This window comes from Mesosutterella multiformis (assembly GCF_003402575.1).
Taxonomy (GTDB): domain Bacteria; phylum Pseudomonadota; class Gammaproteobacteria; order Burkholderiales; family Burkholderiaceae_F; genus Mesosutterella; species Mesosutterella multiformis.
In genome coordinates this window covers 1,110,172-1,167,143 of the sequence record NZ_BGZJ01000001.1, presented here as the reverse complement: position 1 = coordinate 1,167,143, position 56,972 = coordinate 1,110,172, and the positions used below count along the sequence as shown (strand labels likewise).

At 56.1% G+C, this 56,972-nt stretch carries 51 protein-coding genes, 2 tRNA genes, 1 pseudogene and 2 riboswitches (2 of these 56 only partly in view); of the genes and pseudogenes, 24 read left to right on the top strand and 30 right to left on the bottom strand.

Annotated elements, in window-relative coordinates:
• A protein-coding gene (locus M4NBBH2_RS05455; protein ID WP_116270021.1) for an OmpP1/FadL family transporter crosses the window boundary here: on the top strand, positions 1-681 show its 3' end. The gene continues 681 nt to the left of window position 1, outside the view; the window shows 681 of its 1,362 coding nt (coding positions 682-1,362); its start codon lies off the left edge, out of view; its stop codon occupies positions 679-681.
• Positions 682-788: 107 nt separating this feature from the next.
• Entirely contained in the window at positions 789-1,430 is a 642-nt protein-coding gene (locus tag M4NBBH2_RS05450; protein WP_116270020.1) for an epoxyqueuosine reductase QueH, read from the top strand.
• A 1-nt stretch (position 1,431) separates the two neighbouring features.
• Here the strand turns inward: M4NBBH2_RS05450 and M4NBBH2_RS05445 are convergent, their stop codons facing one another.
• Positions 1,432-2,031: a TMEM165/GDT1 family protein gene (locus M4NBBH2_RS05445; RefSeq protein WP_116270019.1), complete on the bottom strand. Its 600-nt coding sequence runs from the start codon at positions 2,029-2,031 to the stop codon at positions 1,432-1,434.
• 56 nt (positions 2,032-2,087) lie between these two features.
• Positions 2,088-2,280, bottom strand: a riboswitch (yybP-ykoY riboswitch).
• A 180-nt stretch (positions 2,281-2,460) separates the two neighbouring features.
• Here M4NBBH2_RS05445 and gltX point away from each other — a divergent pair.
• Together gltX and M4NBBH2_RS05435 are read left to right on the top strand one after the other, a co-directional pair.
• Complete coding sequence (gene gltX / locus M4NBBH2_RS05440; RefSeq protein WP_116270018.1) at positions 2,461-3,867, top strand: glutamate--tRNA ligase; 1,407 nt, start codon at positions 2,461-2,463, stop codon at positions 3,865-3,867.
• A 109-nt stretch (positions 3,868-3,976) separates the two neighbouring features.
• A tRNA-Glu gene (locus M4NBBH2_RS05435) sits at positions 3,977-4,052 on the top strand.
• Positions 4,053-4,168: 116 nt separating this feature from the next.
• Here the strand turns inward: M4NBBH2_RS05435 and M4NBBH2_RS05430 are convergent.
• From M4NBBH2_RS05430 to M4NBBH2_RS05415, 4 genes are all read right to left on the bottom strand, one after another.
• A complete protein-coding gene (locus M4NBBH2_RS05430) occupies positions 4,169-5,062 on the bottom strand; it encodes an HNH endonuclease (protein ID WP_116270017.1) in 894 nt (297 codons plus the stop codon).
• Positions 5,063-5,249: 187 nt separating this feature from the next.
• On the bottom strand, positions 5,250-5,531 hold the full coding sequence (locus M4NBBH2_RS05425) for a hypothetical protein (RefSeq protein ID WP_116270016.1): 282 nt from the start codon (positions 5,529-5,531) through the stop codon (positions 5,250-5,252).
• Positions 5,532-5,792: 261 nt separating this feature from the next.
• A complete protein-coding gene (locus M4NBBH2_RS05420; protein ID WP_116270015.1) occupies positions 5,793-6,704 on the bottom strand; it encodes an AEC family transporter in 912 nt (303 codons plus the stop codon).
• A 181-nt stretch (positions 6,705-6,885) separates the two neighbouring features.
• On the bottom strand, positions 6,886-8,568 hold the full coding sequence (locus tag M4NBBH2_RS05415) for a carbon starvation CstA family protein (protein WP_116270014.1): 1,683 nt from the start codon (positions 8,566-8,568) through the stop codon (positions 6,886-6,888).
• Positions 8,569-8,963: 395 nt separating this feature from the next.
• Between M4NBBH2_RS05415 and M4NBBH2_RS05410 the strand changes: the two genes are divergently transcribed.
• Positions 8,964-10,211, top strand: a complete 1,248-nt coding sequence (locus M4NBBH2_RS05410; protein WP_116269216.1) for an IS256 family transposase — start codon at positions 8,964-8,966, stop codon at positions 10,209-10,211.
• 36 nt (positions 10,212-10,247) lie between these two features.
• On the opposite strand, the pseudogene M4NBBH2_RS05405 reads toward M4NBBH2_RS05410, so the two are convergent.
• The 5 genes and pseudogenes from M4NBBH2_RS05405 to M4NBBH2_RS05385 form a co-directional block, all read right to left on the bottom strand.
• A pseudogene (locus M4NBBH2_RS05405) lies at positions 10,248-11,042 on the bottom strand (ABC transporter ATP-binding protein); the annotation flags it as partial.
• Positions 11,042-11,935 carry an ABC transporter permease gene (locus M4NBBH2_RS05400; RefSeq protein ID WP_116270012.1) on the bottom strand — a complete coding sequence of 298 codons (894 nt, stop codon included), beginning with the start codon at positions 11,933-11,935 and terminating at the stop codon, positions 11,042-11,044. The pseudogene M4NBBH2_RS05405 and the gene M4NBBH2_RS05400, both read right to left, overlap by 1 nt.
• Before the next feature lie 122 nt (positions 11,936-12,057).
• The gene (locus M4NBBH2_RS05395; RefSeq protein ID WP_116270011.1) at positions 12,058-13,065 is read right to left on the bottom strand and encodes an ABC transporter substrate-binding protein; all 1,008 of its coding nucleotides are present in this window, start codon (positions 13,063-13,065) and stop codon (positions 12,058-12,060) included.
• 223 nt (positions 13,066-13,288) lie between these two features.
• Positions 13,289-14,224, bottom strand: a complete 936-nt coding sequence (gene cysK / locus M4NBBH2_RS05390) for a cysteine synthase A (RefSeq protein ID WP_116270010.1) — start codon at positions 14,222-14,224, stop codon at positions 13,289-13,291.
• Positions 14,225-14,383: 159 nt separating this feature from the next.
• Positions 14,384-15,385 carry an IS30 family transposase gene (locus M4NBBH2_RS05385; protein WP_116269340.1) on the bottom strand — a complete coding sequence of 334 codons (1,002 nt, stop codon included), beginning with the start codon at positions 15,383-15,385 and terminating at the stop codon, positions 14,384-14,386.
• Positions 15,386-15,772: 387 nt separating this feature from the next.
• On the opposite strand from M4NBBH2_RS05385, the gene rlmD reads away from it, so the two are divergent.
• Positions 15,773-17,179, top strand: coding sequence for a 23S rRNA (uracil(1939)-C(5))-methyltransferase RlmD (gene rlmD, locus M4NBBH2_RS05380; RefSeq protein ID WP_116270009.1), 1,407 nt, complete (start codon positions 15,773-15,775; stop codon positions 17,177-17,179).
• Positions 17,180-17,225: 46 nt separating this feature from the next.
• Here rlmD and M4NBBH2_RS05375 read toward each other — a convergent pair whose 3' ends face one another.
• Together M4NBBH2_RS05375 and M4NBBH2_RS11775 are read right to left on the bottom strand one after the other, a co-directional pair.
• Positions 17,226-18,158, bottom strand: coding sequence for an alpha/beta hydrolase (locus M4NBBH2_RS05375; RefSeq protein WP_170135107.1), 933 nt, complete (start codon positions 18,156-18,158; stop codon positions 17,226-17,228).
• Positions 18,159-18,200: 42 nt separating this feature from the next.
• Positions 18,201-18,347 carry a hypothetical protein gene (locus M4NBBH2_RS11775; protein ID WP_170135106.1) on the bottom strand — a complete coding sequence of 49 codons (147 nt, stop codon included), beginning with the start codon at positions 18,345-18,347 and terminating at the stop codon, positions 18,201-18,203.
• Between the two features lie 135 nt (positions 18,348-18,482).
• Here M4NBBH2_RS11775 and M4NBBH2_RS05370 point away from each other — a divergent pair, with 135 nt between their 5' ends.
• Complete coding sequence (locus tag M4NBBH2_RS05370; protein WP_202973733.1) at positions 18,483-18,926, top strand: MerR family transcriptional regulator; 444 nt, start codon at positions 18,483-18,485, stop codon at positions 18,924-18,926.
• 76 nt (positions 18,927-19,002) lie between these two features.
• On the opposite strand, the gene M4NBBH2_RS05365 is transcribed toward M4NBBH2_RS05370, so the two are convergent.
• The 10 genes from M4NBBH2_RS05365 to rpsU all read right to left on the bottom strand — a co-directional run bounded on the left by M4NBBH2_RS05365 (position 19,003) and on the right by rpsU (position 31,517).
• The gene (locus M4NBBH2_RS05365; RefSeq protein WP_116270008.1) at positions 19,003-19,338 is read right to left on the bottom strand and encodes a cytochrome c3 family protein; all 336 of its coding nucleotides are present in this window, start codon (positions 19,336-19,338) and stop codon (positions 19,003-19,005) included.
• A gap of 42 nt (positions 19,339-19,380) precedes the next feature.
• Positions 19,381-20,874, bottom strand: a complete 1,494-nt coding sequence (locus tag M4NBBH2_RS05360; RefSeq protein ID WP_116270007.1) for an FAD-dependent oxidoreductase — start codon at positions 20,872-20,874, stop codon at positions 19,381-19,383.
• Between the two features lie 187 nt (positions 20,875-21,061).
• Entirely contained in the window at positions 21,062-21,298 is a 237-nt protein-coding gene (locus M4NBBH2_RS05355) for an AbrB/MazE/SpoVT family DNA-binding domain-containing protein (RefSeq protein ID WP_116270006.1), read from the bottom strand.
• A 185-nt stretch (positions 21,299-21,483) separates the two neighbouring features.
• Positions 21,484-21,608, bottom strand: a riboswitch (SAM-I-IV-variant riboswitch).
• 54 nt (positions 21,609-21,662) lie between these two features.
• A complete protein-coding gene (locus M4NBBH2_RS05350) occupies positions 21,663-23,099 on the bottom strand; it encodes a DEAD/DEAH box helicase (RefSeq protein WP_116270005.1) in 1,437 nt (478 codons plus the stop codon).
• 123 nt (positions 23,100-23,222) lie between these two features.
• Positions 23,223-23,299: transfer RNA gene (locus M4NBBH2_RS05345), tRNA-Ile, on the bottom strand.
• A gap of 78 nt (positions 23,300-23,377) precedes the next feature.
• Positions 23,378-25,780 (bottom strand): sigma-70 family RNA polymerase sigma factor, encoded by a 2,403-nt coding sequence (locus M4NBBH2_RS05340; RefSeq protein WP_238691376.1) that lies wholly within the window; start codon positions 25,778-25,780, stop codon positions 23,378-23,380.
• Between the two features lie 282 nt (positions 25,781-26,062).
• Complete coding sequence (gene rpoD, locus M4NBBH2_RS05335) at positions 26,063-28,258, bottom strand: RNA polymerase sigma factor RpoD (protein ID WP_370685244.1); 2,196 nt, start codon at positions 28,256-28,258, stop codon at positions 26,063-26,065.
• 464 nt (positions 28,259-28,722) lie between these two features.
• Entirely contained in the window at positions 28,723-30,588 is a 1,866-nt protein-coding gene (dnaG, locus tag M4NBBH2_RS05330; RefSeq protein ID WP_116270003.1) for a DNA primase, read from the bottom strand.
• Positions 30,589-30,786: 198 nt separating this feature from the next.
• Entirely contained in the window at positions 30,787-31,236 is a 450-nt protein-coding gene (locus M4NBBH2_RS05325; RefSeq protein ID WP_116270002.1) for a GatB/YqeY domain-containing protein, read from the bottom strand.
• 68 nt (positions 31,237-31,304) lie between these two features.
• A complete protein-coding gene (gene rpsU / locus M4NBBH2_RS05320; protein ID WP_008811706.1) occupies positions 31,305-31,517 on the bottom strand; it encodes a 30S ribosomal protein S21 in 213 nt (70 codons plus the stop codon).
• A gap of 250 nt (positions 31,518-31,767) precedes the next feature.
• Between rpsU and tsaD the strand changes: the two genes are divergently transcribed.
• Complete coding sequence (tsaD, locus tag M4NBBH2_RS05315) at positions 31,768-32,820, top strand: tRNA (adenosine(37)-N6)-threonylcarbamoyltransferase complex transferase subunit TsaD (RefSeq protein WP_116270001.1); 1,053 nt, start codon at positions 31,768-31,770, stop codon at positions 32,818-32,820.
• 68 nt (positions 32,821-32,888) lie between these two features.
• On the opposite strand, the gene M4NBBH2_RS05310 is transcribed toward tsaD, so the two are convergent.
• The 3 genes from M4NBBH2_RS05310 to ispH form a co-directional block, all read right to left on the bottom strand.
• Positions 32,889-33,386, bottom strand: a complete 498-nt coding sequence (locus M4NBBH2_RS05310) for an aminoacyl-tRNA deacylase (protein ID WP_022444111.1) — start codon at positions 33,384-33,386, stop codon at positions 32,889-32,891.
• Between the two features lie 61 nt (positions 33,387-33,447).
• The gene (locus M4NBBH2_RS05305; protein ID WP_116270000.1) at positions 33,448-33,951 is read right to left on the bottom strand and encodes a hypothetical protein; all 504 of its coding nucleotides are present in this window, start codon (positions 33,949-33,951) and stop codon (positions 33,448-33,450) included.
• A complete protein-coding gene (gene ispH, locus M4NBBH2_RS05300) occupies positions 33,948-34,913 on the bottom strand; it encodes a 4-hydroxy-3-methylbut-2-enyl diphosphate reductase (protein WP_049686476.1) in 966 nt (321 codons plus the stop codon). The genes M4NBBH2_RS05305 and ispH overlap by 4 nt, the downstream gene beginning before the upstream one ends.
• A 315-nt stretch (positions 34,914-35,228) precedes the next feature.
• On the opposite strand from ispH, the gene rpmB reads away from it, so the two are divergent.
• Positions 35,229-35,462 carry a 50S ribosomal protein L28 gene (gene rpmB, locus M4NBBH2_RS05295; protein WP_116269999.1) on the top strand — a complete coding sequence of 78 codons (234 nt, stop codon included), beginning with the start codon at positions 35,229-35,231 and terminating at the stop codon, positions 35,460-35,462.
• A gap of 14 nt (positions 35,463-35,476) precedes the next feature.
• Entirely contained in the window at positions 35,477-35,644 is a 168-nt protein-coding gene (rpmG, locus tag M4NBBH2_RS05290) for a 50S ribosomal protein L33 (RefSeq protein WP_022444107.1), read from the top strand.
• 153 nt (positions 35,645-35,797) lie between these two features.
• On the opposite strand, the gene M4NBBH2_RS05285 is transcribed toward rpmG, so the two are convergent.
• Positions 35,798-37,294, bottom strand: coding sequence for an RsmB/NOP family class I SAM-dependent RNA methyltransferase (locus M4NBBH2_RS05285; protein ID WP_116269998.1), 1,497 nt, complete (start codon positions 37,292-37,294; stop codon positions 35,798-35,800).
• Between the two features lie 86 nt (positions 37,295-37,380).
• Positions 37,381-38,037 carry a phosphoribosylglycinamide formyltransferase gene (purN, locus tag M4NBBH2_RS05280; protein ID WP_022444105.1) on the bottom strand — a complete coding sequence of 219 codons (657 nt, stop codon included), beginning with the start codon at positions 38,035-38,037 and terminating at the stop codon, positions 37,381-37,383.
• Between the two features lie 136 nt (positions 38,038-38,173).
• On the opposite strand from purN, the gene M4NBBH2_RS05275 reads away from it, so the two are divergent.
• From M4NBBH2_RS05275 to dut, 7 genes are all read left to right on the top strand, one after another.
• A complete protein-coding gene (locus M4NBBH2_RS05275; protein ID WP_116269997.1) occupies positions 38,174-39,145 on the top strand; it encodes a bifunctional riboflavin kinase/FAD synthetase in 972 nt (323 codons plus the stop codon).
• 83 nt (positions 39,146-39,228) lie between these two features.
• Complete coding sequence (gene ileS / locus M4NBBH2_RS05270; RefSeq protein ID WP_116269996.1) at positions 39,229-42,096, top strand: isoleucine--tRNA ligase; 2,868 nt, start codon at positions 39,229-39,231, stop codon at positions 42,094-42,096.
• 9 nt (positions 42,097-42,105) lie between these two features.
• Positions 42,106-42,585 (top strand): signal peptidase II, encoded by a 480-nt coding sequence (lspA, locus tag M4NBBH2_RS05265; protein WP_116269995.1) that lies wholly within the window; start codon positions 42,106-42,108, stop codon positions 42,583-42,585.
• A 107-nt stretch (positions 42,586-42,692) separates the two neighbouring features.
• The gene (locus tag M4NBBH2_RS05260; protein WP_238691375.1) at positions 42,693-43,694 is read left to right on the top strand and encodes a polyprenyl synthetase family protein; all 1,002 of its coding nucleotides are present in this window, start codon (positions 42,693-42,695) and stop codon (positions 43,692-43,694) included.
• Positions 43,695-43,727: 33 nt separating this feature from the next.
• The gene (coaBC, locus tag M4NBBH2_RS05255) at positions 43,728-44,924 is read left to right on the top strand and encodes a bifunctional phosphopantothenoylcysteine decarboxylase/phosphopantothenate--cysteine ligase CoaBC (RefSeq protein WP_235005555.1); all 1,197 of its coding nucleotides are present in this window, start codon (positions 43,728-43,730) and stop codon (positions 44,922-44,924) included.
• Between the two features lie 53 nt (positions 44,925-44,977).
• A complete protein-coding gene (locus M4NBBH2_RS05250) occupies positions 44,978-45,469 on the top strand; it encodes a hypothetical protein (protein WP_116269993.1) in 492 nt (163 codons plus the stop codon).
• A 2-nt stretch (positions 45,470-45,471) separates the two neighbouring features.
• Complete coding sequence (gene dut, locus M4NBBH2_RS05245) at positions 45,472-45,921, top strand: dUTP diphosphatase (RefSeq protein WP_116269992.1); 450 nt, start codon at positions 45,472-45,474, stop codon at positions 45,919-45,921.
• Between the two features lie 84 nt (positions 45,922-46,005).
• Here the strand turns inward: dut and clpA are convergent, their stop codons facing one another.
• Both clpA and M4NBBH2_RS05235 read right to left on the bottom strand, forming a co-directional pair.
• On the bottom strand, positions 46,006-48,300 hold the full coding sequence (gene clpA, locus M4NBBH2_RS05240; protein WP_116269991.1) for an ATP-dependent Clp protease ATP-binding subunit ClpA: 2,295 nt from the start codon (positions 48,298-48,300) through the stop codon (positions 46,006-46,008).
• A gap of 2 nt (positions 48,301-48,302) precedes the next feature.
• A complete protein-coding gene (locus M4NBBH2_RS05235; RefSeq protein ID WP_049686385.1) occupies positions 48,303-48,548 on the bottom strand; it encodes an ATP-dependent Clp protease adaptor ClpS in 246 nt (81 codons plus the stop codon).
• Positions 48,549-48,950: 402 nt separating this feature from the next.
• On the opposite strand from M4NBBH2_RS05235, the gene M4NBBH2_RS05230 reads away from it, so the two are divergent.
• Complete coding sequence (locus tag M4NBBH2_RS05230) at positions 48,951-49,157, top strand: cold-shock protein (RefSeq protein WP_116269989.1); 207 nt, start codon at positions 48,951-48,953, stop codon at positions 49,155-49,157.
• 65 nt (positions 49,158-49,222) lie between these two features.
• Entirely contained in the window at positions 49,223-49,651 is a 429-nt protein-coding gene (locus M4NBBH2_RS05225) for a DUF192 domain-containing protein (protein WP_116269988.1), read from the top strand.
• Positions 49,652-49,661: 10 nt separating this feature from the next.
• Here M4NBBH2_RS05225 and xseA read toward each other — a convergent pair whose 3' ends face one another.
• Positions 49,662-51,497, bottom strand: coding sequence for an exodeoxyribonuclease VII large subunit (gene xseA / locus M4NBBH2_RS05220; RefSeq protein WP_116269987.1), 1,836 nt, complete (start codon positions 51,495-51,497; stop codon positions 49,662-49,664).
• 1,155 nt (positions 51,498-52,652) lie between these two features.
• Between xseA and lpxK the strand changes: the two genes are divergently transcribed.
• The 5 genes from lpxK to M4NBBH2_RS05195 form a co-directional block, all read left to right on the top strand.
• Positions 52,653-53,723 carry a tetraacyldisaccharide 4'-kinase gene (lpxK, locus tag M4NBBH2_RS05215; RefSeq protein WP_116269986.1) on the top strand — a complete coding sequence of 357 codons (1,071 nt, stop codon included), beginning with the start codon at positions 52,653-52,655 and terminating at the stop codon, positions 53,721-53,723.
• Complete coding sequence (locus M4NBBH2_RS05210; protein ID WP_022443466.1) at positions 53,713-53,940, top strand: Trm112 family protein; 228 nt, start codon at positions 53,713-53,715, stop codon at positions 53,938-53,940. The genes lpxK and M4NBBH2_RS05210 overlap by 11 nt, the downstream gene beginning before the upstream one ends.
• A gap of 16 nt (positions 53,941-53,956) precedes the next feature.
• The gene (gene kdsB / locus M4NBBH2_RS05205; RefSeq protein WP_116269985.1) at positions 53,957-54,733 is read left to right on the top strand and encodes a 3-deoxy-manno-octulosonate cytidylyltransferase; all 777 of its coding nucleotides are present in this window, start codon (positions 53,957-53,959) and stop codon (positions 54,731-54,733) included.
• Positions 54,734-54,860: 127 nt separating this feature from the next.
• A complete protein-coding gene (gene adk, locus M4NBBH2_RS05200; RefSeq protein ID WP_022443464.1) occupies positions 54,861-55,514 on the top strand; it encodes an adenylate kinase in 654 nt (217 codons plus the stop codon).
• Positions 55,515-55,757: 243 nt separating this feature from the next.
• On the top strand, positions 55,758-56,972 hold the 5' portion of the coding sequence (locus M4NBBH2_RS05195; protein WP_116269984.1) for a hypothetical protein. 96 nt of this gene lie beyond the right edge of the window; the window shows 1,215 of its 1,311 coding nt (coding positions 1-1,215); it begins with the start codon at positions 55,758-55,760; the stop codon falls past the right edge of the window.

Genomic DNA, 56,972 nt, shown 5'->3' with positions numbered 1-56,972 from the left:
GGCACGGTGAAGCTCACGACGGATGCCGCTGGCCAGAAGGCCATCGTTGCCGCTGCTCAGAACGCAAAACTGAATCCGGGCAGTACTCAGGCTGCGAGCATGATCGCGGCCATGCGTCAGGCGAATCTGTCGTTCGCTGACGTCATGGGCATTGCCCAGTCGGGTGCCATGACGCTGAATGGCGGCGCCCAGATGGACGCTCCCGCGAACGCGAATCTCACGTTCGTTTGGAAGTACTCCCCGAAGATGAGACTCTCGGGCTCCATCCGGTGGACTGACTGGAGCAGCTTCGACAACCTGATCATCAATGCGGGCGGTCTCCCCCACAGCCAGACTGACGTGCCGATGAAGTGGCGCGACTCCTGGTTCTTCTCCCTCGGCTATGACCTCGATATCACGCCGAAGTGGACGATCCGCGGCGGCGTTGCCTATGACCGCTCCCCGATCTCGAATCCCCGCTACCGTACGGCTCTGATTCCGGACGCGAACCGCATCTGGGCGACACTTGGTGCGACCTACCGTATGAACGAGCACTGGCAGTTCGATATCGCCGCGACTCACATCCACGGTATCGGCGAGCGTAATCTCTACGCTTCCCAGGACGCGAACTCCCAAAAGATCGGCCGCTTTGACAAGCTGAACTGCTACATGGTCGGCGCGGGCGTCGTTTACCGCTTCTGATCCTCAGATTCAGGGGCCGTCTCTTCTGCGGCCTCCTTCGGATAAAAGAGAGGCCTCATGGTTCAAGCCATGAGGCCTCTCTGCTTCCTCAGTAAAATACGCGCACTATGGAAAAAATTCTCCTTCACAGCTGCTGCGCCCCGTGTTCAGGCGCGATCCTTGAGTGGATGATGGCAAACGGTTACGAACCGACCGTCTACTACTACAACCCGAATATTTTCCCGGAAAAAGAGTATCTGATTCGGAAAAACGAAATCACCGAGTACGCGAAAAAACTTGGCGTGCCGATTATTGACGGTGACTGGAATCACGACTTCTGGCGCGAGAAAGTGAAGGGACTTGAAGATGAGCCGGAACGCGGCGCCCGGTGCCTGCAGTGCTTCCGCGTGCGGCTGTATCAGACCGCGAAGATCGCCTCCGAAATGGGATTCTCCCGCTTCACGACCACGCTTGCCTCAAGCCGCTGGAAGCGTCTTGATCAGGTGGCGGAGGCCGGGAACTGGGCCGCATCCCAGTTCCCCGGAGTTGAATACTGGGACCGCAACTGGAGAAAAGGCGGTCTGCAGGATCGCCGGGGCGCCCTGATCCGCGAGAATCACTTCTATAACCAGCTCTACTGCGGCTGTGAGTTCTCAATGCGGGGACTCGCGGAACGCATGGCCCGTCAGAGCGAGCAGGCGAAAAAGGACGAAGAGGCGGCGCGCGAAAAGATCGACGCCGCTCTTCAGTCCATCAGCAAATCCGCCTGAATTACGGTGCCGGAACGTGCGGTACAAATGACGAGGGATCGGCAAAGTAGGCGGCAACGCCGAATCCGATGAAGACAAGCGCCGCCACAATGTGAACCGTACGGACCGGAATGTATTTCGCAAACCGGTCACCGATGAAGACCACGGGGGCGTCCGCGAGGAGCATGCCGACCGTGGTGCCCATCATCACAGGAATGACGGTGCCGACCTTCGCCGCAATCGCAATAGTCGCGAGCTGGGTCTTGTCACCCATTTCCGCGAGGAAGAAGAGGATCAGCGTCGCAGTAAAAACGCCGTACTTCTTCCATCGGCTGTGTTCCGCGTCGATGTCATCCTTATCGGGGATCATCATCCAGATGCCCATGCCGATGAAGGACACAATCAGCACCCAACGCAGGATTTCCGGCGTAAGCCACGCGTTAATCCAGTAGCCAAGCATGGCGGCGAGCCAATGATTCAGGAGTGTCGCGCAGAGAATACCGAGCACGATCGGGATAGGTTTTCTGTAGTGAGCGGCCAGCGCCAGAGCAAGAAGCTGGGTCTTGTCACCGATTTCAGAGAGCGCAATCGCGCCCATGCTGAGCAGTATTGTTTCAAGCATGATTCTGGGGTCGGGAGATTGAAGGATCCCCGTAGATCCTGAGCCGGTCCTGACAGACAGAAACCCTGCAGGCGGCAGAGACCGGCGTCTCATCCCACGCACCCAGCAGAGTCTCTGGTCTTGCCGGTTCAGTCTTGATATCTGAATCCTGCGCCATGGCTTCTGGAGCCAAGTGTGTTGACGCAGGTCGCTGCCTTGCCGCTCTTAGTGGCGGTCCAGGGTCTGCAGCGCGGCTACTCCCCAAAGTAGGAAACGGATTGTACCGGAAAATGGCGTTCCCGGATAAAAAAACGGATTTTTTCCATCACTTCCTCTCTCACCCTATTGGACTCACCGCCCTCACGACTTACAATAGGGGGCGTTTTGTACTCAGAACCGGAGCGGGTCACAGGATTCTCCCCGGGTTTTTTCTTTGGACTATTAAGAAACATGACTGAAGTTCGCACCCGCATTGCACCGAGCCCCACCGGCATGATGCATCTCGGCACCGCCCGTACGGCTATTTACTGCTGGGCTGTTGCCCGCCACTTTGGCGGCAAATTCCTTCTTCGTATCGAAGATACCGATCAGGAACGCTCCACCCCGGAAGCGACCCAGGTGATTCTGGACTCGATGAAGTGGCTGAACCTCGACTACGACAACCAGGGCGCTGTGGTTTATCAGATGCAGCGTCTCGACCGCTACAAGGAAGTGGCGGATTCGCTTCTCGAGAAGGGCTTTGCCTATTGGGACTACTGCTCGAAGGAAGAGCTTGACGCGATGCGTGAAGCCCAGAAGCTCCGCGGCGAAAAGCCCCGCTATGACGGCCGCTGGAGACCCGAACGCGCCGCAGAGCTCGGTCTTGTGAAGCCTGAAGGCGTGAAACCGGTTCTCCGCTTCCGCAATCCGGATGACGGCGACGTAACCTGGGAAGACGCTGTTTATGGTCCGATCACCGTGTCGAACACTGAGCTCGATGACCTCGTCATCATGCGTTCCGACGGCATCCCGACCTACAACTTCGCGGTCGTGGTGGACGATATTGATATGAAGATGACGCACGTGATCCGCGGCGCTGACCATATCAACAACACGCCCCGCCAGATCAACCTGTACCGCGCTCTCGGTGTTGAACCCCCGATCTTCGGCCACCTGCCGCTGATCAACGGCCCGGACGGCAAGAAGCTGTCGAAGCGCCATGGTTCTGTCGCTGTGACGGAGTACAAGAAGGCCGGCTATCTGCCTGAAGCGATCTTTAACTACCTCGCCCGTCTCGGCTGGGGCCACGGCAACATGGAGAAATTCACCCGCGAGGAACTCGCGAAGGTGTTTGTGCTCTCCGACTGCTCGCGCGCCGCTGCCCGCATGGACTTCAAGAAGCTTGCCTGGCTGAATGGTCAGTACATGAAGGAAGCGGACGACAGCCGTCTCGCCGATCTCGTGAAAGACCGTATCGTTGCCCGCGGCGGCGATCTCTCGAAGGCGGATCTCGTGAAGGTCTGCGCGCTCCTCAAGAGCCGCGCCCAGACGCTCGAGGAACTGGCTGACGACGCCATGGTGTTCTATGGCCCCTACACTCCGGTCGCGGAAGACATCGCGAAGTCGCTCGAAAATGGCGGCCGCGAAGCCGCAAGCCTCGCGCTGACAAAGCTTGAAGCGCTCCCCGAGTGGAAGGCTGCTGATATTTATGCTGTGCTGAAGTCCGTCTGCGATGAGCAGGGAGTGAAGTTCGGCGTGATCGCGACCCCGATCCGCGTGATTGCCACTGCCGCCAAGAAGGTTCCGCAGATCGATCAGACGCTCGAAATCATCGGCCGTGACGCTGTGATCTCCCGTCTTCGCGAAAACCTCGCCTAAATATGGGATGAAAACCGCAGTTGGGATGTAAAACTTGCTTTTCTGAGATTCTTTCGGTATAGTTTTACTTCTCAACTGATGAGTTTTCTGAACTTGTCGGGATCGTTAAGTCCCTATCGTCTAGAGGCCTAGGACATAACCCTCTCACGGTTAGAACCAGGGTTCGAATCCCTGTGGGGACGCCAACTTAAGCAAGTTAAGTTGTCCAGTGAGAAATAGCCCGTTTAAAACGGGCTTTTTTGTTGCCTAAAAATTCTGCACGTTGGTTTCAGGCGGCAAGCGTCGCAATACTCAGGTCTTCTCAGCGATTTCTTTCCGTATTCAAATACTCCTGATAGCGCTCACTGAGAAAGTCCCTATTAGGCTGGAATTTCTCAGGCATCTGAAGGCTTTGATGATTAAGCTGCGCCAGGAATTCCGCAGCAGCGCTCCCTTCCGCGACAGAGCGAAGGAGTTCGCGGGAAAACTCACACTTCATATCAGGTGAGATGCCTAAAAGATTTTTATCGAACGCACGGTGCATCGTCACGCTGAGCGCGATGCCGTTGCTAGGCTGCAGTCGCATCTCTGAGGAGTCCTTCCACGGTCTAATGTGCGCTGCCTCTACCAGGCTTCTCTCCGACAGCCCCGTTATAGCGCACTTCCATCCGTAGGACGAAAGAACCGCATTTCTGAACATATCCTGGTGCAGGCGAGTCTTTGCAAGATAAAACCGCTCCGTCTTCGCCATCGGATCGGGAACCTTAATCGATTTAAAACCAGGAACGTAAACATCCTCAGAAATCCCTTTCTCCTCTCCAATCCGCTCCGCGGCGTCAAAGAGCCGCGTCAGATCCGCTGTCTGAGGATCATCTCCGATGTAGCGATGCCACACAGCCTCATCAATTTTGCTGCCGTGACTCATTCCCGAGACCCCTTTCCTTGCGTGTTTCGGATCAAGTCTCATCAAATTGCTGAGTTTCAGAGCAACCGCATTTGGCGTTCTATCAATCTGCTGAGCGAGTTTGATCACATAAGGATTGCCATGCGTGTACTGCCCCGACGACATCTGAACGTAAAGCACCAAGGCCAGGGTTACCTCATCCTCTGTCCAATTACGCCGGACGGACTGTTCTATAGAGAGTGATTGCATAGGATGAGCCAATAAAAGACTGAAGAGAGATCGAATACCGATTTGATTATCGTCTAGGTTCATTCATTATGCTGCACCATTTCGCGACATTCTATACGTATGGTTCAGATGTAGGCCATCTGATATATGATAACTTTTTTAATAACTATATAGATACAAATAAAGGCCGCTTTTCAGCAGCCTTTATTTTTCTTCCTCCAGCGCTTCAATCTGATATCAGATCAAAGCCACCGGATTCGAACAACTGATATTACTCAGCCTTCGGGGAAGCAACCTCAGCGGCAGCCTTCTTCTCGGCCTTCACAGCCTTCTTGGCAGCCTTCTTCGGGGCCTTCTTAGCAGCCTTCTTGGCGGCCTTCTTCGGGGCAGCCTTCACAGCCTTCTTGGCAGCGGCCGGAGCGGCAGCCGGGGCGGAGGCGGTGGCAGCAGCGGCGGAAGCAGCCGGAGCGGCAACGTCAGCAGCCTGGGCGGAAACGGCGAAGGCGCCGAAAGCGATCATGGAAGCAGCGAGAGCGATGTTCTTGATAGACATTTGAAAAAGTCCTTTAGTTGAATTTTTTAGGGCGAGAAGCACACAGCTTTAATTAGGTGATGCCGCAGTGCTTGCCGCAAGATCGAATAGTATCCCGCAAGCGCTATTCCCGGGGGTAGGACAAGTACTACCGGGGGATCATATAAACACGTGATCCCCCGTCATAACCCTTATAAAATAGGGATAAAAACGATCTAGAGGCTGGGTTTATACCAATAAGGTATGTTCTTATAAAGAATATTTTTTAATAACGAAAAAATACTATTGCAGAAGTCCCATCCAGAAGGGAATCGTGGCAAGGGCCGCAATTGTCTGAACTGTCGTCAAATCCGCTACTGCCGGACCATTTCCTCCCATTCGGACCGCTAGGATATAACAGGAATTTGCAGTCGGCAGCGCTGTGAACGAAAGGAGTGCTCCCATCTCGACCGGAGTCAGATGAAAGTACAGACCAACGGCGAATGAAACAGCAGGAACCGCAATCAGGCGTTCAACCGTAGCGAGAGAAATCAGCTTTCCATACTTTCTGAAATCCTCAAGCCTGAGTCCTGAACCAATCGCCATCAGAGCGAGTGCTAGAGAGGCGGATCCCAGACTCTTGAATACCGAAGTAACAAGCGCGGGCATCTGAAGCCCGGTCACATTGAAGAACAGCCCGGCAAGGGTCGCAATAATGAGGGGATTCGTAAAGATCGACTTCAGTATTCCCTTGATCCCGGATCCTTCAGACTGAGACGCTGCCGCGAGATCTGCTACGGCTACCGCATTGGAAATCGGCACCCAAACGCCTACCAGCAGAGCAAAAAGCGCCATTCCGGTGTTTCCATAAAGCGCCAGAACCACCGCGAAGCCAATATAGGAGTTGAACCGGTAACCGCACTGACGGATGCTGGCGTCGGTCAGCCGATCGGCCGGAGCGAGTTTTGACACAATCCAGGCGAGCACCATGCCGGCCGCCATTGATCCCACACCGCAGGCAAGATAGAGACTCGTCTGAGACACTGTCAGCTCTGCCCGGGCGACACTGTTAAAGAGCAGCGGAGGAAAAAGAACGTAGTAGACGAGTTTTTCCACTCCTTCCCAAAGCGACCGGGGAAACATCCGCAGTCTCGAGAGCAGAAAACCGAGAGCAATAAGAATGAAGGGCTGAATAATGACTGAGAAGAAATGCATGGTTCGAAGCCCCCTGCCCCTTAAGCAAATATACCTAATCGGTTAATTCTTAAGTATAGGTCAGTCTGATCAGCAGAATCGAGATCAGAAGCGTTCTCTTCAGTGACAAAAATCCCCGGGACTTGCCCGGGGATTCTCTGGTTTCCAATAAATGATCTCTACTGGAAAGATTCGGCTTCGGTTACTCAGCCTGAGCAACTGCCTTCACAGGAGCCGGCTCACGGAGCTTCGCAACACAGTGGTAAACCACAAGCAGCGCAAGCACAATCAGAGCAAAGGCAACGATCAGCTGCAGACCGCCAACCATAAAGACAAACGTGCCATTCGCGATCTGACCGAAAATCCGTACCACAGCCTCAACCAGAGCGGTCATCGTAACGATGAACATGAAGGTCATCGGGACATAAAGCATCCAGCCCTTACGGCCAGTAGCCTTAAGGAACACTGCGAGACCGGTCAGCACAAGAGCGGAAAGGAGCTGGTTCGCTGAGCCGAAGAGCGGCCACACCGACATATAACCCGCCATGCAGAGCGCAAAGCCGCAGACCAGCGTAAGGACCGTGGAGAAGACCACATTCGTGAAGATCTTCTGGATAAAGGTCTTTTCCTTCCCCGGAGCCGGCTGGAAGAGTTCCTGAAGCGACATGCGGCCGATGCGGGCCACGGCATCAACAGACGTCAGGGCGAGAGCGGAAACGCACATTGTCAGAATGCAGGCAGCAATATCAGCCGGAACACCGAAGATGTCCTGGAGGAAACCGGCAACCGAGTGAGAGAACGTCTGGAACGGAGTACCCGCAGGAAGAGCGCCGTTCGTAGCCGCCGCGCAGACCACCACGAGAGACACGATACCAAGCACCACTTCAGCGCACATTGAGCCGTAGCCAACGAGACGCATATCCTTCTCGTTGCTGATCATCTTGGAGGACGTACCGGAGGAAACGAGCGAATGGAATCCGGACACAGCGCCGCAGGCGATCGTCACAAAGAGGATCGGGAAGAGGTCCATGTTCTTAACCGTAAAGCCCGTCACAGCCGGCATATTGAGTGTCGGGTTCTTAATGAATACACCCAGCACGCCGCAGATAATCATGCCGATCAGGAGATAAGCAGACAGGTAGTCACGGGGCTGCTTAAGAAGCCACATCGGCATCACGGAAGCCGCAAAGAGGTAGATGAAGACGATATAGCGCCAGGTATTGGCGTCAGCATAGATCGGGTAAGCGATGCCGGCCCAGACCATCAGCACCATCAGAACAAGACCGACAATGAACTGAACACCGGAATTCGGCTTCACATACTTCATGAAGAGACCGAAGAGAACGGCGCCGACCATGTAGATCATTGAAATCGACGCGGCTGCGGCATTCGGCACCTGAAGATCACCGGTCTTCGAGAAACCGTTGAAAGTTGCCGCGACCATGTCACCGAAGGCCGCAATCACGAGCAGCGTGAAAAGCCAGCAGAAAAGCAGGAAGAGCTGACGGCCGGTACGTCCTACATAATCCTCAATAATGGCACCGATCGACTTGCCGCCGTTCTTGACAGAAGCATAGAGGGAGCCGAAATCCTGAACGGCGCCGAAAAACACGCCGCCGATCAGCATCCAGAGCAGCGCGGGAAGCCAGCCAAACATGGCGGCAATAATCGGTCCCGTGACAGGGCCGGCACCCGTGATGGATGTGAACTGGTGGGCGGCAACCGTCCACTTGGAAGCAGGCGCATAGTCACCGCCCGCATTTTTTACAGCCGGAGTCGGCTGCTTAGGATCAATACCCCATGTCTTCTCAAGCCACTTCGAATAGATGAAGTATCCGAAGCCAAGAGCGACAAAGGCGATCAGCATGACGGTTAAACCGTTCATTTTATTTTCCTTTGAAGCAAGTGCGAAATCTGCAGCCGCCTCCCGGAGGTTGCTTTTGGTCCCAGCGCAGGTGGTCGCTTGGATAAAAAGATGAGTGATTTCTGAATCAGGAGAGGCGGCGGTCTTTTTGGAAGAAGGTTTTTATTCTTTCAATGTTTAAAAATATACACATTCGCACATCGATACTTCTAAGAAAAAGTACTTAATTGATTGCACTGCGGTCAAGTATCACGCCCAAAAAGTCCCTTGAATACCGTGTTTGCGGCAATAAAAAACCCCGAGAGAAGGAAATCTCTCAGGGTGTTCTGTTTATCTCTCAGCTATTTCAGCCAAGAATGAGGGTGAGGAAAATTTTGTGGGTGACTCTGAGATAATTGCTCTTGGAGGAGCCTCAAATGAAACGAAAGACAGACCCCTTGGATAGTGTTGCAGGACAGATTTTAGAAAACGCCAAGAAATCCGGGCTTGAGATTAATACCGCAGAGGATGCGGAAAATCTTATGGCCCATATGCTCGGTCGGCTGCTGACTCAAATGCTTGACGGTGAAATGACCAATCATCTCGGTTACGAAAGAGGCGGTAAACGTGTCACCGAAAATGAGCGTAACGGGCATAGTTCGAAAACCCTCAAATCGTCCAGCCTTGGAAATATCCGTATTGACGTACCCAGAGACCGCAAGGGAGAGTTTGAGCCGAGGGTCGTTCCTAAGCATAAACGCCAGCTGGCGGGGTTTGAGGACAAGGTTCTGGCCTTGTACGCCAGAGGGCTCTCAACCCGGGAAATTCAAGGCTTTCTCTATGATGAATACGGTATGGAGACCAGTGCCGAATTTATCAGCGATGTTACGGACGCCATCCTTCCTGAGGTTGAAAAATGGCAGAACCGTCCTCTGGATCCGTTTTATACAACTGTTTTCTTTGACTCTATTCGAGTCAAAATCCGAGGTGATAATGGCATTGTTACCCCGAAAGCGGTCCATCTTGCCTTGGGCGTAAACGCCCAGGGCCGCAAGGAAGTTTTGGGGATGTGGGTCGCTGATAACGAAAGCGCAAAATATTGGCTTAAGGTCTTCACTGAACTCAAAAACAGGGGGGTGTCTGATATTCTGATTGCTGTCACAGACGGACTCAAGGGAATGAAGGAGGCGCTTGAAGCTGCCTTTCCCAACACTCTGCTGCAGACCTGCATTGTTCACCTGATCAGGAACAGTCTGAAATTCGTCGGATATAAGGATTACAAGGCCGTAGCCGGCGCGCTGAAGCCCATTTACCGGGCCGTAAACGCGGCTGATGCGCGGAAGGAACTGGACGCTTTTGCACAGTCGGAACTGGGGCTCAGATACCCTTACATCGCCAAACAGTGGATCGATTCCTGGGATAAGGTGATCCCCTTCTTTGATTTTTCCCCAAATATCCGCAGACTTATTTATACAACCAATGCCATAGAGAGCCTTAATCGGGATCTAAGAAAAGTAATTAAGACCCGAGCTGCTTTCCCTACTGAAACGGCTGCTTTGAAACTTCTCTTTCTGGCAATCCGGAAAGTAGAGAAAAGATGGGTGCGGCCTTCTCCATACTGGAGTGCCGCTATGAGAGAATTGGTTGTGCTATTTGGTGACCGAATCACCCCCTACATCGATTAACCTTGAACGAGCCGCCCACAAAAAATTACACACCCTCCCAAGAATCATCGAATCGGGAATATCCGCTTCGCCGTTCGAAGCTTTTTCGAAGAGACCAAGAAGATCCTGAACCGTGAGCTTCTTTTTCTCTTCGCCCGCGATATTCACAATCGCGCGGCCGTTATGCATCATGATGAGACGGTTACCGAAACGGAGAGCATCCCGCATGTTATGCGTAATCATCAGAGTCGTCAGACGGCCCTCATGAACGAAACGATCGGTAATCGCAAGCACCTTCTCCGCAGTCTTCGGATCGAGGGCTGCCGTATGTTCATCAAGTAGCAGCAGCTCAGGACGGCGAATCGTCGCCATCAGAAGCGTCACGGCCTGACGCTGACCGCCGGAGAGCAGTCCGACCTTGCTGGTCAGCCGGTCTTCAAGACCGAGGTCCAGCTCAGCAAGCATTTCGCGGAAATGCTCGTACATCTTCGAGCTCTCACTCCACCGGAGTCCGAGTCTCTGGCCGCGGCGCATTGCCATAGCCAGATTCTCCGCAATCTGCATGCCGGCTGCCGTTCCCTTCATCGGATCCTGGAAAACGCGGCCGATGAAACGAGCACGCTTATGCTCAGGCATTTTGGTGACATCGGTGTCTCCGATGATGATGCGTCCAGAGTCAATCGGGAATACACCGGCAATCGAATTCAGAACAGTCGACTTGCCAGCGCCGTTACTGCCGATCACCGTCGCGAAGTCACCATCCTCAAGCGTGAAGCTCACCCCCTGGAGGGCCTTCTTTTCATTCGGGGATCCGGGAAAAAATGTCTTATAAACGTTTTCAAGTTTCAGCATCAGGAAGCCCTCCCGGTGAGACGGGATGCCGCTCTCAGTTTGGACTGAATAAGCGGCAGGGAAAGCGCAATGGCGACAAGAATAGCCGTGAAGAGCTTAAGGTCGTTCGGCGGCATGCCAAGCTCGAGCACAATGGCGATCACGAGTCGATAGACAATCGAGCCGAGAACCACTGAAATCAGACAGTTCTTAAAGCTCCGGGTGCCGAAAAGCACTTCGCCGATAATCACCGAGGCAAGGCCAATCACGATGGTACCGACGCCCATGCCGGCATCAGCAAAGCCATTGCTCTGCCCGACAAGCGCACCGGAAAGAGCCACAAGCCCATTGGAAAGAAGCAGACCAAGGATCACCATGGAATCCGTATTCACGCCCTGAGCGCGGCTCATCTGCGGGTTATAGCCCGTGGCGCGCAGAGCGAGTCCAATCTCAGTTCCGAAGAACCAGTAAACGACGGCGACGACGAGAAGCGCCGCGATCAGACCGACAGCAAGGGTCGTCTGAGCTTCGGTGAGACCCGCGGACGCACCCCATGAATAAATCGTGGTCTGCCCGAGAAGCGAAAGGTTCGCGCGTCCCATCACGCGGAGATTGATCGAGTACAGACCGATCATCGTCAGAATACCGGAGAGGAGTGCGGGAATCTTCAGCTTTGTCGTGAGAAGTCCGGTCACTGCACCAGCGACACACCCGGCAAGAACAGCAAGCACAAAAGCCGTAACCAAGGAATGACCGGAGGTGATGCAGGTAGCCGCAACAGCAGCTCCAAGCGGGAAAGTACCCTCAACCGACAGGTCAGCAATATCGAGCACACGGAACGTGATATAGACGCCGAGCGCAAGCAGTGACCAGAGAAGCCCCTGGGCAATGGTGGGAATTAGTAAATCTAACATCGATCAGGTGCTCCTTTCTGCACAAGAACCTGAGTTACCTAAAAAGAAATCCTGCGCGGCCTCAGAGTATGAAGCCGTGCAGGCTTTGAACAAAAGCAGAGGGCGGAACCCCTGCGGAATTCTTACTGAATGATTTCAGCCTTCGACTTCACGGAGTCCGGAATCTGAATGCCGATTTCCTTGGCGGTCTTCGCGTTCACCATGGCCTTGAACTGCTGCTGATAGCGGATTGCCATGTTTTCAGGCTTCGACTTGCCGTCAAGAATATCCGCGCCCATGTCGCCGGCAATCTTGCCGAGCTCATAGTAGTCAATGCCAATCGTGGCAAGACCGCCGTTCTTCACCATATTGGGTTCACCGCAGATCACCGGAAGCTTCGCCTGGTTGGTGACCTTGATCAGAGTCGGCATGGCGCTCGCAAGAACGTTGTCAGTCGGGATATAGATCGCCTGGACCTTGCCAACAAGGCTGTTCGCGGCCTGCTGAATATCGTTCACATTGGAAACCGTTGCGATCTTCAGGGTCACGCCCATCTTCTGAGCCACGGTCTTCAGAGCGTTGACCTGGACCTCAGAATTTACTTCGCTCGAGTTATAGATGACGCCAAGCGTCTTCAGATTCGGAACAAAGTCCTTGATCAGCTGAGCCTGCTCAGCGATCGGGTTCATATCAGAGCTGCCGGTCACATTGGTGCCGGGCTTCTCGTTGCTCTTCACGAGACGCGCGGTCTGATAATCCGTAATAGCGGTACCGACAATCGGGATCGTCTTCGTCGTGTTCGCAACCGTCTGGGCTGCCGGAGTTGCAATAGCGAAGATCAGCGCGGAATTGTTAGACACAAAGCGCTGGGCAATGTTCTTCATATTCGACTGATCGGCCTGCGCATTCTGCTGGTCAATCTTGATCTTCCCGCCATCCTTATAGCCGCGGGCCGCCAGCTCATCCACGATACCCTTATTCGCTGCGTCGAGAGCCTGGTGCTCCACCAGCTGAATGATGCCGACATTCAGCTGACCAGTCGGAGCAGACGCTGCCGCTGAGGATGCGCTGCCACCCTTATCACCGCAGGCAGCAAGCAGTACAGCCGCGCCGACGCAGGCGAGCGCGATTCCAATCGACTTCATCTTCATAAGGGGCTCCTTCGAGGGAATTTATTGCTGATATCTGAAATGTATCGGATCTTGTCTGCTGTTTCAGCAGATGCATTTGGTTATTATGCACGTCTGAAAGCGGGTTGTGGAAATTTTGGAATTTCCCGCAGGCATGAAAAAACACCAGGATGAATGACATTCCTGGTGTTTTATTTTCAGTTCGGTCTGATCCCGTCGCCGCGGGATCAGATTCAGAAACTGATTAGTTGTTCTCGGCGAACAGCGGGGTCGAGAAGTAGCGGTCTCCGTTATCCGGGAAGATCACGACAATCGTCTTTCCTTCGGCCTCAGGACGCTTGGCGATTTCAATGGCAGCCCAAAGAGCAGCGCCAGCGGAAATACCGGAGAGGATAGCTTCAGTGCCTGCAAGCTTCTTACCAGTCGCAAAAGCGTCTTCATTAGTGACCGTGATCACTTCGTCATAAACGGAGGTATCAAGCGTCTTCGGAATGAAACCGGCACCGATACCCTGAATCTTATGGGGACCGGGCTTGCCGCCGGAAAGAACCGGGGAGGTGGTCGGCTCAACAGCCACAGCCTTCACGTTCGGATTCTTTTCCTTGAGGTAACGTCCGGTACCAGTCAGCGTGCCGCCAGTGCCGACGCCGGCAACAAAGTAGTCGACAACACCTTCAGTGTCACGCCAGATTTCCGGACCAGTGGTTTCGTAGTGAGCCTGAGGATTCGCGGGATTATCGAACTGACCAGCGATGATGGAGCCAGGATCCTTCTCATGAAGTTCCTGAGCCTTCGCGATGGCGCCCTTCATGCCGTCCTTACCCGGGGTGAGAACAATCTCAGCACCATAGGCATGGATCATGTTGCGGCGTTCAACCGACATCGTATCCGGCATGACGATGACAACCTTGTAGCCATGAGCGCGGCCAACCATGGCAATACCAATACCGGTGTTGCCGGAGGTCGGTTCGTAAATCGTGGCACCGGGCTGCAGACGGCCAGACTTTTCAGCGTCCAGAATGATGGACTTAGCGATGCGGTCCTTCACGGAACCAGCAGGATTGAAGGATTCGAGCTTCGCGAGAATGCGGGCCTTAAGACCAAGCTCCTTCTCAAGCTTGCTCAGTTCGACGAGGGGGGTATTGCCGATCAGGTCGGACACAGACTTATAAATAGCCAATTCTTTTCTCCAAAAGCAAGGCGTTTCATTCACGCCTGCCAAACAGTGATGGAATACGGATGACTCAGCTCATCCGCCAGTTGGTAACAGGTGTTTGGGCTTAAACCCGAGTTGTTCTGTCGGATATATTATCAGCGGGTTTTTAAAAAAGGTGAATTATCAAATCAAGTGCAAAGTTACTGAATAAAAGACTTCAGCCGGACACTTCCAATTGAGACGTTTTCTGGGTCTGAAATTCAGAGCATTGAACCGTTTCTGAACTTCTGCCTGAGAAATTTTATCGATACTCATTCCTTTTGGGAAAAAGTCTCTAAGAAGTCCGTTTGTATTTTCATTACTTCCTTTCTCCCATGGATGATGAGGCAAGCAGAAATACACTTTGGTTCTGAGATCTTTCTCCAGTTTTTCAGCCCAGGAAAATTCTTTTCCGCGATCTACGGTAATCGTACGCAGATCCTTATCTGACAGAGATTTCTCAATTACGGCAGACACATCGGCCGCAGTCTTGGAAGCGGTTTTCCCGCCACAGAGAAAGCCGGACTTCCTATCGACCAGAGTCGTGAGGCAGGCTCCGCCCTTTTTTCCGATGACGGTATCGCCTTCCCAATCCCCCAGGCGAGATCTGTTCTGAGCTTCCAGGGGTCGCTCTTCAATGCTGTGAGTGATCTGGATCTTTCCTCGCCTCTCGGTCATGCCTTTACGGTGACGCGTTTTACCGTGGTGTCGCAGGTGTCGGGACATCTTTCGGCCATCCACAAAGCGATCCAGAAAGCCAGAATTGATTCCTCGGTAGATTGTCGTGGCGCTGATCCTTAGATTCGGCAGCTCCTTTCTGAGACGGTATTGAATCTGCTCCGGAGACCAGAATTTCTTAACCAGCAGATTTGAGACAATCCTTGTCAGCAACGAGTCAGACTTCAGAATGTTTCTCTTTCCGCAATGCTTTCTCTGTCTCTGATATCGGGCCTGCGCGGCACAGGGATCATAGGCAGCTGAAGCCCCATCCTGGGCCGATACAGCCTTGTTTCGCTTCAGTTCGCGGGAGATCGTAGAAACATTTTTCCCAATCGCACATGCAATTTCAGACAGGGATTTGCCTGAAATCGTTAAAGCCGAAATAAATACTCTGTCCCGAAGAGTAAGATGATGATAGTGGCTCATGAGCTCCCTCTATAGTTATCTTGACAATCTCTATTATGGAAGCTTTATGGGCCACTATTCTTTTCTCAGGCTTTGCACTTGAAGTGATAATTCGCCAAGCAAAAATGATTTTCTGTGGAATATTTTCGCTTTAAATGTGAATGATTACGGTTTTTGAAAATTTATTAAATACTTATTTTTCAATAATTTGATATTAATAAACAACAAAAATATCCATTTTAAAACGACACAAATAAGCGCAAAAACAGCGGAGAAAACGAGACTTTTGAAGCCTCTGACATCAAAACTCTTCTGTAAAAAAGTGTACCTTCTGATGTATTACCTGACGGATCCTTGAATTTCATCGAAAATACTTTTCCCCGTCATCACTCACCGGTCTGATCCCGAATGAACTCTTTTTCTTCCCAACGCACTGAGACAACAGCCCCCTCTTCTCTCACGGTTCAGCTGACCGCTGAGGAGCTGGGAAAAAATGGCAGCTGCATCGCTTGGACTGAAGTTTCAGGGAAGACTGTCCGGGTGATTCTTCCCGGCACGCTGCCTGGCGATGCGGTTGAGGCCGTGGTTGAACTGCCTAAAAAAGGGGCTCATTCCGCTATCGGACGTGTTTCACGTTTCATTCGGAAATCCCCCGGCCGCCGGGGTTCTCCCTGCCCTGCTTCAGCGCTCTGCGGCGGGTGCCCTTTGATTGAACTCACGAGCGAGGCTCAGCTCTCTTATAAAAAGCGTTTCCTCGAGAAGCTTTTCAGCGCGACCCCTGGCGGGGCATCTCAGATACTGGATCCGATTCCGATGCCTCACGGGATTGACTCTGGGTACCGCAACAAAGCGGTGCTCTACTTTGAAGAGTCTGCAGGAACCCGAAAGCTGGGCATGTACGAAGCGGGAAGCCATCATGTTGCGCCCGGAACTGACTCCTGCAGACTCTGCCCGCACTGGATGGCTGTTGCGGCGAATGCGGTGCTTCGCTGGAGCAGGGATTCAGGATTATCGGTCTGGAGCGAAACGTCTCAGACGGGGCTGCTTCGCGGTCTTATTCTTAGAGCCGGCAGCAACGGGCGTCTCGCAACTTTGGTGACCTCCTCTTCCATCCCTGACTCTGCCTCTGAAAGCCTGATTTCGGCCCTTCAGTCTGCCGGTGTGTCAGATATCACCGTTTCCATCAAAACCCGCCCCGGAAACTTTGTCCTAGGTGAAACGTCAGTCGTGCTTTTGGGCAGAGGATCCGTCACCGCTGAAATTTCAGGTCTTGAGTTTGAGGTGAGACCCGAAACCTTTCTGCAGGTCAACACGCCGCAGACCCCGGTTCTTTATGACACCGCGATCCGCCTTGCCTCCATCAGCCCAGAGGATACTGTGCTTGATCTCTACTCCGGCATCGGCACCATTTCGTTGCTGCTCGCCAGAAAGGCGGGACACGTGATCGGCGTCGAGATTGTTCCTGAATCCGTTGAAGAGGCAAAGAAAAACGCGGTGAGGAACGGCTTATCCAATACCGAATTTTTCTGCGGCCCGGCAGAGAAAATCCTCCCGGATATCTGCAGCCGCGGCATCCAGCCGAAAACGGTTTTTGTCGACCCTCCGAGAAAAGGGCTTGAAGCCTCTGTCCCAGGCATCATTGCCGCCATGGAGCCTGAGACAGTGATCTATATCGCGTGCGGCCCAGAGGCTCTGGCGCGTGACGCGGCGAAGTTCCATAACCTCGGATATTGCCTCGATACGCTGCAGCCCGTTGATCTGTTCCCGGATACCGCGCATATTGAATGCGTTGCGCGGCTCCGGCGGGTGCAATAAAAAAAGCGGACGGTTTTCATCGTCCGCTTTCAGAACCTGATTCTGTTTACTTCAGATTTGCGTCGAAGAACGACGTGATCTTATCGAACGGAATCACATTCATCTTGTAGTACAGATCCGTGTGCACAGCGCCCGGAATGATGACAAGCTCCTTATTGCTTCCCTTCAGACGCTTGAACAGGTCTTCGCTGAAATAGCGGGAGTGAGCCTTCTCACCATGAATCATCAGCACCGGCGTTTCGATTTCCTCGGCGTAAACCGTTATCGGCATATTCGTGAAGTCGAGAACCGAGCTCAGGGTCGCCCCGGTTGTGGAGCCGAATGAACGCGGATGATAGCCAAGCTTCGTCTGATAAAAGTCGTGATAGTCACGCACAAACTGCGGCGTATCAGGCTTCACCTCAGTGATCACACCGCCCGCCATCTTATAGGTGCCGCTCCTGTAATCAGCCGTTCTCTGCGCGCTCAGCGTCTTCCGCAGCGCTTTCCGTTCAGCTCGGATCGCTTCCGGGGTCTTCGTTTTATCAAAATACCCGTTCGCTATCACCCGGCTCATGTCGTACATCGTGGAGGTCACGGTTGCCTTGATGCGCGGATCCATAGCGGCCGCGTTGATAGCAAAGCCTCCCCAGCCGCAGATGCCAACAATGCCAATCGCTTCCGGATTCACATCAGAGCGGTTCGACAGATAATCAACCGCAGCAGAGAAGTCTTCCGTATTGAGATCGGGGGAAGTCACATTCCGGGGCTGCCCGCCGGATTCACCGGTGAATGACGGATCAAATGCCAGCGTCAGAAATCCTCGGGCCGCGAGCTCCTGAGCGTAACGCCCCGACACCTGCTCCTTCACAGCGCCATAGGGCCCGGCGAGCGCGATAGCCCTCATCTTCTCTCCCGCCTTCATGGTTTTCGGCGTGTAGAGATCACCAACGAGAGTGATTCCAAAGCGGTTATGGAAAACAACCTTCCGGTGCGACACCCTCGGATCCTCCGGAAAAACCTTGTCCCAGGCGTTCGAGAGCTATGCGGGATCAATCGTTTCCGGCACCGCGACAGAATCCTTCAGGGGAGCGCGGTCAAGCGCCTGAGCGGCGCGTGCCACAAGCGCCGCCCCAACTCCCGTCAGGGCCACTTTTGCGAAGAGTCTTTTCGACATCATCATCTTCATTATTCCTATCTCCCATTCATTTTTGCAGTGGATGAGGGGCACTTTTCCCACCCTCCGTTCGTCCACTGATTTCCTTGGCTGAGATAAGATTAACGTTAAAGTCAACTTTAAAGTCAATAGTCAGAGGGACTACCCGTGGAATACACGATTCAGCAGGTTTCAAAGATGACGGGAATTCCGTCCTCGACGCTCCTTTTCTACGATAAAGCCGGTCTTCTCCCATTCCTCAGCCGGGGAGCTTCAGGCTATCGGATGTTCTCGGATCTCGATCTGGGGTCAATTCAGATTATTCAATGCCTCAAAAAGACCGGACTCTCGATTGATCAGATCCGGCTCTTTACGGAATGGGTGCGGGAGGGAGATGCGACTCTTGAAAAGCGCCGCGAGCTCTTCAGGCAGCAGAAGAAAGAGATTGAAAACCGGATCAAAGCGCTTGAAGAAACACTCGATGTCGTCAACTACAAGTGCGCCTACTACGATGAAGCGATTGCCGCAGGAACTGAAAAAGTGGTCTTTGGCCGCGATCCCCTGCCGCATTCAGAGGAATTCATCCATGCAGGCGTAAAAGAAGAGGCCTGAAGCAGAATGCCTCAGACCTCTCATCACAGATGCCGCGGAGACCTGCCGGCATCTGTGCTTTTATTTAAGCCAATGATTACTTGGCAGCAGCCTTCTTTTCACGGATCGTGAACTTGTGGCACTGGTTGCAGACGAGCTGCGGCTTCTCCTGATCAGGCTTATGGCAATCCGTGCAGTTCACGTCACCAAGGTGGCTGTGATGCGGATTCGGGTCAAGATTTTCCGTCATCTTGGCGAGCTTCGAATAATCACCGTGGCAGGCCTTGCACTGCTCCTTCACGACGTATCCGTTCACGCTCTTCGGCCAGGCCGAACCGTGAATCTCAGCAAGCGTCTTATCAGCAGCGCCGGCCGACATGGAAAGGCTGAGGCCGAAAGCAACGGCAGCCAGGACAGCTAAAGCTTTAGTCATATCAAATTCTCCTCTATTCCTGTTTGTCTTTACGTCCGGGCATTACTTAGCCGCTTTGGCACGGGCGGCCATCTCACGGCCGGCAATACGGCCGAAGACCGTAGCGCCGCCCAGCTGGGCACCGCCGATGTAGTCGCGGAAGAAGAGGCCGCCAGCGGCATTGCCGGCTGCGTAGAGACCAGGAATGCTGTGGCCTTCAAGGGTCTGCACTTCGGCCTTCGTGTTGATCAGCGGACCGCCGAACGTAGCCGTCATACCGCCTTCATACGGAATGGCGAAGAACGGCGCCTTCGCGATCGGATGCGGCTGACGATAGGAGCAGGGAGGATTCATCTGCTTCAGGGTGCCATTCTTCAGGGCGTTGTTGTAGTCGTCAACGTCCTTCTTCAGCACGGCCGGATCAATGTTGATGTCCTTAGCCAGGGCTTCGATCGAATCAGCCTTGTAGTACTTGGTGTTCAGCAGCTCGAAGCGGTGCGTCATGTTGCCGATCACCTTGCAGTCGGCGTCAACAATAGCCCAGGCCTTGTTCTCGATCGTGTTCTGCGCGCAGGCCTTGGCCTTGATCACGTAGGTGTTCACCTCGTCGACGAAGCGCTTGCCGCGAAGGTCAACGATGATGCCATAGCCGGAGTTCAGAACTTCATTCGGGTTCACATGCGTTTCAGCAATGATCGGGCCCGCATGGAACTGATCCATGTTCACGAACTTCGCGTTCAGCGGGAGAGCGAGAGAAATATTCGCGCCCGTGGTAGAAAGAGAACCGCGGATAGCCAGGCGGGAAGCCCAGCCGCCGATGTACTTATCGACCATTTCAGGATTTGCGGAGAAGCCGCCCGTCGCGATCGTGACACCGCCCTTCGTGAAGAACTTCTTGCGGCCATCCGGAGCAACAGCTTCGACGCCGATCACGCGTTCGTGATCGTCCGTGATCAGTTTGTCCGCGCGATGCTGCCAGAGGAAAACGACACCGCGCTTCTTAGCGGCAGCGACGAGCATCTGTACCATCTGGGAGCCGCCGGTAATGCCCTTGCCGAGAATCGGGTTAATACGCCATTCACGGGGATACGGGGCTTTCTTCACCTTGCCGAATTCAATGCCGATGTTCTCTTCGAGCCAGTCGAGGCCGGAGGGAATATCGTTCGTATAGGTACGGGTCAGGGCGGGATCAGCTCTCCAGTTGGAGGTGACCATCATGGCCTTATAGAAATCCTCGGCCGTATCCTTGATGCCCTGACGGATCTGGCGCTTGGAGCCCCAGCCGCAGATATTGCCCAGAGCGTAAATGGCGTTGCCGTTCGGGCGGTCCATCTGCTCCAGAATAGCGACACGCTTCGCGCCGGAATCCACAGCGGTAATAGCGGCGATCAGACCGGCAGCACCGGCGCCGAGCACGATAGCGTCATAAGCGGCAGCAGACTTCGCGGCCTTTTTGTCTTCCTTCTTTGCTTTAGCAAAGGCGATTCCCGGGAATGCCGAAGCGGCGAATCCAGCCATGCCGGCCTTCAGAATCGTACGACGGGAGAGCTGAGTCATCTTTCTTTCTCCTTTTTATTGACTACCTTCAAAAGAAGTAGTTTTCCAGTTATGTTGGGTATTATCCGTCGATCAAACACGTACGTAGTTTGACCGACATCAGTGTTTAACCCAGCAAAACCTTAGAGAAAGAATTTAAAAGTTACATAAAATCAGGCAATTATTTTTTAGCCAGCGACTGCACCGCTCAGATGCAGACTCCTGACAAAAGACTAAGCACATCGACGCCGACACGCCGGCCGCTCTTAGAGCGGGAACGGTCTGTGGACGGCGCTGAGACCTCGGTTTCTGCTTTCCGGAGACTCACCGAGCCGTCAGGAGAAATAACGAATTCGACAGCGGAATCGCCGTTGGTGAGATGAAGAAAATCCCGGACTTCCTTCGGGATCGTGACCTGACCTTTGATCGTAAGACGGTTTGCCATTTTTGGCTCCTTTTTATCCGGTTTTGGCACCATGCCGGGTCCGGCAATATGGAACAAATCCAACCCGATCTATCCGCCATCTTCCTGATGGCCCGGGAGATCACCCGGCGCCCTGGATGCCTCGAGCCGCGCATCCAGGTTGCTGCATAAAAAAAGCTCCTCATGCATTACGTGAGGAGCTCTTGTCTTTCCCGCTCTATTGCCTCCGCTCGAGGAGACCTCATTCTCTCAATGCTCTGAGAGCCACCACCTTACCCGGGTAGGCAGGTTGGCGTGCGGTGTATTTAAACCGCAACTCGTAATGACACTTTAATTTTAGCGGATCCAGGATTAATTGCAATAATCCTGAATCCTCTCTGACAGATTACGGATTCGGATTCCGCTTCTTTCGGAAGCCGCCCCCGAGAAGTGCGCAGACCGGGCGGCGGGACGAAGGATTCCGATATCCGGTAAGCGCCCGGGCCGCATGCTGCGTCTCTTCTTTTTTCGGGGATGAAGACACAGCGCCAGTCTTTTCAATATAGGGATGATCAAAAAGCGGATCCTGAGGCGCGGGAGGCGGAGTATAGCGATACGCATGCGTCTCGTGACCACGCCTCTGACCGCGGTCAGAGGTCGAACGGCGGCGATCCTCGCGGGTCAGCTCAAGAGGCTTTCTCGCAAACTTCTGCTTTGTCAGCTTCTCAATCGCCTCAACAAGCTTCTCGTCGTTCTCGCCCGAAGCGAGAGAAATCGCGAGACCCTTGGCACCGGCTCGGCCCGTACGGCCAATACGATGCACATAGTCTTCCGCCGCGAACGGCACATCAAAGTTAATCACGAAGGGGAGCTCGGCGATATCAAGTCCGCGGGCCGCCACATCGGTAGCGACAAGCACATGCGTCGTGCCGTTCTTGAAATTTTCAAGTGCCTTCAGGCGTTCATCCTGAGTCTTATCACCGTGAATGGAGTCAGCCGGAATCCCGGCATTGACGAGAAGACGGGTAAGACGGCGGCAGGTCAGCTTGGCATTCACAAAAACCAGCACCTGGCGCATCGGACCGTTATCGTCACCATGATGGCGAAGGAGCTCAGTCAGGGCCTGAACCTTGCTCTCACCCTTCACTTCGTAGAGTTCCTGCGTGATCGTATCCGCCGTGGCGTTCTGGCGGGCAACTTCAACCAGCTGCGGGTCCTTCAGGAACTGGCTCGCGAGTTTCTTGATTTCAGGCGAGAACGTCGCCGAGAACATGAGGCTCTGAACCGATTTCGGAATCAGGTTGAGGATCCGGGAAATATCCGGCAGGAATCCCATATCGAGCATACGGTCGGCTTCATCGAGCACAACGATCTCAACCTGGGAGAGATTCACAGCCTTCTGCTCGATGTGATCAAGCAGACGTCCCGGAGTAGCAGTCAGCACCTCAATGCCGCGGCGAAGCATATCGCTCTGCGGGCGGATATCAACACCGCCATACACCACGCCGACCCGGAGTCCAGTCTTCGCCGCATAAGCAACGAGATTTTCATTCACCTGATCCGCGAGTTCGCGGGTCGGGGCAAGAATCAGGGCCCGGACGGGGTGTCGCGCAGGAGACGCGCTCGTATTCGCTTTCGGGAGAATCCGCTGCAGCATCGGCAGGCCGTAGCCCGCAGTCTTTCCCGTACCCGTCTGAGCGGCGCCCATGACGTCCCGTCCGGCAAGCACGAGAGGAATGGCCTTCGCCTGAATCGGGGTCGGGCTCACATAGCCCATTGCCTTGATAGCATCAAGGATCCGGGGATCAAGCTGGAAAGATGAAAAATCCTGCGATTCTGTCATAGTCAAAAGAACGGTACTGCCTCGCGAGTATGGAGTGGGAATCTTCGCTGCATCGGAACCGGAACATTCACTGACAAAATTAGAAGCCTGCGCTGAGGCTTCCCGATGCAAAAAACGTGACGATGGTAGGCCAGGTTGGACTTGAACCAACGACCAAGGGATTATGAGTCCCCTGCTCTAACCAACTGAGCTACTGGCCCGATGGTCTCCCGCGAACCCTGATGGGCCGGGGAGATCACAAAGAAAGCTATTGTACAGAAAATCAAGCGGCGGTGCGCTTATTCCTCGAAGTCCTTGTAGTCCTTCAGGCGCGCCTTCGCGGCATTGCTGCGCAGCTTTCTGAGGGCCGCAGATTCAATCTGACGGACACGCTCACGGGTAAGACCGAGGGCCTTGCCGACTTCTTCAAGCGTGTGATCGCGGTTAGATCCGATACCGTAACGGAGACGGATAACAGAGGCTTCGCGGGCCGTGAGATCGTCGAGAGAGCGAACGATTTCATCGCTCATCGCGGTCTCCATATAGCGGCGCTGCGGATCCGCATCATCCTCACCCCGGACGAAATCGAGTTTCGTCGCATCATCGTCATCGCCGATCGGCGCGTCGATAGATTCGACACCGCGCATCGCGTTCATCAGCAGATGAACCTTGGAGAGCGGCATATCGCCGAGCTTTGCAAGTTCAGAATCGCTCGGTGCCTTGCCGTCATGTGTCTGCAGATAACGCTGCTTGATTCGGCGAAGCTTGTTATAAGACTCGGTCATATGAACCGGGACTCGGATCGTCGCGCCATAATCCGCCACAGCGCGCGTAACCGACTGCTTCACCCACCAGGTTGCATAGGTGGAGAACTTGTAACCGCGGCGATATTCAAACTTATCGACCGCCTTCATGAGACCGAGATTGCCTTCCTGAATAAGGTCAGTCATGGCAAGACCGCGGTTCACATAGGATTTGGCGATCGAAATCACGAGTCGGAGGTTCACTTCGATCATCTTGCTCTTCGCCGCCGACAGGTTGCTCTGAGCGATCTTCACGGACTTGGCAAGCTCACGCTGCTCGGAAATGGTGATGCAGGAGGCCTTTTCTTCATTCCGAAGCTCTTCCTGCATAGCCATCAGCACCGCTTCCTGGCGCTCAACACGCTTTGAATAAGAAGCGCCCTGACGCACGATGGACGGGAACCAGTCAGGATCCGTCGCACGGTGATCAAAGTCCTTCAGGAACTTATCGATCGGAATGCCACAGTCATCAACCGCAAGGGCACGCATCCGGGAGAGCAGTTTATTCACTCCGGACACATGCTCAGTCACCTGATCGGAAAGAGAAGACACAATCTTGCCGGAGAAGCGGATCTGGGAGAGTCCCTTCACCACAGCGCGGCGCTCACGGTTATAGGCGGCGTGCTGCTCGGGATCCGGGAAATACTCCTTCACGAGCTTGTAGTGCTCCTCGCACTCGGTGATGATCGACACCACACGGTCCTTCATATCGGAAAGCTGTTCGGTCGTCATGCCGGCAGCTCCGATATCGCCGTTAGAGGCATCGCCTTCTGCAACCTCTTCCGCGCCTTCCGGCTCATTGAAGCCATCAGCGACGTTATCGATTGTCAGCTCACCGGACTGCAGCTGATCACGGATCTTGAGCAGGTTGTCCATCACGAAGGGGAAGCCAGCGAGCACCGACACGAGTTTCTGCGTGTAGGACTCAATCTGCTTCGCGACTTCGATTTCTTCTTCACGGGTCAGCAGCTTATGCGTACCGACACCGCGCAGATAGGCGCGGAGGGGATCACGGGAAAGACCTGCGCTCTCCTCAGGCGACAGCATTTCAGCGGCATCGTCTTCATCGATGTCGTCACGGCTGTCAGAGGTCACGGAGGCGAGAATGATGTCATCGCTGTCCGGGGCCTGCTCGAACACCTGAATACCCAGAATGGCAATCTGCTCGGAAATATCCGAAACCTGCTCTTCAGTCGACACAGCGCTCTCAGGCAGCAGATCGTTGATGTCCTCAACGGAAATCCAGCCTCTCTGGCGGCCAAGCTTCACGAGCGCCTTGTACCCCTTCGTCATTTCCTCAGACGGGGCTTCCCGGGAGCTCTTCTTGGCGCTTCTCTCAACTTCCTCGAGATCGATGTCCTCATCCGACAGGTCCTCTGCGGAGGAGTCGTCATCTCCCTCCATCAGGCTTTCCGGATCAAGGATTCCATCCTCGGAGTCAGAATCATCGTCAGAGACTTTAGCAACGGCCTTCTTCGGACGGCCGGGGCGCTTGGCACCCGTCGTCTTGGCAGTCTTCGCGGCAGCTGTCTTTGCCGCTGCCTTGCGCTTCTTTGCGGGCTTTTCCGCGGCTTCTTCGGTATCTGCCTCGGAAACCGTCTCAGCCTTTGCTTCAGAGACCTTCTGAACAGCTTTTGCCTCAGACTTACGGACGTGCTTCACCGCAGGCTTCTCAACCGGCTTCTCCGCAGGCTTTTCCACCGTTTCTTCGGCAGGCTGCACCGCGGAAGCCACAGCAGCCTGTACAGCCGCTTCAGCCTCAGGATTCACAATGCGCCGTCTTCTGCGCCGGATCACCACCACGGGCGGCTTAGGCGCCGAAGCAGCCGCAGAAAGCGTCTCAGACGCCGCGGGTTCGGCGGCCTTCGTCTCTTCAGTTTTATCTTGTAGCGTAGCCAATTGAAACATCCAGCATTTTTGTTCCGCCTGGAGGCGGAAATTCACGCCGCAGCGCCGGAGATCCGGCTTAGCCGGCTCACGGGGCAGCGTAAAAATGAAATTTTTCTGCTCCTGCACAACTCAGGAGCTGTAATTGTCGAAAGGGAGTGACAGCATAAACTAAGAGCGAAATCTCTGCGACCGTATCCGCCCCGTTTCTATCCTGATTGACAAATCAGAATAAAAATGAATGTCCTGCTTTCACCCCGCTTTCCGGGGAATTCCGCCTGAGTAGGCGGTCTGCTACTTTTTATCCTCTCCGTCGATGAAGCTCTTCAGCTTATCGGAACGTGAGGGGTGGCGCAGCTTGCGGAGAGCCTTTGCTTCAATCTGGCGGATCCGTTCGCGGGTCACATCGAACTGCTTTCCAACTTCTTCGAGCGTGTGGTCACTCGACATCTCGATACCAAAACGCATCCGAAGCACCTTCGCTTCACGCGGAGTCAGGCTGTCAAGAACCTGCTTGATCGCTTCTTCGAGGTTCTCATTCTGAGCGGCTTCCGCCGGCGCTTCAGTTTCCGTATCCTCTAGGAAGTCTCCGAGATGCGAATCCTCATCATCACCGATCGGAGTTTCCATCGAAATCGGCTCTTTCGCAATCTTCAGAATCCGGCGGATCTTGTCCTCCGGAATCTGCATCTTTTCAGCGAGCTCTGAAGGATCCGGCTCCTGACCGGTTTCCTGAAGCACCTGACGCGTGATGCGGTTCATCTTATTGATCGTCTCGATCATATGCACCGGGATGCGGATAGTACGTGCCTGGTCCGCAATAGAACGGGTGATCGCCTGACGGATCCACCAGGTGGCATAGGTCGAGAACTTGTAGCCGCGGCGGTACTCAAATTTATCAACCGCCTTCATGAGACCGACGTTGCCTTCCTGAATCAGATCGAGGAACTGCAGTCCGCGGTTCGTGTACTTCTTCGCGATCGAGATCACAAGTCGAAGGTTGGCCTCCGTCATCTCCTTCTTCGCGTTCCGGGCTTTTGCCTCGCCGGTCGCCATCTGCTTATAGATGTCGCGGAGATCCTGGATCGGCAGCAGTGCTTCCACTTCCATATCAATCAGACGCTGCTGCAGCTGCTCGATTGCCGGAAGATTGCGGCGGAACACGGGAACGAAGGGCTTACCGGATTCCAGCAGACGCTTGCCCCAGTTGAGATCCGTCTCATGCTTCATAAAGTCAGAGAGGAAGAAATTGAGGTCGATGCCGGAACGGTCAACGGCCAGTCCCTTGATCTCTTTCTCAATATCGCGGATCTGTTCAATCGTCTTACGGAGCGTTCCGCAGAGGCGATCGACAGCCTTAGCCGTGAATCGGACCTGAGAGAGTTCCTTGCGGATCTCTTCCTGCTTCTCAATAAAAGCCGGAGAGCGGGAACGGTCACGCTCATAAATCGCCTTGATCTCTTCAAACTGCTTGCCGACGCGGTCAAAAATCTTCAGAACGCGTTCCTTCAGTTCTTCAAGCTGCCCCGCCGTCATACCGGAAGCGCCGATATCAGCGAAGTCGTCCTTCTTCTCGTTCTCAGGATCGTTGATGCCGTCAACGACTTCATCAATCGAGAGCGTGCCTTCGCGAATACGCTTGGCATCTGCGAGAATCTCGCGGATGGTCGTCGGGCTCGTGGAAATAGCGGTCACCATATGCCCGAGACCGTCTTCAATCCGGCGGGCAATAGCGATTTCACCTTCACGCGTGAGCAGTTCGACAGAACCCATTTCGCGCATGTACATGCGGACCGGATCCGTCGTGCGGCCGAATTCTCCGTCCATTGAAGAGAGGGCGGCATCGGCTTCATCATCACTATCCGAATCCGTGACGGCGTTATCGTTCAGGAGCATCGACTCCGCGTCCGGTGCCTGGTCGTAGACCTGAATATTCAGGTCAGAGAGGGTAGCCACCACCTGATCGATATCGTCCTGCTCCACCATGGTCTCAGGCAGATAGTCGTTCAGCTCAGCGTACGTCAGATACCCGCGGTCACGGCCAAGCTTGATCAGGGCGCGCCACTTGGTCTGACGCTCTTCCGCGCCTTCTTCCTTCGCGTGATAGGACTTTGCGATAGCTTCCTTCATCGCCTTTTCGCGGGCGAGCTTGGAAGCACCGCGGCCGCGGCGGCGCTTAGGCTGCTTGGTGAGCGCCTCTTCGGCAATTCTCACGGCCTCATCATCATCCGAATTCTCGTCATCGCTGTCGACACCAACGACATCGTCATCCGAACCGTCAGCGTCATCAGCCTTTCCGGATTTCTTCGCAGCCTTGGATTTCGTCTTGGTCTTTGTCTTTGACTTTTTGGGAGCAGCGGCCTTCTTCTCAGTTTCTGATGGCTGAGCGTCACCGGCAACTTCAGCAGAAGCCGCCTTGAACTCTTCCTCGGAAATGAGGAACACCCACTCATCAGCAGCCGCTTCCGGCGCTTTTCCTTCAGGCTTCATCTGTTTCAGTTCAGCTTCGGGAATCAGGTAGACGACTTCAGGCTGCACAGCCTGAGCCGCTTTGCCTTTCTGAGTGGTTTTAGACGACTTTTTGTTAGTTGCCATTTCTGTTCCAATGTTTTTTCAAGGCAAGCGCAGCCTCACGGGTTCCCGCGGTGAGAGCCATTCCGGCACTGCAGCTTTTAGCGGCGGGTATTCCTGCAACAGTCACATCAATACCCTGAATCCAGATATCTGGCCTCTGTGATAATGGGAAACACTGATCCGGCAAGAGCCGAATTCCTCTCATCGGTTTCCCTGCGGCACAGGATCTATCTGGAAAGTCAATGTGTTACTGACGCCTCCGACTGGTATGTGTCTCCTGGGCGCCCCCGTACAAAAGTGCAGAACGTTCTGCCTTTCTGCGGGCCTAGTTGATCAAAATGATAGCACAGACCACTTGACAAGTCTCGAAATCTCGAGTATTAACCCTGACCCGGCATCGGAACGTCCTCCGAGGCCGCCTGCTTGAGCGCAGTGCCCAGCTGCTTCAGACGTGTCTGCAGACCGTTGTAAAGCTCAGCATCAAACACTTCCGCTGAAGCCACCTCATCCAGCCGGAATCTCACCTCATCAAGCGCTATTTTCAGAAAAGCGGTGCGGATTTCCCGCCGCGCGACGTCTTTCGGAGTTCCGACCGACATTTCCTCTGAAGCAATCTTGCTGTACTCATCGCTGTACTGGCTTCCGGCCAGAAGCTGAACCAAAGTGCCAGTGGTGAGAGAGTCGACCGAACCGCCCTCCTCCTGATCCTCACCGCCCATCGCAGCGCGCCAGGCTTCAAGAATCTTCTGATCACCGGCCAGATGGCTCCCGGTCATATGTTCCTCAATATCAGCCTGAAACTCTTTGAAAAGACTGGGCCACGCGAAAAACGAACGAAGCATGCGATCCCGGAGATCCAGAACAGGAAGAGCTCCTCCTGCCATTGGGCGCCCGTTATTACCCACGCCGCGGCCTCTCACCGGGAAAAAATTCCTCCGGCGCTCTGCCGGCGCGCTCTTCGCCGCAGCGGCAAAGGGAATACCGATGAGGCTGCAGATTTCCGCGGGTTCCATCCGGACGACAAGACCGATGCTGCCGATCAGCTGCTGACGCAGAACCGGCGCTTCTTTCATCGAGAGAAGGAGCGGTTTTGCCTCCGCGAGAAACTGGGATCGGCCTTCAGGAGTCCCCATAGACTTTCCGGCTTTCAGCGAATCGATAAAGAACGTGGAAAGCGGGAACGAGTGCTGGATTTCGCGCTCATACGCCTCAGACCCTTCAGCCTTAATAAGACTGTCAGGGTCATGTTCAGGAGGAAGGAGAATAAATCTCGCTTCCTGAGTATCTGTAATAACAGGGAGCGCCTGCTCTAGAGCCCGCCTTGCCGCGTGACGCCCGGCATCATCACCATCAAAGGAGAAGATTATCTGGGGCACAATTTTGAAGAGCTTCCGGATATGCGCTTCGCCGATTGCCGTGCCAAGTGCCGCCACAGCTTCGCCAAACCCAGCCTGCGAAAGCTGAATCACGTCCATATAGCCTTCGCACACAATAGCGCGGCCAGCCTTGCGGATCGCTTCCCGGCCTTCCCAAAGACCGTAGACTTCCTGCCCCTTCTTGAAGATATCGGTTTCCGGACTGTTCAGATACTTCGGCTCTCCTTTCCCGATCACCCGGGCGCCGAAACCAATCACCTGCCCTCTCGGATTGCGGATCGGGAACATCACTCGGCCGCGGAAACGATCATAGCGATGGCCGTCCTTCGTGATCACAAGGCCGCAGTCCTCAAGTGCTTTTGAGCTGTATTTCTCGCCGAAAACCGCTTCGAGAGCCTGCCAGTTATCCGGTGAATAGCCAAGACCGAATTTCTGTCTCGTCGCCTCACTGATCTGACGCTCTTTCAGATAGGAGAGACCAATCTGGGACTTCGCAAGCTCCGCAATATAGAAGTTCTGCGCTTTCAGCATCAGATCGGACAGCGACTCGCTTCTTTCACGGCGCTTTCTTTCACCGCGCTCTTCCGGCACGGGAAGACCAACGCTCTGCGCAAGTTCCCGGATTGCCTCCGGGTAGGTGATGCCCTTGTACTGCATAAGAAAGCCCACAGCGTTGCCATGCGCTCCGCAGCCGAAACACTTGAAGAACTGCTTATTCTGGTTAACTGAAAAGGATCCTGTTTTCTCATGGTGGAAAGGACAGAGTCCAAACCAGTTGATCCCCTTCTTCTTCAGGCTCACATACGGGGAAACGACATCGACAATATCCACCCGATCCAGGAGGTCTTTGATAAACGACTCAGGAATCATCACGGATCCTTTGAAAATTCGGCTAAGGTCTGATTACAGTACACAGATTACAAAAAAACGAAACGCCCGGATGAACCAACGGTCTCCGGGCGTTCTTTTTTCTCGCTCACGGGTGGAAACACCTCCTTTACCCGGAGCAACTCAATGCGTTAATGGATGATTGAGGGCCGCGAACCGCGGCCCGCCAAATTCTTCTTGTTATTTCTGGAGCAGCTTCGCGCGGATCGCAGCAGAGACCTTGCTCATATCTGCGCGCCCCGTAAGCTTGGGCTTGACGAGGCCCATCACTTTGCCCATCGCGGCCATACCGGAAACGCCGGCGTTCGCGATAGCTTCATCAATCACCTGATTGATTTCTTCTTCTGAGAGCGGCTTCGGGAGATAAGCGGTGAACACATCGATTTCACTCTGCTCCTTGGCTGCCAGATCTTCACGTCCGCCCTTGCGGTACTGCTCGATCGAGTCGTGGCGCTCCTTCACTGCCTTCGCAATGATGGCGGTGATGACGGAGTCATCAGCCGTAATGCGCTCATCAACCTCTTTCTGCTTCACCGAGGACCAAAGCATGCGGATTGCACTCAGCTTGGCAGCATCGTGCGCACGCATGGCATCTTTCATATCGGACTGGATCTGTTCTCTAAGAGTCATCTTTATTTGACCTGAAACAACAGCTGGCGGCTCATGTAAATGAGCCTGTCATCATCACTAAAAAAGAATTAGTACAGCTTCTTCGGCAGCATCATGCTGCGCAGACGCTTGTAGTGACGCTTGATGGCGGCAGCCTTCTTGCGCTTGCGCTCAGCGGTCGGCTTCTCGTAGAACTCACGGGCACGGAGCTCGGTGAGGAGGCCGGACTTTTCGATGGTGCGCTTGAAGCGGCGAAGGGCAACTTCAAAGGGTTCGTTTTCTTTAACGCGAATGGTAGGCATTGAGTAAAACCTTGATTAAAAAAGGGAAGTGTGTTTTCCCGAAAAGTTAAAAACACTGTTTCGCAATTCAGACAAAAGTTTGAATAGAAACAGCAAGTCTTGGATTATCTCATAAATAGAAACGTTTGTATAGTGAATGGGATTTTCCCTTCCTTCCGGAATCCCGCGGGCACCCCTTCCCTGTTCCTCAGCCCGGCCTCTTGCCGTCTGAGGTAAATTAGCTCACCAACTCTTCACTAAAATAAGCGTCATGCTAATTCTTGGTATTGAATCCTCCTGCGATGAAACAGGCACTGCCCTCATCGATTCGGAGAAGGGGCTGCTTGCCCATCGCATCCATACGCAGATCGACATGCACCGCGCCTATGGCGGTGTTGTGCCTGAACTTGCCAGCCGTGACCATATTCGCCGCGTTCTCGCACTGACTGATGAAGTGCTGGAAGAAGCGGGAAAGACCCGCTCTGACCTCGGCGCTATTGCCGTAACCGAGGGGCCTGGTCTTGCGGGAGCCCTGCTCGTCGGTATCTCAGTGGCTCACGCGATCGGCTACGCGCTCGGCATCCCCGTGATCGGTGTCCATCATCTCGAAGGGCACCTCCTCGCCTCGCTCCTCGCGGATCCCGCTCCCCGTTTCCCCTTTGTCGCTCTGCTGGTGTCGGGCGGCCATACACAATTCATGCGTGTGCAGAAGTTCGGAAGCTACGAGCTCCTTGGTGAAACGCTGGATGACGCTGCCGGCGAAGCGTTTGATAAAACCGCTCAGCTTCTCGGCATGTGCTACCCGGGCGGTCCCGGAGTCTCCGCTCTTGCTGAAAAAGGCGTGTCAGGAGCGATCGAGCTTCCTCGCCCCATGATGCATTCACCGGATCTCAATATGAGTTTCTCCGGTCTTAAGACCGCTGTGCTGAATGCTGTCACAAAGGCTCCGAACCCTGAGGATCCTCAGTTCCGCGCCAACGTGGCCCGCGCATTTGTGGATGCCGTCACCGACGTGCTTGCCGCCAAGGCCGTTCGCGCGCTGAAAAAGACCCGGCTCAACTCTCTCGTCGTCGCCGGCGGCGTGAGCGCCAATAAACAGCTTCGCGCCCGCCTGACTCAGGAAGTGGAAAAGCGTCACGGGAAGATCTTCTTCCCGCCCCTCTCGCTCTGCACGGATAACGGCGCCATGATCGCTATTGCGGGCCTTAAGCGGCTCCAGGCGATGACACCTGAAGAACTCGACGCATGCAGAAAACGCTGGTCATTCTCCGCCAAACCTCGGTGGACATTGACTGAAGCCGCTCATCCTGATCAGACCGCCTGATTGGCTGTTACGCGTAAGAAAAAGGGAAGGCAAAGAGCCTTCCCTTTTTTATCCCTTCTTCTGAAGGATTATTCATCTTTCGGATTCGCCACATCCACGGGCGTCGCGCCCAGCACATCCACCAGAACGCTGCCCGCCATCTCAGCCACGACGCCGCGCCGGCCGCCATTGATATAAATTACCGGAAGTTCAGACACCGTTCTCTGGACATAGATCGGCATTCTCTTTCGGGTTCCGAAGGGGCTCGTGCCCCCGACAAAATAGCCCGAATTTCTCTGTGCCTGTTCTGGCGTGCATGGAGCAATATGTTTTCTTCCCACCTGACGGGCGAGATTCTTCGTGGAAACCTCGCAGTCGCCATGCATCAGAATCACGAGCGGCTCGGCGTTTTCGTCCTCCATGATGAGCGTCTTGATCATCACGTGATTATCGATTCCCAGTTCCTTGGCACCCTGGGTTGTACCGCCGTGCGGAACGAAGTCATACGTATGGAGCTTGAAATTGACTTTGTGCGCCTTAAGCCAGTCGGTTGCGGGCGTCGCGCTCACATGCTTCTCTTTTGCCATCTTTTCCTTCCTGCTTGCGTGTTATTTCAGGCCGGGGCGGGAACCCAAAGCGCCTTCCCCGCTAGTACCACCAGCGGACAGGGGGCGATTTCTCAAGTTCCCGAAGATCCCCGCAGATCCAGAGTCCGTCATTATGGCGCGGTCCCGCCTCTAAGGCGACATCTTCAATCCGGTAAGTGGGAATCAGCGGAAAAAGCGGGTTAAGCGCCACAGCATCCATGACGGCTACCGGCGAAAACCCCAGATCTCCTGCCGCCGCGGTCTCACTGAAGGGAATCCGGGAAACTGCGCGGAGCACTTCCTGAACGGCCTCGGGAAGCGAAAGAATCACGGGTTCCGAAAACCATTTTTCGGGCGCCAGAGTCTCTGGCTCGTCCAGGTAGATCCGAAGAGCTTCCGCTGCCTCTGCCCCCCGGCTTCCCCGCGGCGGAAGAGCGCTCTCAATGTCATCAGCCGCTTCCCTTCGGAGAGCGCTGATTGAAAGGAGACCGCCCGCCGCATCGGACCGGATCACAAACACCGCGCGGCGCCACAGGATTTTCTCCTGATACACCGCCTCCGTCATTCGGTGCGGCCCTTCGCAGCGAGCGCCGCGTCCACATCCTTCTGCCAGAGCCCCTTCGGGAGCGGGAACGCCATATTTTCCTTGACGCCTTCGAGCGGCACGATTTCCGTTTCGGCGAGTCCCTTCAGCCGTTCAACGAGTTCCGCGACGAGCGGCTCCGGGGCCGACGCTCCGGCTGTCACGCCGACGCGGTGACGGCCGCTGAGCCAGGCCGGATCCACGTCTTCCGCTGTATCAACGAGGTACGCCGGCACGTGATAGCGTTCCGCCACTTCTCTGAGGCGGTTTGAGTTGGAACTCGTGGAGCTTCCGATCACAAGCACGATATCCACGTGCTGCGCGAGCTCTTTCACGGCATCCTGGCGGTTCTGCGTGGCGTAGCAGATATCCGCTTTCTTCGGCTGGACGATGTGCGGGAAGCGCTTCTTCAGCGTCTCCGCGAGATGCTGAGAGTCATCAAGCGAAAGCGTGGTCTGGGTCACGTAGGCCACTTTTTCAGGATCCGGTACCTGAAGCGCCTCAACGTCCGCCTCATCTTCCACAACGAGAATGCCATCCTCAACCTGCCCCACGGTCCCTTCAACTTCAGGGTGACCCTTATGCCCTATCATCACGACCGTATAGCCGGCATCCCGCATCCGCGCGACCTCGCGATGCACCTTGGTGACAAGGGGACACGTGGCATCGAACACACGGAAACCGCGTCTCGCGGCCTCCTCTTCCACCGATTTCGGGACACCGTGCGCCGAGAAGACAAGCGTCGCCCCGTCCGGCACCTCAGAGAGATCATCAATAAAGATCGCTCCGCGGCTCCTCAGGTTTTCCACCACGGTCCGGTTATGGACAATCTCATGACGCACATAGATCGGGCGGCCGTAAACGAGCAGCGCCCGCTCAACAATCGCGATGGCCCGATCGACGCCCGCGCAGAACCCGCGGGGCTGGGCGAGATAGATTTTCAGAGGGGTTCTCTTGGTATTCGGTTCGGACAAGCTGGCCTCCAGGCGGTATCAGAAAAAAAAGCGGGACGGTTTCCAACACAGATTTCCGCGACTTACGTATAATGCACGACTGCGCCAAAAATTTTCGCCTTTTTGGAAAACACTGCAAGCCTTCATTTTCAGGTGAAGAGCGAGAAGTATTTGTAATTTTTTCCTTTTGATTGGCGAAAACTAAATTTTTGACGTAGAATAATTGTTTTCACAGCGCCAGTGCGTGCGAGATGCCCTGTTACGTCAGCACCCGGCGTTTTTTGATAATTTTAACTGGAGATAGCGATGGCACGAGTGTGTCAAGTCACCGGCAAGGCGCCGATGGTCGGCCATACCGTCTCGCACGCGAACAACAAAACTAAGCGTCGCTTCATGCCCAACCTGCAGTACCGCCGTTTTTGGGTCGAGAGCGAGAACCGTTGGGTCCGCCTGCGTTTGACGACAGCAGGTCTGCGTATGGTTGACAAGGTTGGTATTGATGCGGTTTTAGCGGATCTCCGCGCCCGCGGTGAAATTTAATTAGGAGGTTCACCATGGCAAAGGGAGCTCGCGAAAAGATCAAGCTGGAGTCGACTGCTGGTACGGGTCACTTCTACACGACCACCAAGAACAAGCGCACGACGACTGGCAAACTGGAATTCAACAAGTATGATCCGGTAGCCCGTAAGCATGTGGTTTACAAGGAAACGAAGCTCAAGTAATTGAGGTTCATTCCTTTATGAAGCTGAATCTTCGGATTCAGCTTTTTTATTGCCTGAAAGACTTAAAAGAAGAGCCGGCAGGAATTTCCTGCCGGCTCTTCTTTTTTATCAGTGGAAGGTAAGCGCCCCAGGAGCGCTCTCCCTCCCTCCGATTTATTCGGCTTTCTGTTCTTCTGAAACCGGCGCGGCCGTTTCTGTCACCTCAGCCTTCACGCTTTCCGTTTCTTCGGACGGCGCTTCGGCTTCCGGCGCGGGTTTTCTGCGGCGGGGAGCATCAGGATCGCGCTCAAGCACAGCGCCGAAGAATCCATCCGTTCCCGTCACCTGGGGCAGCATCACAAACCATGGGCCAAAGCGGTCCTTCACTTCAGCGGGAACCTTGACACCCTGTCCCTCAAGCACCTCAGAGGCGTTCAGCAGGTGGAACTCGGGGTGCGCGGCAAGGAACGCCTCCACCACAGCCTGATTCTCTTCCTTCAGCACGGAGCACGTCGCGTAAACGAGACGGCCGCCGGCCTTCACAAGGCGGGATGCGGATTCAAGCACCGACTTCTGAATCTCGTTGATCCGGTGCAGCTCATCCTCGGAAAGACGCCAGCGAAGATCCGGATTCCGGCGAAGCGTCCCCGTGCCGGTGCAGGGAGCGTCAATCAGCACGCGGTCAAACTTCCGGAGAAGACGGCCGAGACGCTTATCGTGCTCATCGCGGATCGCGATCGGATGCACATTCGTGAGCCCCGAGCGGCGGAGACGGGGCACCATGCCCTGGAGCCGCTTTTCATTCACGTCAAAAGCGTAGAGGCTGCCGCCGGAACGCATGAGAGCGCCGATCGCAAGCGTCTTGCCGCCGGCACCGGCGCAGAAATCGCACACCATCTCACGGCGCTTCGGCGCGACGAGCCGCGCGATCAGCTGGCTGCCTTCGTCCTGAACATCAATCACGCCGTCCTGATAGAGCGGCCAGTGCGTGATGCCGGGTTTATCAAGGAAGCGGATGCCATCAGGAGAAATCGGTGTCGCCACGACTTTCTTCCCTTCATCCTTCAGCTGCTCAAGTACCTCATCACGCTTCCCCTTCAGGAGGTTCACGCGGATATCAAGCGGAGCGCCGGTCGCGATTTCCTTGAAAAAGAGGTCGTGATCCGGATACTGACTGCGGACGCGTTCATAAAGCCACCCGGGGAGTTCGGCGCGGGTCGCGGGATCCGCGTCAGAGTCCTTCTTATCGAGAATCGCTTCAAGCGCCTTGCGGTCGTTTCCGACATCGCGGCTGTCAAGAGCTTCCATCCCGTAGAGCGACGCGAGCGTCACAAGAGCCGCGAGCCTCGGAGACCGCTCAGGCACCGCAGGCGCCATTCTCCAGCGGATGCCAGCGAGATGACGGAGCGCGGCGTACACCGCTTCGGCGACAAAGCCGCGGTCCCGGGAACCGAGCTCGTGGTTACGCTTGAAGTAGACAGAGAGCAGGACATCCGCCGGACCGTCCAGCTTCAGCACCATGCGCAGCGCCTGCGCGAGGTGATTCACGAGATAGGAAGGGATCGTGTTCGGATCCTGTTCGCGGACCCGTCTTTCAGACTGCCGCTGCGGGCGGCGGGGAGAGGAGGAAGCGGGACGGCTGAAGCGCTTCCGCTGTTCTTTTTTCGGCATAGTAAATAAAGACCCGCTTTCACGGGGCCTTCATCTGGACGCGGGGCAGCACAACGGCTCCTGCGCGTCCGAAGAGTAATCAAGAGTTAGAGCTCGTTTGAGAAAACAGCGAGCGACCGGGCGGTTTCGTCATCCATCACAGCCTTTCCGTCCACCAGCTTCACGCGATCCTCAAGGACTGCGCGGCAGACCTTCGGGTAGATCACGTGCTCAAGCTTCAGACCGCGCGCGGCAAGAGTATCAGGCGTATCACTCGGCAACACGGGCACCACGGCCTGGCCGATGATCGCGCCGCCATCAAGCGCCGCTGACACAAAGTGAACGGTGGAACCATGCACCCGGACCCCCGCTTCAAGCGCACGTTCATGGGTGTTCAGTCCCTTGAAAAGCGGCAGAAGCGCGGGATGAATATTGAGAATCCGGCCTTCGCGCGGCTTCACGAACTTTTCCGTGAGAATGCGCATGAAGCCCGCCAGCACGATGAGGTCGGGGTTATAGCGGTCAACGACCCGCCCCAGTTCCTCTTCGAAGGACTCGCGGTCGGGGTAGAGCGTGTGATCCACAGCAATCGCGTCGATTCCCTCGCGTCGGGCCGTTTCAAGACCTTTCGCGAGCGGACGGTTAGAGATCACGGCGGCGATCCGGGCAGGAACCGCGCTCTCCCACTGTTCGGCGCGGGAGGCTTCGAGAATAGCCTCGAAGTTCGAGCCGCGTCCGGAAATCAGGATGACGATATTTTTCATAATCCCGCTATTTTACAGAACAAGAGGCCTGAAAAGTCACGACTCCCCCTATGGTAAGTCCCGCCATCCCCCAACTGAGCATCCTTATTCTTATAATGGATTTTCTCTGTTACCCCGATTTTCTTAATTCACTCTCATGCAGGTCTACCGCGGCATCCCTTATCTGCCTGGTGAAGTCCGTGCCGCTGTCGCGATCGGAAATTTCGACGGCGTCCACCTCGGACACCAGGCGCTTCTCAGAAGCCTCTGCAGCCACGCTGCTTCCCACGGCGAAATCCCCTGTGCGCTCACCTTTGAACCGCACTCGAAGGAGTTCTTCGCGCCTGAGAAAGCCCCGTGCCGTATTTCCACGCTGAGGGACAAGACGGACGCCATCGCATCCTGCGGTATCGAGAAACTTTTCTTCGCCCACTTCTCAGGCCGCATGGCAAGTCTCAGCGCCGAGCAGTTTGTGAAAGAAATTCTCGTTGACCGGCTTCACGCCTCCTTTGTCACGGTTGGGAGTAATTTCACCTTCGGTCAGGACGGAAAAGCGGGCCCTGATGACCTTGTGCGCATCGGCGCGAAGTATGGCATTGAAGTTTCCGCCAAAGATCTGATCGTGAAGGATAACGAGAATATCTCGTCCACCCGGCTGCGCGCCGCGCTCGCTGCTGGCGACCTGAAAGAAGCCGAGCGGCTGCTCGGCCGCCCGTACTGCATGTCAGGCCGCGTTGTGCACGGTGAGCATCTCGGTCACACGCTGGGATTTCCGACACTCAACCTCCGCCCGGTGCCTCCGGGATGCCACGCTCAGCCCGCTCTCACCGGCGTCTTTGCCGTGATGGTTTCCGGCATCGTCCCCGGAAAAGAGCTGCCCGGTGTCACGAGCCTCGGCAACCGCCCTTCAATCGGCGGCAACCTGCAGTTCACCTGTGAAACGAACCTTCTCGACTGGACAGGCGACGCCTATGGGAAGCTGATCCGCGTGCGGTTCGTTGAAAAACTTCGGGACAACAAACGCTTTTCCGACCTTGATGAACTCATTGCCGCGATCCATAACGACGCGATCCGCGCGCGCCGCATCTTCGGGCTTTCTATTGAAGCCGGGGGAGCCCCTGTCGCTTAAAGGTTGAAGCGACCGCGAAATTCTTAATACAACCAAAACTTAATCCATCCGAAGAGCCCGAGGGGGCCGGAGATTAAAGCAATATGGCCAAAACAACTGAAGACACCAAGAAGTATCCTCTCAACCTTCCAGACACGCCGTTCCCGATGCGCGGCGGCCTCGCCAAGCGTGAGCCGGCCTGGATCGACGAGTGGGAGAGGAAGGACATTTACCACGTCGTGCGCCGTGCCCGTCAGGGCGCGAAGAAGTTCCTGCTGCATGACGGCCCCCCGTATGCGAACGGGGACATTCACCTTGGCCACGCGGTGAACAAGATCCTGAAGGACATCATCAACAAGACGAAGCTGATCGAAGGCTACGACGTGCCGTACGTTCCGGGCTGGGACTGCCACGGCATGCCGATCGAAATTCAGATCGAGAAGCAGTACGGCAAGAACCTGCCGCCTGAAGAACGTCAGGCCAAGTGCCGCGCCTACGCGCACGAGCAGGTGAAGCGTCAGATGAAGGACTTCAAGCGCCTCGGCGTTCTCGCCGACTGGGGCAATCCTTACCTCACGCTCCGTCACGACACGGAAGCGAGCGAAATCCGCGCCCTCGCGGAAATCATGAAGAAGGGTTACGTGTACCGCGGCCTGAAGCCTGTGAACTGGTGCTTCGACTGCCAGAGCGCGCTCGCTGAGGCTGAAGTGGAATATAAGGACATCAAGGGTCCGACTCTTGACGTTGCCTTCCCGCTTTCTGATGAGGACCACGCCAAGGCTGAGAAGGCTTTCGGTGTCGCCATCACGAAGCCCTGCGCGATCGTGATCTGGACCACGACCCCGTGGACCATTCCCGCGAACCAGGCCCTAAACGTTCACCCCGAACTCAGCTATCAGCTGATCGATACCGGCAGCCGCCTCCTGATTCTTGGCGAGACGCTTGCCGCCTCCGCTCTGGAGCGTTACGGCATGACGGGCACGCCGCTCGCCACGGTGAAGGGCTCGGCGCTCGAAGGCATCCGTTTCCGCCATCCGCTTGCTGAGATGGATAAGGGCTACAGCCGCTTCTCTCCCGTGCTCCTCGCGGACTATGTTGACGCCTCTGCCGGTACCGGCATCGTTCACTCCGCCCCGGCTTACGGTGTCGACGACTTTAACTCCTGCAAGCGCTACGGGATGACGAATGACGAAATCCTGAACCCGGTGCAGGGCGACGGCACGTACGCTGAGAGCCTCCCGCTCTTCGGCGGCATGAATATCTGGAAGGCGAACCGCAAGATTCTCGACACGCTGCGTCTCGCCGGCAACCTTCTGAACGAAAGCTCCATCACCCACAGCTACATGCACTGCTGGCGCCACAAGACGCCGCTGATCTACCGCGCGACCACCCAGTGGTTTGTGCGCATGGATAAAGCGAACAGCGACACGCGCGGCGTGCTGCAGCCTGAAGGCGCCGCGGAACCCGAACCGCTCCGCGATGTCGCGCTCCGCGGCGTTGACGCAACGACCTTCTATCCGCCCTGGGGCTACAACCGGCTCCACGCGATGATTGCTAACCGCCCCGACTGGTGCCTCTCGCGTCAGCGCATCTGGGGTGTTCCGATGCCCTTCTTCCTGAAGAAGGACACCGGTGAACTGCATCCGCGCACTCTTGAAATCATGGAAGAAGTCGCGAAGAAAGTTGAGAAGGGCGGCATCGAAGTCTGGACCACCGCCAAGGCGTCTGACTTTATGCCTGAAGAAGAGGCCAAGCTTTACGAGAAGACGAACAACACACTCGACGTGTGGTTTGACTCCGGCACCACGCACTACACCGTGATGCGCGGCAGCCATAAAGATGATCTCGGCTTCCCGGCTGACCTCTACCTCGAAGGCTCCGATCAGCACCGCGGCTGGTTCCACAGCTCGCTGCTCACCGCTTCGATGATTGACGGCCGTCCGCCGTATAACGCCCTCCTCACGCACGGCTTCACCGTGGATGAGAACGGCGAAAAAATGTCGAAATCGAAGGGCAACATCGTCCGCCCGCAGGAAATCTCCGACAAGTACGGTGCCGAAATCCTCCGTCTCTGGGTGGCTTCGACCGACTACACGGGTGAAATGCGCCTCGGTCAGACCATTCTGAAGGGTGTTGTTGACTCTTACCGCCGTATCCGCAACACACTCCGCTTCCTGCTCGCGAATACGAGCGACTTCTCGATTGAGAAGGATGCCGTTGACGTGAAAGACATGCTGGATATCGACCGCTGGGCCATTGCCCGCACGGCTGAGCTCCAGGCTGAAGTGATCAAGCTCGGTGACAAGTATGACTTCCATACGCTCGTCTCGCAGCTGCACGCTTTCGCCTCCGAGGATCTCGGCAGCTTCTACCTCGACATCCTGAAGGACCGTCTGTACACGACGAAGGCTGACAGCCTGCCGCGCCGTTCGGCCCAGACCGCGCTCTGGCACATCACGGCGACCTATCTCCGCCTGATGGCCCCGGTTCTGACCTTCACGGCCGAAGAAGCCTTTGCGGTCTTCAGCCCGAATAAGGACGGCACGATCTTCACGGAAACGCATCACAAGCTCCCCGAGATCGACGGCGCCGAGGATCTCCTCAAGCGCTGGGCTCTGATCCGCGAAGCCCGCAGCATCGCTCAGAAGGCGGTGGAAGACATCCGCTCTCAGGGAGAAGTCGGTTCTTCGCTCCAGGCTGAAGTCGAAATCCGCGCCTCCGGCGACACGTACGACGCGCTTGCCTCTCTGGGTGATGAGCTGAAGTTTGTCACCGTGACGAGCGCCGCCACCCTCGTGAAGGGCGCTGACGGCGAAGCCACTGTCTGCACCGCCCACAAGACCGCCGGTGAGAAGTGCGCCCGCTGCTGGCACTACGAGTCTGATGTCGGCTCCGTTGAAGGCTACGCTGACCTCTGCCCGCGCTGTGTCTCGAATCTCTTCGGGAACGGCGAACTGCGGGCGAAGGCCTGAGGATCCGGGATGGCATCTGTGTCCCGCTCCAGGACAGGCGCGATCCTCTGGTTCGCGCTTGCCCTCCTCGTGATCCTCGCGGACCAGGCCTCCAAGGCCTGGGCAAACGATGTTCTTGCCGCTTCCTGGATTCAGGTGACGGGGTTCTTTAACCTCGTCCTCCTGAGGAACACAGGCTCCGCCTTCTCGTTCCTCGCGGATGCAGGCGGCTGGCAGAAGCTGCTCTTCTCAGCCGTGGCAATCGGTGTCTCGGCCGCGATGGCTGCGGTCATCTGGAAGCATTCGGCTGAAAAGCTCGCTCCGGCCGCCGCGGCGCTCGTGCTCGGCGGCGCGATCGGCAATCTGATCGACCGCCTGATGCTCGGTTCTGTCACGGACTTCATCGACCTTCATATCGGTGATATCCACTGGCCGGCCTTTAACATCGCGGACTCAGCCATCGTGCTGGGCGTCATCTTTTTCATCCTGATTGAGCTGAGAAAGAAGTAGGTCTCAGGCGCTTTTTACAGCCAGGCATTCACAGCCCTCCGGAGCTTCACGGTTCCGGAGGTTTTTTCATGCGTCAGAGCGCCGAAAATTCTTTCTGACTCCGTATAATGAGTTGCATCATGCTGAAGAACCTCATCGCCAAGGCCGGCGTAAAGGCCGCCATGAACCCCATTGCCGACGATATGAAACGCGTGGACGCCATGATCCACACGTCACTCGGCAGCGGCATCCACCGTGTTGCCGAAGTGGCTGACTACATTACGAGCTCCGGCGGCAAGCGGATGCGCCCGGCGCTCGTGCTGCTCATTTCGAAAGCGCTCGGTTACAAGGGCGATCAGGACGTGTTCCTCGGCGCCGTTATTGAAATCCTCCACACCGCCACGCTGATGCATGACGACGTGGTGGATGATTCCCCGATGCGCCGCGGCCGTCCGACGGCAAATGAGAAGTGGGATAACCCCACCGCGGTTCTGGTCGGCGACTTCCTTTACACGCGCGCCTTCCAGATGATGGTGAGCACAGGGAATCTGCGTGCCATGGCTGAAATCGCTGCGGCCGCGAACCGTCTTTCTGAAGGCGAAGTGCTTCAGATGGATAACGCGCATGATCCTTCGCTCTCGAAGGAGCGCTACTACGAAGTGATCGAACGGAAGACCGCCTGCCTCTTCAAGTGCGCGGCTCAGATCGCCTGCTCGATCGCGAATCCGCCCGAAGAACAGGAAAAGGCGCTCTGCGACTACGCGCTGCGTCTCGGCTATGCCTTCCAGATTGTGGATGACATCCTTGACTATGCGGGCGACGCCGCTACAACCGGCAAGAACCTCGGCGCGGACCTCGAGGAAGGCAAGGTCACGCTCCCGCTGATCTACGCGATGCAGCGTGCCTCTGACTCGGACCGGGCCCTGATCGAAGAAGCTATCCGCAAGGGACACGGTGACTTTGACCGCATCAGCGCGATCGTACGCGACACCGGAGCGCTTGAAGCGGCCCGTGAGACAACCCGTGAGGAAGCGGCCCGCGGCATTGAAGCGCTGAAGGCCATTCCGGCAAGCCGCTACCGCGACGCGCTTGAACTCATCATCAACTACACCGTTGAACGCAACAAGTGACGCGGCAAGCCGCGTCCGCAAGGGGGAAAAGGATTGCAGCAGGAACTGACCCTCAAGGGTAAAACCATTCTCCTCGCCGCGACGGGCGGCATCGCGGTCTATAAGAGCTGCGAACTCGTGCGGCTCCTCATGAAGCGGGGAGCCGACGTCCGTGTCGTCATGACGGAAAACGCGGCGAAATTTGTGACGCCGCTCACCTTTGAAGCGCTGTCCGGGCATCCTGTCGTCACCAGCGAATGGGATACCCGCTCAGGCGTTATGCCTCATATCCGTCTTTCTGACGGCGCTGACCTCATTATTGTCGCCCCCGCCACAGCAAATACGATCGCGAAGGCCGCATGCGGCATCGCGGATAACGCTGTCTCGACACTCATCTGCGCACGCCGCGCTCCGATTGCCTTTGCCCCCGCGATGAACACCCGCATGTGGGAGAATCCGGCGAATACCCGGAATATCGAAACGCTGAAGCAGGATGGGATCGAAGTCTGGGGGCCGGCCGCCGGAAGCCTTGCCTGCGGTGACACGGGTACCGGCCGGATGCTGGAGCCTGAGGAGATCGCGTCGCGGACCGAACTCTTTCTTCACAGGAAACCGCTTGCGGGACGCCGCATTCTGATTACCGCGGGTCCCACCTACGAGGCTATTGACCCGGTGCGGGGCATCACAAACCGATCCAGCGGCCGCCAGGGCTACGCCATCGCGCGCGAAGCGGCGCTGCGCGGCGCCGCGGTTACGCTGATCTCAGGACCTGTTTCCCTTCCGGTTCCCTTCGGTGTCACCCGGATTTCTGTTGACTCGGCCTCCGCCATGCGGGATGAGGTTCTGAAGCGCACCTCGGGCGCGGACGCCTTCATCAGTGTGGCTGCCGTCTCTGACTGGCGTCCCGAGCACGTCTCGGATCAGAAGATCAAAAAGGACGGAAAAGCCGTCACCCTTAGCCTCACAGAGAATCCAGACATTCTTTCCGAAGTTGGTCATCTCAGTGCCGGACGCCCGGCCGTGGTGATCGGTTTTGCGGCGGAAACCGAGAACATCATTTCCTACGCCAGTAAGAAACTCCGGGCGAAAGCGGCTGATCTCATCATCGCGAATGACGCTGCCCATGCGCTCGGGTCGGAGGATAACGACGCGGTTTTCGTAACGGAATCCGGAGCCGAACCGCTTGGCCCCGGCCCGAAATCCCGTGTGGCAGAGGCTATTCTTGACCGCCTCGCCTCTCTCCTTGCCTAGTGTTGTAGGATGAATGGGTACGGATCATATCCGCATTCTGCAGGGGGAAAAAGATGAAAGATCCTTTCGGGCTTGAACCAGCTGACGGCGACTATGTTGCCTATATTGAGAAGCTGCAGGCAGGGAAAATCAGAAATCTCGATCCTCTGAAGACCGCAGCGAGTTCGCCTGCCGCGACAAATCCTGTTCCTCCCGGAACCCCGGAGTCGACAGCTGAGGCTGCCGAGGAGCGGGAACAGTCCGTGATGGCGGAGCTCGCGAAAATCGGCATTCCGGTCCCCTCTCCGATTCCGGAGCCACCGTCCTCCGCGCCGTCCACAATGGACCCTGGCCCCGCAGGAGAAACACCGTCCGAGCGTCTCAGGCGCCGCGCGCGTGAAGCGAACGCCCGCAACGCGGCGCGGGCTTTTTCGGGGCTCATTTCCTTCGTGAGCTTCGGTCTCATTGTGCTCGGCATCATTCTTGAGACACCGTGGCTCACCGTGGTCGGCATCATCCTCACTCTTTTCACCTTCAACCTCGCGGCGAACGGCCGTAAAAAGTAAACATGCTTCGTATTGCTCTCAAAGTGCTCGACCCCCGGGCGAAAGAACATCTTCCGAAAACCGCAACGGCGGGCTCTGCCGGAGTCGACCTGAAGGCGCTTCTTGATTCCCCCCTCACCGTGAATCCCGGTGAAACCACCCTCGTCCACACGGGGCTCGCGGTGCACATCGCGGATCCCGGCTACGCCGCTCTCATTCTTCCCCGCTCGGGGCTCGGCCATAAGCACGGCATCGTGCTCGGCAATCTCGTCGGTCTCATTGACTCTGATTACCAGGGCGAACTCATGATCTCCGTCTGGAACCGGGGGCGGGACGCTTTCACGATCAATCCCTTTGACCGCATCGCGCAGCTTGTGATTGTCCCGGTTGCCCAGCCTGAGTTTGAACTCGTGGATGAATTCGGCGAAACGGACCGCGGTACGAACGGCTTCGGTTCTACCGGCACCCGATAAGACAGCGGTTCCGCCGGCAACAGAAACGCCCTCAGGGAGTTCTCTCCTCTGAGGGCGTCTTTCTGTCCGGCGTCTGAAACAGAATCAGGCGGGAAGCGCTTCCTGCTTCTTCGGCCCCTGGGCTTCGCTTCCGGGGAACTTCAGCTGAACCTTTCCGCGGTTGAAGCCGACCGTCACCTTGCCGCCGTTTTTCAGCGGCCCGAAGAGCACTGCCTCAGCGAGCGGCCGCTCCACAATGTCCTGAATCAGGCGGCGCATTGGACGGGCTCCCATCTGAGGATCAAAGCCATGCTCTGCGAGGTAATTCCGCAGAGTCGACGTGAAGACCGGCTCCACATTCCGCTTCCTGAGGCTTTCAGCCACGTTCTTCAGGAACTTATCCGTGATCTTGAGAATCAGGGCGTGGGCAAGCGGCTTGAAGCGGATAATCGCGTCAAGACGGTTCCGGAATTCAGGCGAGAAATACTTCTTGATCTCCGCGGTGTCATCTCCCTCAGATTTCGCCTCACCGAAACCGATCACGTTACGCGAGATCATCCGGGCGCCGGCATTCGACGTCATGATGAGAATCACGTTCCGGAAATCCGCCTTGCGGCCGCTGTTATCCGTCAGTGTGCCGTTATCCATCACCTGCAGAAGCACGTTCAGAATATCCGGGTGTGCCTTCTCGATTTCATCCAGCAGCAGCACGCAGTAAGGATGCGCTGTCACCTGTTCTGTCAGCTGACCGCCCTGGGAGAAACCGACATACCCCGGAGGCGCACCGATCAGGCGGCTCACCGTGTGGGGTTCCGAGTATTCGCTCATATCAAACCGGATCAGGCTGACGCCGAGCGACTCCGCGAGCTGCTTCGCAAGCTCAGTCTTGCCGACACCGGTGGGACCCGTGAAGAGGAAGGAACCCACCGGGCGGTCCGACTTGTCAAAGCCCGCACGGGAGAGACGGATGGCAGACACTACCGCGTCCACCGCTTCGTCCTGACCGAAAATCCGCTTCTTCAGGTCTTCCGGCAGGTGATACAGCTTCTCTTCGTCGCCCTGAGAGAGCGTCGCCACCGGGATCTTCGTCATCTTCGCGATGGTTTCCTCAATCTCCCGCTCGTCGATTACGCTCTTTCGGGATTCGGCCGGCAGGAGCCGCTGCGCGGCACCCGCCTCATCGATCACATCGATCGCCTTATCAGGCAGCCTCTTATCACTCATATAGCGCTCAGAAAGCGTTACCGCGGCCTCAATCGCCTTATCGGTGTACTTGAGGCCGTGATGCTCCTCAAACTTCGCGCGAAGCCCCTTCAGGATCTGAACTGATTCATCCGCGGTCGGCGCCGGAACGTCAATCTTCTGGAAACGGCGGGCAAGCGCGCGGTCCTTCTCGAAAATGCGGCGGAATTCCTCATAGGTCGTTGCGCCGATGCAGGAAAGCTCACCGTTCGCGAGGGCGGGTTTCAGAAGATCCGCGGCATCGAGCGTCTGGCCGCCCGAGGTGGAACCCGCGCCGATCACCGTGTGGATTTCGTCAATGAAGAGCACCGTTTCCGGGCTTTCCTTCACGGCGTCCACGAGCCGCTTCATGCGGTCCTCAAAGTCGCCGCGATACTTCGTGCCGGCCACGAGCCTCCCCATGGAAAGCGAACGGATGACCCGCTTCTTCAGAATATCAGGCACTTTCCCGGAAACAATGCGGCTTGCGACACCTTCCGCGATCGCGGTCTTGCCGACCCCCGGCTCACCGACCAGCAGCGGATTATTCTTTCTGCGGCGGCAGAGCACCTGGATCACGCGGGTCATCTCTTCCTCGCGCCCGATCAGAGGATCAAGCTTCCCCTCTTTGGCCTTCTCATTCAGATTCACCGTAAAGGCATCAAGAATAGCGGCACCTGCGGTGCCGGCTTCAGGTCCCTCGTCTCCGGCGGGACCCGCGGGTTCGGCGAAAGACTCCTGATAGTCGTCCCGATGAAGATCCGTGAGGTATTCGACAAGACTCAGCTTATCGAGTCCCTGCTCGGTGAGATAAGCGACAGCCCAGCTGTCAGGCTCATCAAAAATCGAGACGAGCACATCTTCCCCATGCAGATCCTGATCCTTGCGGCCGGACTGCTGCACGTGCACCAGGGCCCGCTCGATCACACGCTGGAACCCGACAGACGGCTGCGGATCCTCTTTCAGTGTCGCGAGCTTCGGCACCTTCGTATCGATAAATTCCTCGAGATTCCTCTTCAGCTGCGACTTGGAGCAGCCAAAGTAGGCAAGGACGCGGCTGACACGGTCATTCGAGAGCAGTTCGAGCAGCAGCGCCTCGACCGTAATCAGCTGACTGCGGACCGTTGTCGCCGTGACGAATGTGTTCTGAAAGTTCTTTTCCAGCTGTCTGTCGATCATGATTATTCCTGCCGTTCAACCAAGCACCGGAAAGGGAAGCCATTGTCCTTCGCGAGATGCATCGCTCTCGCCGCCAGACTTTCCGCCACATCTTTTACATAGACGCCTGCAATGCCGCGGCCGGTCTGGTGGACCTCAAGCATGAGCTTTTCCGCTTCTTCGCACGTTTTGCCAAAAAGCTTGCGAAGCACGAAGACTACGAAGTCCATCGTCGTGTAGTCATCATTCAGCAGCACAACACGCCACATCGGAGGAAGAGCACAGGCTCTGTGTTCCTTCACCGCAAGGCACGTACCGCTGCATCTTTCAATTTTCTGCCGCGTCATTCCGGATTAAGTTCCAATTAAGTAATTCCATTTTGCAAAAAAAAACGGAGAGCAGTGAGGCTTCTCATCACGGGTCTGAGTGAAAACGCATATTTTTATTGACGAAACCCACCTTTTTATCAGTTAAATCCCTTGTGAGGTATGCAAGTTTTAGGAATATGGCGTATTGTCTGAAGTGTGCGGTAAGCTTGATCGAGCAGAACTTGTATCACGCTCGCTGCTCGACCCCTTCGGGCTTTTCCGCAGGGTGGTTCTTCTGCCTGTCCTATCAGGCCCTCTATTGTGGCTCATCAGGCAGAATCTGTATCAGATGGAGATTTACAAATGGCTACCGGTATTGTGAAGTGGTTCAATGACGCCAAGGGTTACGGCTTCATTACCCCGGATGAAAAGGGAGAAGACCTCTTCGCTCATTTCTCTGCGATTAAGATGGACGGCTTCAAGTCCCTGAAAGAAGGGCAGCGCGTGACGTTTGACGTGGTCGATGGCCCGAAGGGCAAGCAGGCCGCGAACATCATGTCGGCTGAGTAATAACTGCTTCACGCCGAAACCCCGTTGTTTCCTCCCTGTGGGGGAACAGCGGGTTTTTTATTGCCATGAAAAAACTGCTCCGGATTTTTGCCCCCGCTGTTTTCGCAGTCACAGCCGCCGCGGCTGGCGCCTCTGGCACCGCGTCGATTGAGATCCGCGGCCACAGCGCGTCGGTCTCAGTCGCAGAGACAGCGGAAGAGCTGCAGCACGGACTGATGGGGGTTCAGGCGATGCCTGAGAATCGGGGCATGTTGTTTGTCTTTCCGAAAAGCGGCTCCTGGTGCATGTGGATGAAAAACACCCCGCTTCCGCTCTCTGTCGCATTCTTTGACGACAATTTCCGCCTGATTTCGATTGCCTCGATGACGCCCTGGTCCACGGAAATTCACTGCGCGCTGAACCCCGCGCGCTACGCGCTTGAAATGAATGACGGTTGGTTCAGGGCCCGGGGAATTTCCCCCGGTGACACGCTCAGCGTGACCCGCCGTCCCTGATCCCCTGACCTCAGGACTGCTTCGGACGGACCTCAGAAACAGTGAGGGACGCCTCACCGTCGGGCAGCACCGCGGTCACCGACTCCCCCTTTCTCAGCGACTTCACGCTCCGGACAATCCCCGCGTCACGGTAAAGCAGCGCGAATCCTCTCTCCAGCACGCGGCTCACTTCGAGAGACTTCATTTTGGATTCTTCAAACCGAAGCGCGGTCCGGCGTTCATCCAGCCCTGAGGCTGCCACCGCGGCGAGTCTCGTCCGCAGGGTCAGCAGATCTTTCCCCGACTCTCTGAATGCCGGTTTCGCGGTCGCGAGACGCTGAGCGAGAAGCCCGAGCCTCGCGCTTTCACGGCTTACCCCAGGATCGGCCCCGGAAAAGAAAAGCGTCGCCCTCGTGAGGGTTTCCTCCGCCTGCTTCAGTTTCTCTGAAAGCCCGCCCCTCAGGCCGGACGCCGCGGCATCCAGCCTTCGCCCCTCGGCGTCAAGCTTCGGTCGGTGAGAGACAATCACCGATTCCGAATTCCGGAGACGCTTTGTTTCCTCCTGAAGCGACTTCTTCAGCCGATCTTCAAGGAAATTACGCATGACAATTGGCTGAAGCTCTGCCCGGCCGAAAACCGTCTCGAGCCGACGGCGAAGCCTGGGGATCGCTTCGGAAAGCTTCGAACGGCCGCCCTGAATAAGAAGCAGCGGCGATTTTCTGATTTTTTCTTCCGCAAGCTGCAGCGCGGCCCGGCCGCCGCGAAGGAGCTCTTCCGGTGTACCCAGCCGCGTTTCCGCCATATCGAGCCGCTGCGAGGCTTCCCGCATCACGCCCTCTTCGGCCCGCTTCAGACGGTTAACGAGACTTCCGAGCCGCTGCATCAGATCAGACTCCGCAGCTGCCGCATGCTCCGCGGCCGCGGTCGGCGTAGCGGCTCTCAGATCAGCCGCGAGATCCGCGATTGTCGTATCAGACTCGTGCCCGATTCCGGTGATAACGGGAATCGGAGACATTCTGATGGCTCTCGCCACCCGCTCATCATTGAAGCAGGCGAGATCTTCAAAAGACCCGCCGCCGCGGACAAGCAGAATCACTTCTGCTTTTTCGGATTCCCCTGCCCGCCGGAGCGCTTCCGCGATCTCGGCCGCGGCTCCGGGTCCCTGGACTGACGCGGGATAGATTTCAAGCGCCACGTAGGGCGCGCGCTTTTCGAAGGTCTGGATGACATCACGCAGTCCCGCAGCTTTCAGACTGGTCACGATTGCCGCTGTCCGCGGGACAGACGGCACCGGGCGTTTCAGCTCCAGGCTGAACAGTCCCTCGCACTCAAGCTTCGCCTTCAGGCGCAGAAACTCTTCGTACAGCGCCCCAAGACCAGACTTCCGGATCCGGTTCACTGTCAGCTGCAGCCGTCCTCTCTTCATATATAGAGAGGGTTCCGCGTAGACCTCGATCTTGTCACCAACCTTCGGCTCAAACCCGACCGACTGGTACTGGGACCGGTACATGACGCAGGAAATCTGTGCCTCGCGGTCCTTCAGATCAAAGTAGCAGTGACCGCTTGAAGCCACCATGAAGCTCGCGATCTCCCCCTCAACCCAGGCGGGAGGAAAGGCTGCCCTGAGCGAATTCTGAATGCCGCGGCAGATATCGGACACGGAAATCACCGCGGCACGGGTTTCCCGTACAGGTTCCGGGGCCCGGAATCCGTACGCGTCCCCTGACAGCACATCCGAGCGGTAGCGGGAACGGGTGGATGCGGGCCGCGCGGCTCTCAGGCTGGAGCGCTTCGCGGGTTCCCGGGGAGTAGCCCCGCCCGCGGCGTCTCCGCCGAAAAGCGAATACGTGTCGAAATCATCCTTCATTGGATATCCGTCCTCTTTCTGTTCTCTGCAGTCCACTGTGAGAGTGATGATAAGCCGGTTTTAAAAAAGGCCGAAGCGGATCTCACGGTCCCGGATTTTCCCCTCCTCGGTTTCTGCACAGTTTTACGCTTTTCCGGTTTTGTCAACCCCCGCGATCCCCGAGGGCTTCCCGGGAACCCCGAGTATAACCTATAACAATATGATTTTAAAAGATTAAATTTTTATTTCAGTGGAATTCCATGATTTCGAAAAGTGACGGTTCTTCAGCCACTTAGGGGATTTCTCCACAATTGTTCACACACTTATCCACAGGCTTTTCCAGTTCCCATTTATGAAGTCAAAGATCATCATTTGATACTTTACTGATAAAAGGCTGCTTATTTTTTTGTTTTTTCTCTGTTTTTAATTCTGATAACAGCATTCATCATGCCTATCGGAATATCGCTTTCCCCTGTGGATTGCAAAGCCGGGGGATAAGTCCTCTTTTCTTTCCTGAATCCAGACAGAACAGTTTTGCCGGATCCCCTGTTTCCGGGGATCTTCAGTCTGATTAATTTTTAATCAATAAATTTTTATCCTTTTTTTTCATATAGTTGTATGAGTTTTCCCGGGGCAGTCAACATCGCTGTTCACCAGACCCGTGATAAAGATATCAAGTGATTGATTAAATTCTACTTTTACCGATATAACCGCTGTTTTTGGACAAGCTCCAGGCTGGCATCACCAAAAATGGCTATTTTTCATAGAGATAGGAGTGAAACCGCGGTATCCACGGGCTTCCGGCTTCTTGCCCGATACCGGTCACTGACGGGGAAAATTATTCCGACCCTCTGACATGACTCCGGTAATAAACACGGATCTGATTGATTTAATTTATAATTTTAAAAAGTTCAGATTATCCACAGGCCGTTTTTCCCGCAATCAATCAGAGGGTTACTTATTTTTCCCCGGAGTTGTCCACAGATTTCACCGGATACCGGGATCCCGCCTTCGCACGTCAATCCCCGATCCATTATCATTGCATGCATGACTAATCACACCTGCGAACCTCCCCCGGCATCTCCGCTCGAGGCGCCGCATATTCTTTCTTCCAGAACGGCAATGGATTCAGATCGTCCCCGATCAGGTAACTCACAGCAGTCTCCCAAACCTGAAATGAAACCGGCTTCGCGCGCCCGCGCAACGCTGGAAAACTGGCTGCATGGCCAGTGGTCGAAAAAAGGTCTTTTTTCTCTGGTTTTCTCCCCGCTTTCTCTCGCGTTTCTCGCTGTCTCACGGTACCGTGAGAAGCACGCAACGCCCGAGCGTCTGCCGGTTCCCGTGGTCATTGTCGGGAACATCTATGTCGGCGGCACGGGGAAGACTCCGGTCACGATTGCCATTGCCCGCGGTCTCATGAAGCGCGGCTGGAAGCCTGGCATCATCAGCCGCGGCTATGGAAGGAAATCCGACGCTGTGCAGCTCGTGACACCTGACTCGCGCGCAGCCTCGTCCGGCGACGAACCGCTTCTGATTGCCCGCAAGACCGCCGCGCCTGTGGCTGTCGGCCGCGACCGAGTCGCGGCGGGGCGGCTGCTTCTCAAGTCTTTCCCGGACACTGACATCATCATTTCCGATGACGGTCTGCAGCACTACTCGCTGCACCGCGATGTTGAACTCTGCGTGGTGGGAGTCCACGGTATCGGAAACGGCTGGGTGCTCCCCGCCGGTCCCCTCCGTGAGCCGCCGTCAAGGCTTGACCGTGTGGATGCGATTATTCTGAATACAACGGATGAGATTCTCGACACGAGAACCCCGCGTTTTGCCTCCAGCCCGTATCTCGGTGAATGCCGCAATCTCGCGACCGGTGAAACGCTCCCGATTGATGACCTCGCGGAGAGGTTTGAAGGAAAATCCTTCGCGGCCGCCGCCGGCATTGCCGTTCCGGGCAGATTCTTCGCCATGCTCCGGGGCCGCGGCATTGCCTGCAGTCCGTGCGTTGAGCTGGGAGATCATTATGATTTCCGCGCGAACCCCTTTGCTGACATCACGGCTGACTGTATCCTCATTACGGAAAAGGATGCCGTAAAGTGCCGCCAGGTGCCCGGAATCGCTTCCGACTCCCGGATCTGGACTGTGGGGTACGATATCGCCCTCGAAGACTACCTGCTCGACTTCATTGATCAGAAGGCGCGGGAAGCCCGTCATCCGAACCCATCCGCCAATGGAGCCACTCATGAATCCTAACGTCACTGAGAATCTCGTCTGCCCGGTCTGCAAGGGCAGGCTCGGCTGGAACGCAGAGTCAGAGGAATTCCTCTGCACGGCCTGCGGCCTCGCCTTTGCCGTCCGGGACGGCATCCCTGACATGATCGCGCACGACGCGCGTGAAATGACAGAGGAAGAGCTTGAGGAGCTCCGGCTGAAGGAGAAAAAAGCCGAGGCTTCCGCTGCCCGGCTCTGAAAAAGCTGAAAGATATATGACCTACAACATTGTGATCCCCGCCCGGATGAAGTCGACCCGGCTTCCCGGCAAGCCTCTGATGGATATCGCGGGGAAACCCATGATCGTGCGCGTCGCTGAACGGGCGAAGCTCACCGGCGCCTCCCGGATTGTCGTAGCGACTGATCACCCCCAGATCGTTGACGCGTGCGAACGCGAAGGCGTTGAAGCCGTCCTCACGCAGGAATCCCACCCGACCGGAACGGACCGGATCGCGGAGGTCTGCCAGAAGCTGCACTTTGAAGAGGATGAGATCGTCGTGAACATTCAGGGCGACGAACCGCTCATCCCGCCGTCCGTCGTTGACCGCGTGGCGAGCCTCCTCGCACAGAAGCCTGGCTGCGCCATCGCAACCGCGGCTCACCCGATTGCCACAGTAGAGGATTTTCTGAATCCGAACGTTGTGAAGGTAGAGCTGAACGCGCTCGGTGAGGCGATGACCTTCACCCGGGCGCCGACCCCCTGGCCCCGCGACGCTTTCCGCGCCGGTCCTCCGTATGAGCTTCCCGAACGATTCCGGGCTCTCCATCACATTGGGCTCTACGCCTACCGCGCGCGGTTCCTCCGGGCGTTTTCCGAGCTCCCGCCGGCTCCGATAGAGCAGACGGAGAGTCTTGAGCAGCTCAGGGCTCTCTGGAACGGCGAGCGGATCGCGGTTCTCGTGCTTGAGCAGGAGCTCCCGGCCGGTGTGGATACGGAGTCGGACCTCGAACGGGTCCGCGAGGTGTATGCCCGGGGCAATCTCCCGCTCTGATTTCTGCCCCCTGTTATAGGGGTATGCAGGATTGCCCGGAGACTCACCGGCGCTTAAAATAACGGACTTAAAAGCCCAAGCGGGCGGTACCCGATCCGTCCGCAGAACTTGTTTTGGAGATAAAAATATGCGTCTTATTCTGATCGGACCTCCCGGCGCCGGAAAGGGCACCCAGGCTGCCTTCATCAAGGAACGCTTCGCGATCCCCCAGATTTCCACCGGCGACATGCTTCGCGCGGCTGTGAAGGCGGGAACCCCGCTCGGCCTCAAGGCGAAGTCCGTCATGGAATCGGGCGCTCTGGTGAGCGACGACATCATCCTCGGGCTCATGGAAGAACGTCTCGCGCAGCCTGACTGCAAGAACGGTTTCCTGCTCGACGGCTTCCCCCGCACGATTCCGCAGGCCGAAGCCCTGAAGAAGACCGGTATTCCGATCGACTTCGTGCTCGAAATCTCCGTGCCTGATGATGAGATTGTGCGCCGCATCAGCGGCCGCCGCGTTGACCCGGTCTCCGGCCGCACTTACCACATCGTCTACAACCCCCCGAAGGTTGAGGGCAAGGACGACGTGACGGGTGATCCGCTGATCCAGCGTGATGACGACAAGGAAGACGTTGTCCGTCACCGTCTCGAGGTTTATCACAATCAGACCGAAGCGCTCGTGAAGTTCTACGGCGATCTCGCGAAGTCCGGCGACAAGACGGCTCCGCAGTACCGCGCGATTTCCGGTCTCGGCACGATTGATGAGATCACGGCCCGTGTGTTCGACGCTCTGAAGTAATTCAGACACCGGACGCGGAGTTCCGCTATGCGGCCTGCCGGCAGTAAGCCTGGCAGGCCGTATTGTTTTCGGGACTGCCCAGGCGTACAGCCCTCTAAGGAACTCCCCTGACCTTAACAGAATGTAACGGCCCTTTCACCCCCGGTTCGGTATCATAGAAAAATATCCCGCGCTGTACGCGGAACACTCTCTGGCAGCCCCTGCCCGGGAGATCCTCTCTTAGGAAAGTTTGTCGCACTGATCATGGAAAATATCCGTCATTTCACCAAACGCTTCAGTCTCGCGGCCTCTGCCGCCGCGGTCTGCGCGCTGACCCTTGCCGGCTGCCAGACAACCGGTCAGAAGACGGCATCCGCCCCTTCCGCTCAGGAATCTTCTCCGGTCGTATCCGAAAGCGTCAACCGCTTTGACGACGGCACTTACGGTTTCATGCTCACTCAGGTTCCTTCCATCAAGGGGGCGAAGCCGCTCGGTCTCACCACACTGCAGGCGTTCGAGGGTGAAGGCGTGTACTACTTCAATGACCGCGAGGAGTCGAACTTCCGCATCGATCAGAAGAAGAATGACACCACCTACACTGTGAAAGAGACCTATCCGAAGGGACAGAAGGCTCACGGGTTTGCCTGGGGCACGAACGTGAATTCGATCGTCCGCTCCGGAAACTCGGTTTCCGCAGAATTCCCGAGCTACCTCACCTCTGAGCCTGACGGTTCGGTGAAGCTTTACTCGGATAACTCAAAGAACCCGGTCGCGATGCGTCTGAAGCTCTACGCGTTTGATGTGTCCGGCCAGTACATCTATCACTATCTCCGGTCCCGCACGAACTATCCGACCCCGGCTGCCGGCGTGATCTCCGCCCGCTTCCCGAAGGGCTCTGTGGTCTACATGCCTCAGATTGCCATGACGCAGGATCAGTATGTGGTGCTGAAGCCGGATGCCTTCACGGGTGCCGGTAACGTTGAAGGGTTCGTCCGCACGTTCAGCCGCGATATTCCTTACTGCCTCAGCTACCTCCCGCGCGTTGGCTTCAAAGCTTACGGTGTTGTCTTTGACCCGACTGCAGGCGCCCCCGCTCCGACCCAGTTCAAGGTTGTAACGAAGACCCGCTACGTGAAGAATAAGCGCGGCAAGCGCGTGAAGCAGCGTTATCAGGAGAAAGTCGCACTCCCGGCAACGGGAGCGTCTGCCATCCCGGAAAACGGCGAAGTGAGCCTTTACTCTGTGAAGACCGGCACGGTCTTCTGCCAGAGCACCTCGAAGACTCCGGAAACCCGCGGTTCCTACAGCATCAAGACGGTTGACGGTACGAAGGGCATCGCCTTCTCCTTCCCGTCCACGGTGAAGGCACCTGATACGGGCATCTTTGAGCTGTCGCGCGACGCGGTGTCGCTCGCCCTTGTGGAAATCCACCGCGGCAAGTCGACCACGGTCGTTCCGGGTTACTTTGTGAAGGCTGAT

What these genes read in the sequence shown, in the direction of transcription:
- M4NBBH2_RS05355 (WP_116270006.1), bottom strand. Translation starts at nt 21,298, where the DNA reads ATGGCAAACCGTCTTACGATCAAAGGTCAGGTCACGATCCCGAAGGAA.
- M4NBBH2_RS05415 (WP_116270014.1), bottom strand. Translation starts at nt 8,568, where the DNA reads ATGAACGGTTTAACCGTCATGCTGATCGCCTTTGTCGCTCTTGGCTTC.
- M4NBBH2_RS05260 (WP_238691375.1), top strand. Translation starts at nt 42,693, where the DNA reads ATGAGTTGCATCATGCTGAAGAACCTCATCGCCAAGGCCGGCGTAAAG.
- M4NBBH2_RS05410 (WP_116269216.1), top strand. Translation starts at nt 8,964, where the DNA reads ATGAAACGAAAGACAGACCCCTTGGATAGTGTTGCAGGACAGATTTTA.
- M4NBBH2_RS05430 (WP_116270017.1), bottom strand. Translation starts at nt 5,062, where the DNA reads ATGAACCTAGACGATAATCAAATCGGTATTCGATCTCTCTTCAGTCTT.
- lspA (WP_116269995.1), top strand. Translation starts at nt 42,106, where the DNA reads ATGGCATCTGTGTCCCGCTCCAGGACAGGCGCGATCCTCTGGTTCGCG.
- gltX (WP_116270018.1), top strand. Translation starts at nt 2,461, where the DNA reads ATGACTGAAGTTCGCACCCGCATTGCACCGAGCCCCACCGGCATGATG.
- ileS (WP_116269996.1), top strand. Translation starts at nt 39,229, where the DNA reads ATGGCCAAAACAACTGAAGACACCAAGAAGTATCCTCTCAACCTTCCA.
- dut (WP_116269992.1), top strand. Translation starts at nt 45,472, where the DNA reads ATGCTTCGTATTGCTCTCAAAGTGCTCGACCCCCGGGCGAAAGAACAT.
- M4NBBH2_RS05445 (WP_116270019.1), bottom strand. Translation starts at nt 2,031, where the DNA reads ATGCTTGAAACAATACTGCTCAGCATGGGCGCGATTGCGCTCTCTGAA.
- M4NBBH2_RS05350 (WP_116270005.1), bottom strand. Translation starts at nt 23,099, where the DNA reads ATGACAGAATCGCAGGATTTTTCATCTTTCCAGCTTGATCCCCGGATC.
- M4NBBH2_RS05400 (WP_116270012.1), bottom strand. Translation starts at nt 11,935, where the DNA reads ATGTTAGATTTACTAATTCCCACCATTGCCCAGGGGCTTCTCTGGTCA.
- rpmG (WP_022444107.1), top strand. Translation starts at nt 35,477, where the DNA reads ATGGCAAAGGGAGCTCGCGAAAAGATCAAGCTGGAGTCGACTGCTGGT.
- M4NBBH2_RS05310 (WP_022444111.1), bottom strand. Translation starts at nt 33,386, where the DNA reads ATGGCAAAAGAGAAGCATGTGAGCGCGACGCCCGCAACCGACTGGCTT.
- M4NBBH2_RS05450 (WP_116270020.1), top strand. Translation starts at nt 789, where the DNA reads ATGGAAAAAATTCTCCTTCACAGCTGCTGCGCCCCGTGTTCAGGCGCG.
- M4NBBH2_RS05385 (WP_116269340.1), bottom strand. Translation starts at nt 15,385, where the DNA reads ATGAGCCACTATCATCATCTTACTCTTCGGGACAGAGTATTTATTTCG.
- M4NBBH2_RS05210 (WP_022443466.1), top strand. Translation starts at nt 53,713, where the DNA reads ATGAATCCTAACGTCACTGAGAATCTCGTCTGCCCGGTCTGCAAGGGC.
- purN (WP_022444105.1), bottom strand. Translation starts at nt 38,037, where the DNA reads ATGAAAAATATCGTCATCCTGATTTCCGGACGCGGCTCGAACTTCGAG.
- kdsB (WP_116269985.1), top strand. Translation starts at nt 53,957, where the DNA reads ATGACCTACAACATTGTGATCCCCGCCCGGATGAAGTCGACCCGGCTT.
- rpsU (WP_008811706.1), bottom strand. Translation starts at nt 31,517, where the DNA reads ATGCCTACCATTCGCGTTAAAGAAAACGAACCCTTTGAAGTTGCCCTT.
- clpA (WP_116269991.1), bottom strand. Translation starts at nt 48,300, where the DNA reads ATGATCGACAGACAGCTGGAAAAGAACTTTCAGAACACATTCGTCACG.
- M4NBBH2_RS05425 (WP_116270016.1), bottom strand. Translation starts at nt 5,531, where the DNA reads ATGTCTATCAAGAACATCGCTCTCGCTGCTTCCATGATCGCTTTCGGC.
- M4NBBH2_RS05360 (WP_116270007.1), bottom strand. Translation starts at nt 20,874, where the DNA reads ATGACTCAGCTCTCCCGTCGTACGATTCTGAAGGCCGGCATGGCTGGA.
- rpoD (WP_370685244.1), bottom strand. Translation starts at nt 28,258, where the DNA reads ATGAAGCCTGAAGGAAAAGCGCCGGAAGCGGCTGCTGATGAGTGGGTG.
- M4NBBH2_RS05365 (WP_116270008.1), bottom strand. Translation starts at nt 19,338, where the DNA reads ATGACTAAAGCTTTAGCTGTCCTGGCTGCCGTTGCTTTCGGCCTCAGC.
- M4NBBH2_RS05235 (WP_049686385.1), bottom strand. Translation starts at nt 48,548, where the DNA reads ATGTGGCGTGTTGTGCTGCTGAATGATGACTACACGACGATGGACTTC.
- M4NBBH2_RS05225 (WP_116269988.1), top strand. Translation starts at nt 49,223, where the DNA reads ATGAAAAAACTGCTCCGGATTTTTGCCCCCGCTGTTTTCGCAGTCACA.
- rpmB (WP_116269999.1), top strand. Translation starts at nt 35,229, where the DNA reads ATGGCACGAGTGTGTCAAGTCACCGGCAAGGCGCCGATGGTCGGCCAT.
- xseA (WP_116269987.1), bottom strand. Translation starts at nt 51,497, where the DNA reads ATGAAGGATGATTTCGACACGTATTCGCTTTTCGGCGGAGACGCCGCG.
- M4NBBH2_RS11775 (WP_170135106.1), bottom strand. Translation starts at nt 18,347, where the DNA reads ATGAAGATGATGATGTCGAAAAGACTCTTCGCAAAAGTGGCCCTGACG.
- lpxK (WP_116269986.1), top strand. Translation starts at nt 52,653, where the DNA reads ATGAAACCGGCTTCGCGCGCCCGCGCAACGCTGGAAAACTGGCTGCAT.
- M4NBBH2_RS05395 (WP_116270011.1), bottom strand. Translation starts at nt 13,065, where the DNA reads ATGAAGATGAAGTCGATTGGAATCGCGCTCGCCTGCGTCGGCGCGGCT.
- M4NBBH2_RS05230 (WP_116269989.1), top strand. Translation starts at nt 48,951, where the DNA reads ATGGCTACCGGTATTGTGAAGTGGTTCAATGACGCCAAGGGTTACGGC.
- M4NBBH2_RS05420 (WP_116270015.1), bottom strand. Translation starts at nt 6,704, where the DNA reads ATGCATTTCTTCTCAGTCATTATTCAGCCCTTCATTCTTATTGCTCTC.
- M4NBBH2_RS05250 (WP_116269993.1), top strand. Translation starts at nt 44,978, where the DNA reads ATGAAAGATCCTTTCGGGCTTGAACCAGCTGACGGCGACTATGTTGCC.
- adk (WP_022443464.1), top strand. Translation starts at nt 54,861, where the DNA reads ATGCGTCTTATTCTGATCGGACCTCCCGGCGCCGGAAAGGGCACCCAG.
- M4NBBH2_RS05325 (WP_116270002.1), bottom strand. Translation starts at nt 31,236, where the DNA reads ATGACTCTTAGAGAACAGATCCAGTCCGATATGAAAGATGCCATGCGT.
- M4NBBH2_RS05275 (WP_116269997.1), top strand. Translation starts at nt 38,174, where the DNA reads ATGCAGGTCTACCGCGGCATCCCTTATCTGCCTGGTGAAGTCCGTGCC.
- tsaD (WP_116270001.1), top strand. Translation starts at nt 31,768, where the DNA reads ATGCTAATTCTTGGTATTGAATCCTCCTGCGATGAAACAGGCACTGCC.
- rlmD (WP_116270009.1), top strand. Translation starts at nt 15,773, where the DNA reads ATGAACTCTTTTTCTTCCCAACGCACTGAGACAACAGCCCCCTCTTCT.
- dnaG (WP_116270003.1), bottom strand. Translation starts at nt 30,588, where the DNA reads ATGATTCCTGAGTCGTTTATCAAAGACCTCCTGGATCGGGTGGATATT.
- M4NBBH2_RS05285 (WP_116269998.1), bottom strand. Translation starts at nt 37,294, where the DNA reads ATGCCGAAAAAAGAACAGCGGAAGCGCTTCAGCCGTCCCGCTTCCTCC.
- M4NBBH2_RS05305 (WP_116270000.1), bottom strand. Translation starts at nt 33,951, where the DNA reads ATGACGGAGGCGGTGTATCAGGAGAAAATCCTGTGGCGCCGCGCGGTG.